Origin of the sequence: Allobosea sp. BK604 (assembly GCF_004341515.1) — a bacterium.
Taxonomy (GTDB): domain Bacteria; phylum Pseudomonadota; class Alphaproteobacteria; order Rhizobiales; family Beijerinckiaceae; genus Allobosea.
Map to the genome: position 1 here is coordinate 222601 of NZ_SLZF01000008.1, position 56042 is coordinate 278642.

Genomic DNA, 56042 nt, shown 5'->3' on the forward strand with positions numbered 1-56042 from the left:
CAAGCGCAAGGCCGGCGGCGTTTCCCAACCCATCTCGCGCGCGACGACGAGGCCGAGCAGCAGGATGGCGTCGGGCGTGTCCATCAGGATCGCTGCCGGAGCCCTGCCGGCATGGACGAGCTCAAGCAGCACGGCGGAGGCGGAGGAGGAGCCGATGGTGCCGGGCAGCGCCAGCACCGTGCCGGCGATGTTGCGGCCACGCTGCGGATGGCGCGCGTCGATGATGTCACCGGTCTTCGGGTCGACGCCGCCCCAGAAGCTGATCGGGGCGGTGAGCGCGAGGCATGGGCCGGCTGCGTCATTGCCGGGGATGAGGATGTCCGCGATCAGGCCCATGCGCGCGGTTCCCTCACGAGCTTGCCCGCGACGGCGCTCTCGACGCATTCGGCAAGCGAGCCATAGGTCACGGCATAGCCGGTATTGCCGGGCGCGTAATGGGCGAACTTGCCGGAATTGGTCATCAGCACCGCGCCCTCGACCTCCGGCAGGATCGGCGTCACCACCACGCAGGTATCGGCGACGAAGATCACGCCGGCCGCTTCAAGAGCCTTGCGGCGGCCATCGGCTTCGAGCGGGCGCAGGACGTGGCGGCCGGTATTGGCATAGAGCGGCGCCTTGAGGCGGCGGCCGGCCATGAGATGCTCGACCTCGTCGATCTCGGCGAGCGAGAGATGCGGCGAGCCGATCGCGATCGCGTCGATCCGCCCGGTCTCGCCGGCGGTGGAGAGCCGGGCGAGGGCGCTCTGCACCTCCTGCGGCGTCAGGGTCATGCGCTCGCGCGGCGGCTGGTTGCCGAGCGCGGTGGCAAGATCGGGGGCCTCGGGCGTGACGCCGGCAATATGGAAGAGGCCGACGCCGCCGGCCGAGGCCGCCGCCGCGCCGAGCGCCTTGAGCCGATCCTCGCTGGTGCAGCCCTGCAGGCCGTCGATGACGGCGATGGCGGTCCCGGCGCTGCGGCCGAGGATCGTGCCGAGCACGGGGTAGAAGACATCGGAGCTGCGCAGCTCGCGCGACAGGGCGCTGGCATCGATCACCAGCGTCGCCAGCCGGTTCTCCTGTCGATGCAGGCCGTAATCCGGGGCGCGGCCGGCAATGGCACAGGCGATGTCGAGGAAATCGCCATAGCGGTTGGTGCGGGCCCCTAACACCGAATTGCAGAAGACGACGGCGTTGGACTCGCCCCAGGCGACGTCGCTGCCTTGTGCTGGCCGATGCCCGGCCTGATAGGGCGCGCAGGTCCAACTCGGCTCGCAGCCCATCGCCTCGTAGGCGCGCATCATGCGTGCCGCCATGTCGCGCTCGTGCGGCGGCAGCCGAATCGTGGCGCAGCCTGCCGGCGCCAGCGCGCCGACATTCAGCGTGGCGCGCACCGCCACTTTCGCGCCGCCCGCGACCAGTTTCTCGGCGAAGAGCGTGCCGGAATCGCCATGATAAAGCGCGCCGTCGATATGGGCGGAGGCGACCGGGATCAGCCGCGGCGCCCCCATCAGCCGGGCCGATTCCGCGACGATGCGCATCGCCATCGCGGCGCCTTCGCCCTGCGTGCCGGAGACGACGGCTTGTTCATCGAAAGTGAGTTCAGGCATCCGTGGTCCCGTATTCCCGCGTCGGAGATGGTGGCCCTGCCGGCGCTTCCTGCTCGCTGCGGGCCAGTACGCGGTCGATGATGGCGTCGCTCGCGCCGCGATAGGTCGTGGGCTCGAACAGGGCGTCGAGCTGCGCGGGCGAGAGCTTGCCGGCGAGCGCTTCGTTGCCGGCGAGCACATCCTTGAGATGGCGGCCGCTGGCGACGCAGGTCCGGCTCGCTTCCTCCAGCACATGATGCGCTTCGCCGCGGCCGATCGTGCTCGCCAGCGCGAGCGAGACGCGTTCGGCCATGACGAGACCATTGGTGAGGTCGAGGTTCTGCCGCATCCGATCGGGGAAGACCTGAAGGCCGAGGATCAGCGTGACGGCCTGGTTGAGCGCCGAGCCTGCGACCATGAACAGCTCGGCCATGGTCGGCCATTCGGCGTGCCAGCCGCCCATGGCGCGCTCATGCTCCTGCGGCATTGCGGCGAGCATGGTCGAGACGAGCCCGGGCGCGCGCCTGGCGGCTGCGAGGATCAACGTGCAGAGGACCGGGTTGCGCTTATGCGGCATGGCGGAGGAGCCGCCCTTGCCGGGCGCTTCCGGCTCGGCCAGCTCGCCGATCTCGGTTTGCGCCATCAGGGCGATGTCCTGGGCGATCTTGCCGAGGCTGCCGGTCAGGATGCCGAGCTCGGCGGCAAGGCGGACGAGGCGGTGGCGCTGGGCATGCCAGGGCGTGAGCATGGCCGCGTCGGCCTGCGTCAGATCCCGAAAGGCCTCCTGGGCGCGGACCGCCACGTCACCCAGCGATGCCAGCGTTCCGGCAGCGCCGGCGAATTGCTGGATCGGCCTGACCTCTCCGAGACGAGCGCGGCTTTCGAGGAGTGGATCGAGCCAGAGCGCCGCCTTGACCCCGAAGGAGATCGGCACGGCATGTTGCAGGAAGGTCCGGCCGATCATCGGCGTCCGGCGATGCGTCCGCGCCAGCTCGGCGAGGGCCGGAATGATGCGGTTCAGCCGCCCGAGCAAGGTCTCGATGCCGCGCTCGAACTGATACTCGCGACCCGAATCGATCACGTCCTGGCTGGTCGCGCCGTAATGGACCCAGCGCGCCGCGGCAGGGTCGATCTTGGAAACGCGCTCGGTCAGGGCCTTGACCAGGGGAATCGCCGGGTTTCCGGCCAGCGTGGCGGCTTTGCCGAGCGCAGCGGCATCGTAGAGTTTGAAATCGCACTGTTCGGTGATGGTCCGGGCTGTGCCGGCCGGTGCCATGCCGGTAATCTCGAGCGCGCGGGCGAGATTGGATTCAAAGGCGAGCATCCCCATCAGCAAACTGGCGTCGCCCAGCTCATGGGCCATCTCGCCATCGCCGAAGAGTTCGCCGAACAGCCCCTCGCGCGGCATCGTCATGCGGGCTGTTCCGGGGCGCGTCTCACATCGGGCCTCTTGTGCGGCGGGCTGCTTTGCGACCATGGATTAGGTCTAGGCCTGCCTTGGATAGACCTAGGGCACACGCCGCCGCAACAGGCAGGTGCTGCTGCCCCTGCTGATGAATGACGGAGCTCGGTCATGGCAATGACGATGAATGGCGAGGCGACCCTGCCCGCAAGCAAGGACGTGGTCTGGGCCAAGATGAACGATGCGGACGTGCTGAAAGCCTGCATCCCCGGCTGCGAGACGCTGACCAAGGATGACGACACGCATTTCTCCGCGGTGGTGAAGGTCAAGCTCGGCCCGGTGAAGGCGACCTTCAAGGGCAAGGTCGAGCTGCAGGATCTCGATCCGCCGAACGGCTATCGCATCGTCGGCGAAGGCGAGGGCGGCATTGCCGGCTTCGCCAAGGGCGGGGCGAAAGTCTCGCTCTCGGAGGCCGAGGGCGGGCAGACCCTGCTCAGCTACGAGGTCGAGGCGCAGGTCGGCGGCAAGCTGATGCAGCTCGGCTCGCGCCTGATCGATTCGGTCTCGAAGAAGCTCGCCGACGAGTTCTTCGCCAATTTCGCCAAGGCGGTGAGCGAAGGCTGAGGGCGCTGGCCGCTCAGGATGCCTGCCGCAGCGAGACGAGCGCCTCGCTGACCGTCGCCTCCGCCGCGCCGACCTGGAGCGCGATCTCGGCAGCCGCGGCGTTGGCGCGCTCCAGCGCCCTGGCGGTGGTCTCCAGGCTGTCATTGACGGCATAGGCGCGCGCGATCGCCTGGTCGGAATTGTCGGCGACCTCGGCGGCATCGCGGGCAATGCCGGTCGTGACGATGCTCTGCTGGCCGACCGCATCCGAGATCGCCTCGGAATCGATCAGGATCTCGCCGATCGTCGCGCCGATCGAGGCGGCCCGTGTGCTGCAGGTCTCGGCGCTGGCGGCGAGATCGGCGATATGGCGGGCGATATCCTGGGTCGCGGTCGCGGTCTGAGAGGCGAGCGTCTTCACCTCGGAAGCGACCACGGCGAAGCCACGGCCGGCCTCGCCGGCGCGGGCTGCCTCGATGGTGGCGTTCAGCGCCAGCAGGTTGGTCTGCGCGGCGATGTCGGAGATCAGGCCGACGACGGTGCCGATGCTGTGCGTGACGGCGTGGAGCTGCATGATCGCGTCGTTCATCGCTTCGGCGTCGATGGCGGCGCGGTTGGCGATCTCCAGGCTCTGGCGGGCGCGGTGGCCGATCTCGGCGATATTGGCTGACATTTCCTCGGTGGCGGCGGCGGTCTGGATCGCCTTCTCGCGCACCAGCGAGGAGGCGCGCGCGACATTGCCGACCTGGTCGCGGATGAAGGCGGTGGCGTCGCTGGTTTCGCCGGCCGTCGCGACGAATTGCTCGACCGCGCCGCTGATCGTGGCGTCGAGCAGGCCGATGCGGGATCTCATCGTGGCCGCTGCGTTGTCGAGCGCCTTGGCCCGCCGTTCGGCCTCTTCCGCTGCGATCTGCTGGTCGATGGTGATGGCGGAATTGACGTCGTAGGTCAGGATCCGCTCGATGATGTAGAGGTCGCGCGCGACCTTTTTCGGCGTCAGCAGCAGCCTGATCCGGCTCGCCACGGAAATGGCCTGGAACACGGCCATGGCAATCGAGGTGCGTGGCCGCGGCCCGACCTTGGCGACGCGCTCGAGCCGGCCGAGATGTTCGAGCGAGGCGCAGTAACGCTCGTCGAAGGCGCCGTCGAAGAGCAGGCGGAAATGCGCGGCCTCGGCCGGATAGAGATCGTCGGCGACAGGGGCGACCGAGTCGCGCAGGCTCGCATGAATCGTGAAGGCTCGGTCGAAATCCGTCTCGACCAGGCGCTCGATGACGCGGTCGACGACATCGCGATAGAAGCGCAGCCTTGCACGTTGTGCATCGTCGTACCCGATTGCACGCAGCCGTCTCTGAATCTGATCGGAGATGGTCGGCACCGCGGAACCCCTGAACGAGGCGACGAAGGCTCGCCGTCGGCCGCCGACCCTGCCTTCGCTTCCGTTAAAATTCAGCGAAGATGCCAAGGGGGCGCGGCAGGGCAATTGCAGCCGTCATTTTGCTGTAATTAAGGTGCGCTGCACAAAAACGGGCGGCAAACGTGCCGAAAGCCCCCTTCTTTCAATTCGCGGCAGCGCTTGACCACGCAAAATCGCGGGTCCACAGTTGGTTTCGAGCTGTTCCAAGGAAAAGCTGCCCGAGGGGGCTAGCGGGTTTCGCGAACGGTTCCGGCTCCGGATGCAGTGGCTTTGCGAGTCACCGGCTGGGCCCGGATATAAGGTCACAGGAGGTATGCTCATGGCCACGGTTTCGCTGACGGTGAACGGCAAAGCCGTCACCGCGAATGTCGATCCTCGCACCTTGCTGGTGCAACTCTTGCGCGAAAATCTGCGGCTTACCGGCACGCATGTCGGCTGCGACACCAGCCAGTGCGGCGCCTGCGTCGTCCATGTCGACGGCAAGGCGGTGAAATCCTGCACGACGCTGGCGCTTTCGCTCGAAGGCGCGTCGGTGACGACGATCGAAGGCCTCGCCAATGGCAGCGCCCTGCACCCGATGCAGGAGGCTTTCCGCGAGCATCACGGCCTGCAGTGCGGCTATTGCACGCCCGGCATGATCATGGCTGCGGTCGATATCGTGAACCGGCGCGGCAACGACCTCGACGAGGCGACGATCCGCGAGGATCTCGACGGCAATATCTGCCGCTGCACCGGCTACCACAACATCGTCAAGGCCGTCGCCGCCGGCGCCGAAGCCATGGGCAAGGCCCCGATGCGCCAGGCCGCCGAGTGATGCAGCACCCGGCTCGCGCCATCCCGCGCGAGCCCGTTCTCAAGCCTAGGAAATGTGAACGTGATGTCGCCCGAAAACCGGGTCCCACTGTTCGGCATCACGTTCTAGCGCGCCCGCCAGAGGCGCCGTGCAGGGAGGGAACATCATGTCCGTAACCGGAATCGGCGCTGCCGTGCGCCGCAAGGAAGACCATCGCTTCATCACCGGCCAGGGCCACTATACCGACGATATCGATCGTCCCGGCCAGGCCTATGCCTATTTCCTGCGCTCGCCGCATGCGCATGCCGCGATCAAGTCGATCGACGCCAAGGCCGCCGCCGGCATGCCCGGCGTGCTCGGCATCTTCACCGGCGATGACCTCACGGCCGACAAGGTCGGCGGGCTGATCTGCGGCTGGATGATCCACTCCAAGGACGGCTCGCCGATGAAGGCCGGCCCGCATCCAGCGCTTGCCCAGGGCAAGGTGCGCTATGTCGGCGACCATGTCGCCGTCGTGGTCGCGGAGACGCTGGCGCAGGCGCGTGACGCGGCCGAGGCGATCGCTGTGGATTACGAGCCGTTGCCGGCTGTCATCGACACCGCAAACGCGGCCCAGGCCAAGACCCAGATCCATGCCGAGGCGCCGGACAATACGGTGTTCAACTGGCATCTCGGCGACAAGGACGCGACCGAGCGGGCCTTCAAGGCGGCAAAGCACGTCACCCGGCTCGATATCGTCAACAACCGGCTCGTGCCCAACGCGATGGAGCCGCGCGCGGCGGTCGGCGACTATGATCGCGGCGACGGCGTCTTCACGCTCTACACCACCAGCCAGAACCCGCATGTGGCCCGCCTCGTGCTCTCCGCCTTCATCGGCATCGCGCCCGAGAACAAGCTGCGCGTGATCGCGCCGGATGTCGGCGGCGGCTTCGGCTCGAAGATCTTCATCTATGCCGAGGAGACGGTCTGCGTCTGGGCGGCGAAGAAGGTCGGGCGCCCGGTGAAATGGACCGCCGATCGCACCGAGGCCTTCCTCTCCGATGCACATGGCCGCGACCATGTCAGCCATGCCGAGCTCGCGACCGATGCCGAAGGCAAGATCCTCGGCCTGAGGGTCAAGACCACGGCCAATCTGGGCGCCTATCTCTCGACCTTCGCCTCCTCGGTGCCGACCTATCTCTACGCGCCGCTGCTGTCGGGCCAGTACGACATCCCGGCGATCTATTGCGAGGTCGACGCGGTCTACACAAACACGGCGCCGGTCGATGCCTATCGCGGCGCCGGGCGGCCGGAGGCGACCTTCGTGGTCGAGCGCCTGGTCGAGGTCGCGGCGCGTGAGCTCGGCAAGGACCCGGCCAAGTTCCGGATGCAGAACTACATCAAGAAGTTCCCGCACCAGACGCCGGTCATCATGATGTACGATGCCGGCAACTATGCCGCCTCGATGAAGAAGGCGCTGGAGATCATCGACTACAAGGGGCTGGGCAAGCGCAAGCGCGACTCGGCCCGCCAAGGCAAGCTGCGCGGCATCGGGTTCTCCTCCTATATCGAGGCTTGCGGCATCGCGCCGTCCGCCGCGGTCGGCTCGCTCGGCGCAGGCGTCGGCTTGTGGGAATCGGCCGAGGTCCGCGTGAACCCGATCGGCACGGTCGAGGTGCTGACCGGCTCGCATAGCCATGGCCAGGGCCATGAGACGACGTTCGCCCAGCTCGTCAGCGACCGACTGGGCATACCGATCGACAACGTCTCGATCGTCCATGGCGACACCGACAAGGTGCAGATGGGCATGGGCACCTATGGCTCGCGCTCGGGCGCGGTCGGCATGTCCGCCATTTTCAAGGCGCTCGACAAGGTGATCGCCAAGGGCAAGAAGGTCGCGGCCTATGTGCTCGAGGCCGACGAGGCCGATATCGATTTCGAGAACGGCAACTTCAAGGTGAAGGGTACGGATCGCACGCTCGATTTCGGCTCCTGCGCGCTGCAGGCCTATATCGCCCATAAGTTCAACGGCCAGGACCTGGAGCCGGGGCTGAAGGAAGGGGCGTTCTACGACCCGACCAATTTCACCTTCCCGGCCGGCGTCCATATTTGCGAGGTCGAGATCGATCCGGCGACCGGCGTGACCAGGATCGACCGCTGGGCCGCGGTCGACGATTTCGGCGTCGTCATCAATCCGATGATCGTCGAGGGCCAGGTCCATGGCGGCATCGCCCAGGGCGTCGGCCAGGCGCTGCTCGAAGCGGCGCGCTACAACCAGGACGGCCAGCTCGTGACCGCGAGCTTCATGGATTACTGCATGCCCCGCGCCGACGACCTGCCATCGTTCGATGTGGGGCTGACGGTGACGCCGTGCCCGTCGAACCCGCTCGGCATGAAGGGCTGCGGCGAGGCCGGCGCGATCGCCGCTCCGCCCGCCGTGATCAACGCCATCACCGATGCGCTCGGTCATGAGGAGGTCACCATGCCGGCGACGCCGCAGGTGGTCTGGCGCGCGGCGCAGAAGAGCATCAGGCGAATGGCCGCAGAGTGATCTGAAAGGACGAGACCATGTACGCTTTCACCTATCATCGCCCGGCCACGGCGCGGCAGGCGGCCGGCCTGCTCGCCAAGAAGGAAGACGCCAAGCTGCTCGCCGGCGGCCACACCTTGCTGCCGACCATGAAGCAGCGCCTGGCCTCGCCGGCGCATCTGGTCGATCTCGGCGCCTGCGCCGATCTCAGGGGCATTGAGCGGAAGGGCCGCAATGTCGTCATCGGTGCGATGACGACCCATGCCGAGGTGGCGGATTCGGCGATCGTCAAGGAGGCGATCCCGGCGCTCGCCTTCCTCGCCGGCCATATCGGCGATCCGCATGTGCGCCATCGCGGCACGATCGGCGGCTCGGTCGCCAATAACGATCCGGCGGCGGACTATCCGTCGGCGCTGCTGGCGCTCGGCGCGACCGTCACCACCAACAAGCGCAAGCTGACGGCGGACGAGTTCTTCACCGGCCTCTACGAGACCGCGCTGGAGGAGGGCGAGATCATCACCAAGGTCTCCTTCCCGGTGGTCTCGAAGGCCGGCTATGCGAAGTTCCGCAACCCGGCTTCGCGCTATGCGCTGGTCGGCGTCTTCGTTGCCAAGCGCGGCTCGGATGTCCGCGTCGCCGTCACCGGGGCGGGCGAGGGCGGCGTCTTCCGCTGGCCCGAGGCCGAAACCGCGCTGGCGGGCCGCTTTGCCACGAAGTCGCTCGACGGGCTGAAGCACAAGGCTGACGGCATCAACGGCGATATCCATGCCGATGCCGAGTATCGCGCCCATCTGATCGGAGTGATGGCCAAGCAGGCGGTGGCGCAGGCGACCGGGAAGTAAGCAGCCCGATGCGCAGCTAACCCATGCGGTTCTGGGAGTTCGTCCTGGCTGCGCTCGTGGCCGAGATCACTCCCGGGCCGAACATGGGCTATCTCGTGGCGCTCAGCCTCTCGCGCGGCAGGCGCGCCGGCATGGCGGCGGTGGCGGGCGTGGCGCTCGGGCTTGCGCTGCTGGGGCTCGCCGCGGCCTTCGGTTTCGCCTTCGTCAGCGAGAGGTTTCCGCTTGCGGCCGCGGCGCTCCGCTGGGGCGGCGTCGCCTATCTGTTCTGGCTGGCCTGGGACGCATGGCGCGAGCCGGACGCTGCGATGGCGCAGGACGAAGTCCGCCTGTCGTTCCGGCGCGGGCTGATCACGAACCTGCTCAACCCCAAGGCCGCAGTGTTCTATGTCGCGGTGATCCCGCTCTTCCTGCCGGTGCCGCCCGCGCGCGACGAAATCCTTTGGCTCACCGCGACCTTCGTCGTGATCGCGACCGCCATCCATGCAGCGCTGGTGCTCGGCGCGGATGCCGCGCGCAGCCTGCTCTTCGAGCCCTCACGCGAGCGCTTGATCCGGCGGGGGGCCGCTGTTGGAATGGCGCTCGTCGCCTTGTGGTTTGCCTGGTCGACGCGCTGATCGCCGGCGTTCCGACATGGGACTTCCATGGAGCCGGATCGCCGGGCGCGGCCGCGGCCATGTGCCTCAATAGAAGAAGCGTTCTTCGACGATCTTGCCGTTCTCGACGGTGTAGAGGCCGAACTCGTTCATCTTTCTCCGTTCGCCGCTCTCCTTGACGGTGACGTCGACATAGAAATTCACGACGAATTGATCGCCGTTGAAATAGGGGCCGTCGGCGGTCATCTCGTGGACCTCGTGATTGGCGACCCACCATTCGCCCTTCTTGCGCACGGCGTCCTTACCGCGGCAGACGGCCATCGGACCGTCCATGCTCTCGTAGCTCACGATGGTGTCGGCGTTATAGGCGTTGCCCGCTTCGTCATGCTTGCCCTGCTTGAGCAGCGCGACGAAATCCTTGGCAAGCTCTCGCGTGGTCATGGTCCATACTCCTCACTGGAAACGTCCCAGCCGGGTCATGCTCTGCTCCAACTGCGTCAGAGCAATGACCTCGTCAGAGCGATGGTTTGGCATGCCTTTCCTCGCTACGAAGGCCGCGCCAGATCGTCATGCGTCCCCGAGGACGCAAGATGGCGATCCAGCCCATTGTTAAAGCATCGGATCTTTCCGAGAACCGGATTCCACTTCCCGGTTCGATGCTCTAGAGGTCGGTCATGCTGACATCGTCCCGCATCCCCAATTCGATCGACGCCACGCTGGCGCTGCTGCAGGCGCAGGGCTATGTCGCCGACCGGGCGCTCGCGACCGTGCTCTTCTTGGCCCTGCGCATGAAGCGGCCGCTGCTGCTGGAGGGCGAGGCCGGCACCGGCAAGACCGAGATCGCCAAGGTGCTTGCCGCGGGCCTCGGCCGCCGGCTGATCCGGCTGCAATGCTATGAGGGACTCGATCTCGCCTCGGCCGTCTACGAGTGGAACTATGCCGGGCAGATGATGGCGATCCGCCTGGCGGAGGCGGGTGGCGCGGCCGGTGATCGCGAGCGGCTCGAATCCGACTTGTTCTCCGAGCGCTATCTGGTCAAGCGGCCGCTGCTGCAGGCGCTCGAACCGCAGGAGGGCGGGGCGCCGATCCTCCTGATCGACGAGCTCGACCGCACGGACGAAGCCTTCGAGGCCTTCCTGCTCGAGGTGCTGGCCGATGCGCAGGTGACGATCCCCGAGCTCGGCACGGTGAAGGCGGCCGAGCCGCCGATCGTGATCCTGACCTCGAACCGCACCCGCGAGATCCATGACGCGCTGAAGCGGCGCTGCCTCTACCATTGGGTCGGGTATCCCGACTCAGCCCGCGAGCTCGCCATCCTGAAGGCGCGTGCGCCCATGGCGCCGGCGAAGCTGGCGAAGCAGGTCGTCGCCTTCGTGCAGGCGATCCGCAAGGAGGAGCTGTTCAAGGCGCCGGGCGTCGCCGAGACCCTGGACTGGGCGAGCGCGCTGGTCGAGCTCGATGCGGTGGCGCTCGACCCGGCGATCGTCTCCGACACGCTGGGTGCCCTGCTCAAATATCAGGACGATATCCAGGCGATGCAGGGCTCGAAGGTGAAGGAGCTTCTGGATCAGGTGAAGACCGAGGCGCGGGCCTAGGGTCTGTCCTCATATTGGAGGGTGTCGTGATCGGGCCAAAATGGCCGAGTGCAAGGAGGAGCCCGCCGCCCGATGCCCCAGGCATCGGGCAAGGGACCGACGCGGCAGTCGGCCATTTTCGCCCGACCCCGAACGGGCGCGGGCCTTTTGCCCGGCTGGTGCGTCGCGCGGCCTTGCAAACCGCGCGGTTTGCGGCGGCCACGCTCCTGCCCGCCGGGCAAAATGCCTCGCGTCGCGACACCCTCCAATATGAGTACAGACCCTGGGGTCTGCTGCTCGTCATGGTCGACCTTGTGTCGACCATCCACGTCTTTCCTTTCATCCGCGTCGCAAGGCGTGGATGCTCGGGACAAGCCCGAGCATGACGGAGTGAGCCATGAACGACGATATCAAGGCGATCGAAGTGGCGACCTGGACCTATCTCGACGGGCTCTATGAAGGCGATGTCGAGAAGCTGGGCTCCGTGTTCCACCCGACCAGCGCACTGACGCAATCGCTCGACGGCGAGCTGAAGATCGTGCCGCGCGAGGAGTGGTTCAACGCAGTGCGCAACCGGGCCGCGCCCAAGGCCGCCGGGTTGGAGCGCGGCGACCATGTCCTGGCGATCGACCTGGTCGGACCAAGCATGGCGCTGGTCAAGGTCAAGTGCCAGATGCCGCCGCGTTATTTCACCGACCTGCTCTCCTTCCTGAAAGTCGATGGCAAATGGGTGGTGGCACAGAAGGTGTTCATGACCGAGACGAGGGCGTGAGCGGTTTTCCGCGACATCACGGTCGGCCCCGAGCATGACGGCTTTAGCCTCCGCATGACCGGCAAGCTCGCCGAGAACATCGCCTATTTCGGCCGCGCGCTGCGCGTTGCCGGCGTCAAGGTCGGGCCGGGCGCGGTGGTCGAGGCGGTCGAGGCCCTGGCCGATGGTGCGCTCGGGCGGCGCGAGGATGTCTATTGGGCGCTGCACGCGATCTTCGTGAAGCGCCATGAGGACACTGTGATCTACGACCAGGCCTTCCGGCTGTTCTGGCGGCGGAGGGCGCTGATCGAGAAGCTGATGGCGCAGATGTCGCCGATCGCGCCCGGCGGCGAGAGCAAGCCGGAAAAGGCCGAGGCCGGCGCGCTGCGCGTCGCGGAAGCCTTCACGCCGCCGGACCAGGATCGCGGCGAGCCGACCGAGCTGACCGAGCTCACCGCGCGGCTGACGGTCTCGGATCGCGAGATGCTGAAATCGCGCGACTTTGCTCAGATGAGCGCGGCCGAGCTCGCCCGGGCGAAGCAACTCATCGCCGAATTGCGCCTGCCCGACGACATGGTGCCGACCCGGCGCTTCCAGGCCGCCCATCTCGGCGCCCGCATCGACCCGCGCCGGACTTTTCGGCGCTCGCTCAGGGGCGGTGGCGCCTCGATCGACCTTGCCTTCCGTGAACGAGCGCAGGTGCATCCGCCGGTGGTGGCGCTGGTCGATATCTCCGGCTCGATGGCGGAGTATTCGCGCATCTTCCTGCATTTCCTGCATGCGCTGACCGAGAAGCGGCGGCGCGTGCATTCCTTTGTCTTCGGCACGCGGCTGACCAATGTCACGCGCATGCTCCGCGCCCGCGATCCCGACGAGGCGCTGGCGCTGGCCGGCAAGGCCGCGCCGGATTGGGAGGGCGGCACCCGCATCGCCACTGCGCTGCATGCGTTCAACCGGGTCTGGTCGCGGCGCGTGCTGACGGGCGGTGCGGTGGTGCTGCTCTTCACCGATGGGCTGGAGCGACATCTCGACGACGAGCTCGGCTTCGAGATGGACCGGCTGCAGCGCTCCTGCCGGCAACTGGTCTGGCTCAATCCGCTGCTGCGCTATGACGGCTTCGAGGCGCGCGCCAGCGGTATCCGAGCGATGCTGCCGCATGTCGACTCGTTCAGGCCGATCCACAACCTCGCCGCCATGGCCGATCTCTGTGCCGCGCTCGCGCCGGATGCGGGGCGGGAAGGCGATCCGCGCGCCTGGTTGAAGAAGGCCGGGTAGGCCGCCCGGAGGTGGCGCAGATGGATTTCACTGCGCGGTGATGACGCGCTGGTTTTGATCTCTTTCGGCGAAAAGATTCGGAAGCATTTTCCACCAGACCGATGCCATAACGCAGGCCGACCGTGCTGGCCATCATGGCTTGCTGCCGAGCGGAGCTTGACATGATCGACCGTAGAACCCTGCTCGCCCTGGCAGCTGGCACAATGGCTGGGATAGGCCCTGGCTTCGCCCAGAACACGCCGCTGCGCATCGGTTATGTGCCGGTCATCGGGGCAAGCGCCCTGTTCGTCCTGGCCGGGGACGGATCGGCGCGCGAGGCCGGGCTCGATCTGAAGCTGAGCAAGTTCGATTCGGGTCCGAACGCCATCCAGGCCTTTGCTTCCGGCACGCTCGATATCCTGGTCATCGGGGTCGCTCCGGTTGCCGTCGCCCGCGCCCGCGGGCTCGAGGCTTCGGTCATCGCTGCCGCCGCCGTCGGTGGCTCTGCCTTCGTGGCCGGCCCGGCACTTGCCAAGGCCTTCGCCGAAAACGGCAACGACCCGGCCAAAGCCTTCGCGGCCTTCAGGGCCGCGACCGGCCGCAAGGCCAAGCTGGGCACATTGCCGCCGGGCGGCGTGCCGACAGTCGCGCTCCATCACTGGCTCTGGAAGGTGGGCAAGGTCGATCGGGCCGATATCGAGATCGCCAATATGGGCATCGAGGTGGTGCAGCAGGCCATGCTGACCGGCGCCATCGATGGTGGCACGCTGCTCGAGCCCTCGGCCACGCTGGTGCCGGAGCGGGACCCGCGCATTAGGCGCATCGTCAATGCGCCGGACATGTTCCCGAACATTCCGGGCGTCGTCGTCGCTGCCTCGGGGAGCCTCCTCAAGAGCCGCTCTGATGTGGCCGAGCGTTTCGTCGGCCTGTTCCACAGGGCGACCGAGCAGGTTCGCGACGAGCCCGCCAAGGCGGCGCCGCATGTGCTCGCCGCTCTCGGCGGCGGCCTCGTCGCCGAGGCGACGATCGCGCGAGCTCTTGCCTCGCCGGCGGTGAGCTTCGTCAACGATCCCGCCAGCATCCGCAAGGCGACGGAAGAATTACTCGCCTATCAGGTCGAGCTAGGCGATTTTCCGCAAGCGCCGTCGCTCGACGGTCTATTCGATCAGGCGCTCTACGCGCGCGGCGTCAAGACAGCGGCGACGCGCTGAGCGACGCACGATCGCTGTTCCTATCGTCGGAGAGACGCACCCCGGGCTCGGCGAACAGCCGGGGCTGGCGTCGAGTAGCAATAGCGAAATCGTCATCGCCGCTCGCGATTGTGGACGGTGCGTCATGCTCTGCATGCTCGAAACCAGCGGCAGATATGCTTAAGTAGGCGGGCCTCACGGCGCGCCTGCGCATATGATGCGCGCTTGGCCGATTTGGGATCGACGATCATGATCAGCACCGATACCGACATCCTCGCCACCGCCGAAACCTGGGCGAAGGACGGGCGCGGCGTCGCGCTCGCCACGGTGATCGAAACCTGGGGGTCGGCACCGCGGCCGGTGGGCTCGCATCTCGTCATCGACGGGGAGGGCAATTTCCTCGGTTCGGTCTCGGGCGGCTGCGTCGAGGGCGCCGTCGTCACCGAGGCGGTCGAGGTCATCGCCGACGGCAAGGCGCGCACGCTCGAATTCGGCGTCGCCGACGAGACGGCCTGGAAGGTCGGGCTCTCCTGCGGCGGGCGGATCAAGGTCTATGTCGAGCGAATCCTGGTCGAGAAGGTGAACTGATGGCGTCCTGGGAAACACTCACCGCCTTCGCGATCCTGACGCTCGCCGTTGCCTATTTCCCGGGACCGGCGCTGCTCTACACGGCCGCGCAGACCATCGCCCATGGCCGGCGCGCCGGCTTCATGGCGATGCTCGGCATCCATCTCGGTTGCTATGTCCACGTCGTCGCGGCGGCCTTCGGCCTTTCGGCCGTGTTCCAGCATGTGCCGGAACTCTACATGGCGGTGAAGCTCGCCGGCGCGCTCTACCTGGTCTGGCTCGGCATCGGCATGATCCGCTCCAAGCTCGGCGGGGCAGGCGAGGATGTCGTGATGGCGCCGCCCAAGACGGTGAAGCGGGCGCTGCGTGATTCCTTCATCGTCGAGGTCCTGAACCCGAAGGTCGCGCTGTTCTTCATCGCGCTCCTGCCGCAGTTCGTCGATCCGGCCGCCGCGCTGCCGGTCTGGGCGCAGTTCCTGGTCCTCGGCATGATCGTGAATTTTGCCTTTTCCTCGGCCGATTTCTTGACGGTGCTCGGTGCCTCGGCCGTGATCCAGACGATGAAGAAGACCAAGGCCGGCTTCGCCTTCGGCCGCTGGCTCGGCGGTTCGCTGATGATCGGACTTGGGCTGAAACTCGCGACCGACAAGGGCTGAGCGATGGATCTCGGCCTGCTTTCAGCCCTCAATTCCGAGCGCGCCGCCCGCCGCGCGACGGTGCTCGTCACCGATACCTCGAATGGTGTGCAAAGGCTGGTGAAGGAGGTGGATATCGCCACCGATCCGCTGGCCGCGCTTCTCGACAAGCAATTGCGCAGCGGCAAGAGCGGCGCCGTCGCGACCGAGGACTCCAGCTATTTCCTGACCGTGCAGGCGCCGCCGCCTCGCGTCGTCGTCACCGGCGCGGTGCATATCTCCCAGGCGATGGCGCCGATGGCGCGGCTGCTCGATCTCGATCTGACGATCGTCGATCCGCGCACGGCTTTCGCCACGCCGGAGCGCTTTCCCGGCGTGACGCTGCTGCCCGAATGGCCCGATGAGGCGATCGGCAAGATCGGGCTCGACAGCTATACCGCCTTCGTCGCCCTGACCCATGATCCGAAGATCGACGATCCCGGGTTGGAGGCGGCGCTGCGTTCCGCCTGCTTCTATATCGGCGCGCTCGGCAGCCGGAAGACGCATGGCCGCCGGGTCGAGCGCCTAGTGGCGGCAGGCTTCGACGAAGCTTCGCTCGCGCGCATTCATGCGCCGATCGGGCTCGATATCGGGGCCGTCTCACCGGCCGAGATCGCGCTCGCCATCCTTGGCGAAATCGTCAGCACATTGCGCGGACCGCGCCGGCAGACATCATGAAATTCGGTTCGGTTGCCATTGCCGACGCTGTCGGCTGCATCGCTGCACATTCGGTGCGGGCCGGTGACGTCATCGTCAAGAAGGGCGCGACGATCTCGGCCCAGGATGCCGCGCGGCTTGCGGCTGCGGGCGTGTCGGAACTCGTCGCAGTCAGGCTCGAGCCCGGCGATATCGACGAGAACGCTGCGGCAAAACGGCTGGCCGAGGCCCTGGCCGGGCCAGGCCTCGTCACCGAGGCTCCGTTCACCGGCCGCGTCAATCTCTTCGCTGCAACCGCCGGCGTGCTGACGCTCGATGTCGCGGCGCTCGATGCCCTCAACATGATCGACGAGGCGATCACCGTCGCGACATTGCCTGCGCTCAAGGCCGTCGTCGCCGGCGAGATGGTCGCGACCGTCAAGATCATTCCCTATGCCGTCTCTGGCCGGCAGGTCGAGGATGCGCTTGCCCGTATCGGAGCGGCCAGGCCGATTGCGGTCAGCGAATACCGGTTCAAGACCGTCGCGATGGTCTCGACATTGCTGCCCGGCCTGAAACCCTCCGTCGTCGAGAAGACGATGAAGGTCATGGCCGAGCGCATTGCGCCGGCAGGTGCGCGGATCGTCTCCGACGCGCGCGTGCCGCATCAGGCCGAGCCACTGGCCGAGGCGATCCGCAAGGCTGCTGCCAGCCCTGCCGAGGTCGTCGTCGTTTTCGGCGCCTCCGCCATCACCGACCGGCGCGATGTGGTGCCGCAGGCGCTGGTCGAGGCCGGCGGCCATGTCGAGCATCTCGGCATGCCGGTCGATCCCGGCAACCTGCTGCTGATCGGCGAGCTCGCCGGCAAGCCGGTGATCGGCGCGCCCGGTTGCGCCCGCTCGCCCAAGGAGAACGGCTTCGATTGGGTGCTGCAGCGCTGCCTCGCCGGCCTTCCGGTCGGGCGCGCCGATATCCAGAAGATGGGCGTCGGCGGGCTGCTGATGGAGATAGTCTCGCGGCCGCAGCCGCGTGCGCCCGGGCGCGAGGCTGTCGCGCCCGTTGCCGGGCTCGTGCTCGCCGCCGGCCGCTCGACGCGGATGGGCGAGCGTAACAAGCTGCTGCAGATCGTGCGCGGCGAGGCGCTGGTGCGTCATGCCGTTAAGGCGCAGCTTGCGGCGCGGATCGGTCCGGTTTTCGTCATCACCGGGCATCAGCGCGCCGAGGTCGAGGCGGCACTGCAAGGGCTTCCCGTCCGCTTCGTCCACAATCCCGATTTCGCCTCCGGCCTCGCCAGTTCGGTCCGGGCGGGCCTGGCTGCGCTGCCGGATGACAGTTCCGGCGTCGTCGTCTCGCTCGGCGACATGCCGAATGTCACGCCGGCGGTGATCGACCGGCTGGCCGAGGCCTTCGCCGACAGTCCCGAAGCGCAGGCGGTCGTGCCGACGCTGTTCGGCCAGCGCGGCAACCCGGTGCTACTGGCGCGGGCGCTGTTCCCGGCCGTCGAACGGCTCTCCGGCGACCAGGGCGCGCGCCGGCTGCTCGATGCGGCCGAGGAGGGCGTCGTCGAGGTGCCGCTGGACGATCCGGCGATCGCCATCGATGTCGATACGCCCGAGGCGCTCAGGGCACTGGCGGGTTAGCGCATCGACCCGAAAAGTGGATTGCGGTTTTCGGAAAAGCCGATGCGAAAACAGGAAGCTGGATCACCGGACCGGATCGATATCCCGTCCGATGATCCAGTGCCGGCCAGTGCGTGTCCGCGAGCGCAGTCGGGCAAGCTCTACCGGTTTCCCCGTGATCAAACGCCGCGCACGCCGCCCGACATCGACGGCCGCGATTGCTCACCGCCACAGGCCATGATTGCAAAAACTTGACGGGGCCTTGCAAGTTTTTGTTAACCAACGGAGCGCAACCTCAAGAAATCGGCTAAGCTTTCATCGCGTGGTGACGCAGGAGGATTGGCGATGGTGTCAGAGGACTTCATTCGGCAACTCAAGGGCTACGGGCTGACGACGGCGACAATCCTCTATCGCATGCCTGACCATCCGCTCGTCCTGCAGACCTTCATCTGGCAGCACTATGATCTGGCGCCACGTTTTCCGGTGCTGCACGATTTCCTCGACTTCTGGAAGCGCGAGCTCGACGGGCCGCTGCACTCGGTCACCGTCGCGCATGCGCGGCTGATCCGGCCGGCCGAGATCGTGAATGTGAATGGCGTGCTGACCTTGCATTGAAACTCTGCGCTGCCCGCCCTTGTTGCGGCAAGCGAGCACGTGGTAGGCCGCTGCTCCCGCCACGGCTTGGCCACTACGCTTGTCATCACCGCTTCGCACATCCGGATTGCTGACGGCCCTTGCTGCTTTGCCAGGAGAGCGGATCCCCGTCGGGACCATCGTCGGGGCGCTGAAGGACAGGGCCTATGCGCTGCTCGTCGTGCTGCTCGGCTTGCCCAATTGCTTGCCGATGCCGCCGCCGATCCCGCTCGTCTGCGGCCTCGTGCTCGCCTTTGTCGGCCTGCAGATGCTGTTCGGCCGGGCGACGCCCTGGTTGCCACAGCGGCTGCTGAGCAAGAGCATCGGCAAGCCCGTACTGGCGCGGGCGGTGGAGCGGGCGCTGCCGCCGCTGGTCTGGCTCGAACGCTTCTCGCGGCCGCGACTGACGATGCTGGGCGGGCCGGTCGCGGTGCCGGTACTGGGCCTCGTGATCCTGATCCTGGCGCTGGGGCTCATCGTCGCGGCGCCCTTCATCGGGCAGATCCCGCTTGGCCTTGCCGTCTGCCTCGTCGGCCTCGGGCTGGTCGAGCGTGACGGGCTTTTCATCATCGCCGGTGCGCTGGTCGGCGTGGTCGGGCTGCTGCTCAGCGCCGGCTTCGCCTATGCGATCGTGAGCGGGATCGCCGAGCTGTTCTGAGCCTCTCGGCGCGCCCCCGCGCCTCCTGCCATCAGGTGACGCCCATCGGGCCGATGATGCCTCCCGAAGCAGAACGGGAGTGCAGCGATGTCGGGCCTCACCGTCGAGAACCTCCTGAATACGCAGACCGTCGCGATCAATGACGTCGCCTGCTGCGGCACGTGCCGGGAGAAGGGCGTCGAGGAATGTTCGCACGCCACGCATCTGGTCTTTCCCTATCGCGGCATCTTCGTGCGCCATCTCGGCCGCGGCGATGCGGTGGCCGAGGCCAATCAGGTATTGTTCTTCAATCAGGGGGAGGAATACCGGGTCAGCCATCCGGTCTCCGGCGGCGACGCCTGCCTCTCCCTGACCATCGACGAACACTTGCTGCGCGAGCTCGCGCCGAAGGAGCAGTTGCGCGAGGGCGGGCGCTTGACGTTCCGCCGGCAGCGTCGACGCATCGATCCACGCGCGCAAGCCCTGGTCGCCATGCTCCGGCACAGCCTGAAGCGCAAGGTCGCCGAGCCTCTTGAAGCCGAGACCCTGGCGCTGACGCTGGTGCGGCGGGCGCTGGGTGAGCGGACCTCGCATGCCGCGGGGGCCAGCACCGGCCGGCAGAAGCTCGTCGATCGCGCCAAGCTGGCGCTGGCCTCGGATCCGGCGCGGCGTTGGACGCTTGCTGAGATCGCCGCGGAGGTCGGCGTCTCGCCCGTCTATCTGACGCAGGTCTTCCAGCAGGTCGAAGCGGTGCCGCTCTATCGCTATCAGCTGCGCCTGCGCCTGGCCCGCGCGCTCGACCTGCTCGCCGATTCCGACGATCTCACCGGCCTGGGTCTCGATCTCGGCTTCTCCAGCCATAGCCATTTCAGCTCGGCCTTCAGGCAGGTTTACGGCCGCAGCCCGGCCGAGTTCCAGCGCGCGATCCGGCTGCGCTGAGCAGCCGATCGCTAAAGAATCTGACAGCGGCGATGCCGCGAAAGGTCTCTTCTCTCCAGGCCCGATGTCGGGTCCGAACAGGAGATCAAGCCATGACTGAAAGAACCTGCGCAGCCTGCGATTGCGAGCTCGATGCCACGGCCATCAGCGTGAATCTCGGCGGCAAGACCGTGGAGGTCTGCTGCGAGGATTGCGCCGAGCAGCTCAAGGAGGCGCATGCCGCCGCAAAGCATGGAAAGGAGGACTGACCCATGACCTGCTCCGATCACGCCACGCGCCTGGCGCCCACACCGGCGCGGCTTTCCGCATTCCCGGCCCAAGCCCTGGCTGCGCTGCTCTCCCAGGCCCTGGCCAAGGTCGGTGCGTTCATCACGGCGCGCCGCCACCGGCGCGCCATCGCCGAGCTGGCGGAATGCGACGAGTACATGTTGCACGATATCGGCCTCAGCCGTTCCGCCGTCGAGGGCGCCCTCTGCGTCAGCTTCGCGGAGGACCCCTCGATCTTGCTCGAGCGTCCGTCACCGTCCTATGCCGTGCGCGAAATCAAGCGGGCAGAGGAACTGCCCTGGGTGCGCCTGCACGGCTGAACCCTTGGACCGAACATCATATCCAGTCGGATGTTCGCTTTGCTGAAATCGGTCGGCGCCCCGAGCCCGGATCAGGCCGCGAGGCTATCGGCAAAAGGGGCGTCGAGTTCGAGCAGCCGGTCGATTTCCTCGGCTGGGACGCCCTTCGAGAACAGGAAGCCCTGCAATTCGTGGCAGCCGATCGCCTGCAGGAAACGATGCTGCTCGGCCGTCTCGACGCCTTCGGCGCAGACGCGCAAGCCGAGCGCACGGCCAAGATGCACGACCGAATGGACCAGGATCGCCGACTCGCCGGTCGTCTCCATATATTCGAGGAAGGAGCGGTCGATCTTGATCTTGTCGAAGGCGAAACGGCGCAAATAGATCAGGCTGGAATAGCCGATGCCAAAATCGTCGAGCGCGAGGCCAATGCCGTGGGCGCGCAGCTCCATCAGCGCGTTCTCGGCGGCATCGGCATCCTCGACGACGACGCCCTCGGTCAGCTCGAGCTCGAGCCGGGCTGGGTCGAAGCCGGTTTCCTCGACGATGCGGATGACATCGCCGACGAAATCCTTGTGGCGAAACTGCACCGGCGAGATGTTGACCGCGAGCCGCAGGCCCTCCCAGCGCTTGGCTTCGAGGCAGGCGCGGCGCAGCACCCATTCGCTCAGCGGCACGATCAGCCCGCGCTCTTCGGCGATGCTGATGAATTCCGAGGGAGGCACCATGCCGTGCACCGGGTGGGGCCAGCGCACCAGCGCCTCGACCCCGACAATGGTGTTGCCGTCGACCGAGACCTGCGGCTGGTAGTGCAGCATGAGCTCGTCCTTGGCGATGGCGTTGCGCAGGTCTTCCTCGACCATGCGTTTCAGCTGCAGGGCGCGGTTCATTCGCGCCTCGAAGAAGGAATAGCGGTTCCGCCCCTCGTTCTTCGACTGATAGAGCGCCGTGTCGGCGAGCTTGAGCAGGGTCTCGCGGTCGGTGCCGTCCTGAGGGGCCAGCGCGATGCCGATCGAACAGCCGATGATCGTGTCGATGCCCATGACCGAGAAGGGGCGGGTGAGCGCTTCGAGGATGCGCTCGCCCAACGCCGCGCAGCCGCTGGCATCGTGGATATTGCTCTGGATGATGCCGAACTCGTCGCCACCCAGCCGCGCCACCGTATCGCCGACGCGCATCATGCCGGAGAGTCGCTCGGCGACCTGGCGGATCAGCTCGTCTCCGGCGGTGTGGCCATAGGTGTCGTTGACGGCCTTGAAGCGGTCGAGATCGAGCAGCAGCACTGCGAGCCCGTTGCCGTTGCGGCTGAGCTGGGCCAGTTCCTGATCGAGCCTCAGGTCGAAGGTGCGGCGGTTCGGCAGCAGCGAGAGCTCGTCATGGGCGGCGAGCCGCTGGATCTGGTGCTCGCGCAGGCCGATCTCCTTGGCGGCGTTGCGCAGGCGCTGGATCACATAGGCGAAGATCGCAGCGAAGATGATTCCGACCGCGATCAGCGCCCAGGAGAATTGCTCGATGATCGCATTGCCCGGGCGGCTCGGCGTCCAGGTCAGCCAGGCCGAGACGGTGCCGTCAGGAGAGACGATGTCACGGCGCAGCAGTGGATCCACCGGCTTGCGGCCGGTGATCTGCAGCCCGGGGATGCGATAGCGCCGGGCCATATCGTCGAGCAGGGTGGAGGTGATGCGATTATAGCCGACGACGATCGCAGCGGGGGCCTGGCCCTGCTCATCCAGGATGGGCCGCGCGCGCAGCTCGGTGATCGTGAGCGCGAGCGTGCTCTGGCCGTCGAAAATCATCTCGGCCTGGATATCCAGCGGAGCTGTGCCAGCCGACCCGGCGTCGCCCAGGCTGGCCGGGCCGGGGAGGCTGCGGCTGAAATGCTTGAGGCCGTCATAGCTGGCCTGACCGGCCGGGCGTCCGCCTTCGAGCCCGGCGAGGACACGGCCCGACGGCGTCACCAGATAGACGCCCTCGAAGGTGAGGAAGCGGTAGCTGAGCCTGGCGAAGATCGATTGGAGCGCCTCTGTCGGGCCGCCCGTGGCCAGCGCATTCTGCAGCTCGGCGCTCGAGGACATGCTGTCCATGCGCAGCCGGCGCAGACGGGTCTGGCTCTCGATGGCGGCCTCGAGCCGGTCGCGCTGACGCTCGTTCTCGGTCTGGTTGGCGTCATGCGTGATGGCGAGCATCGCTGCGATCGCAGCAATCACCACCACCAGGAAGGCACAGCCAAGCGTAGCCACGGTGCTGGTGAGCATGCGCGCCGAGGAGTCCGCGTTGGTCATCTTCGCGACAGTAGGCGAATGCATCAGCCGTCTCAGAGCATCAGGGCGGCCACTATCGCAACGGAATGTTGATATCCCGTTTCCAGACAACGCTTAAGCGTGCTCAACAACAGCAGTTCGCAATTCCATATGGGAATGCGCTCAAGAGATTGATTTTGCGTGAATTTATCCCCGCGCGCCCGCGCCCGCGCGCAGGCGCGACCCGTAGCCGGGCCGATTCAACCCGTGGTCGGTCCATAGGGCGGGCGCGGGATTGCGGTATGGGCAGCGCGCAAGGCGGCCGACCAGCGTTCGCGCAGGTCGTGGAAATAGGGCTCGCCGGCCTCGATGCGCCGGTTCAGTTCGGGTTCGTCGGCGTCGCGGCGCATGACGATGAGGTCGATCGGCAGGCCGACGCCGAGATTCGAGCGCATGGTCGAGTCCATCGAGATCAGCCCGACCTTCAGGGCATCGTAAAGATGGGTGCGAAAGGTCACGGCGCGATCGAGGATCGGCTTGCCGTATTTATGCTCGCCGATCTGGAGGAAGGGCGCGTCCATGCCGCATTCGATGAAGTTGCCGGCGCCATAGACCATGAAAAGCCGCATCGGCTGGCCCTTGATCTGGCCGCCGAACAGCATCGAGACGTCGAATTTCACGCCGGCGTCGCTGAGCGCCTCGCCATCCATCTCGCGCACGGCGCGGATGGCGCGGCCGACGAGCTGGGCGGCGCGGAACATCGAGCTCGCGCTGCTAAAAGTGTCGAGCTCGCCCGTCTCGGGATTGGGCAGGCCCTCATGCAGCAGGCTCACCACCGATTGCGTGACCGAGAGGTTGCCGGCCGTCGCCAAGGCGAAAGTGCGCTCGCCCGGCCAGGAAAAGATGTGCAGCTTGCGGAAGGTCGAGATGTCGTCGAGCCCGGCATTGGTCCGGGTGTCGGCGATCATCACCAACCCGTCCTGCACGAGAAGTCCGGCGCAATAGGTCACGGGCTTTCGATCCTTCTGAGCGCCGTCGGACATGGCCGCGGCCGGCATCGCCTGCCCCGCTGCCAGAGCCGGATCCGATCAGGTTGAATCAACCTGATCGGTGAATCCGTCTCTAAACGATTGATAGAGAACGCGTGATCCGATCTGATCGCAGCGCGATCAGATCGGCGCGTGCTCTAGCAGCGGATTGCGACAGTCGCAATCGCGCTCGGCCTATTGGTTGACCTGCCGGCTGCCTGCCTTGCGCGCGCTGACGCTGACGGCAAGGTTCTCGCCACTGCCGCCCTTGCGGGCGCCGCGCACCGGGGCGGCATCGGCGAAGTCGAGCCCGGCTGCGATGCGGACATGGGTGTCGATCGGGCACAGGCCATTGGCGCAGTCGAAGCCGATCCAGCCGTAATCGTCGAGATGGATCTCGGCCCAGGCATGGGCGCCCTCGGCCAGGGGCAGAGCATCAGAGGCCGCGACATAGCCGGAAATATAGCGGGCCGGCAGGCCGAGCTGCCGGGCGCAGGTCATGAAGACATGGGCGAGGTCTTGCGGGATGCCCTCGCGCGCGGCGAAGGCGGGGGCGGCGCCGATGCCGTTGCGCTGGCCCGAGCGGTCGCAGGTCATCTCGCTATGGAGCGCTTCCGTCAGCGCATGCATCTTGGCGAGCGGCGTCGCGTCGGTGCGCGTCGCCGCGACGGCGAATTCACGCAGCGCATCGTCGGGAGCGGTCAGCAAGGTGTCGCGGCGGAAGACCTCGGGAGGCACGCGCTCGATCGCGCCGCGCACCACGCCGGCGAGATCGAGCGTCTCGACCACGCCGTCGACCTGGATCGACAGGCCCGAGATCGGTCCATCGGCCGAGAAGGTGTGGACGAGGTTGCCGTAAGGATCCTGCCCGGCGCGCAGGCGACCGTCGATATTGGGCTCGATGCGCCAGGACATCACATGCTGGCCATCGTGATCGCGCGGGGTCAGGCGCAGGATCTGCGTGATCTGCCTGACCGGCTCGTCATAGGCGTAGGTGATCGAGTGGGATATCTTGATCCGCATGGCGCTCGCGAGGCGTCTTCCGTCCCTGTTCCAGCCTGCGACGGCGCGCTCGCGCGAGCCGCCCCGGGGCCTATTGCAGATACTGTTCGGAGATGGTGTGGCCGAGGCGGTTGTTCTCGGTGATGAAGTCCTCGATGAATTCGTGCAGGCCACGCTGGAACACCGAGTCGATATGGGTGTTCGACATGTTGGCCAGCGTCTTGCGGGCCTGGCGCTGGGCCGGGCCCTGCCTGCCATAGGCATCGCCGAGCGAGTCGAGAAAGCGCGAGATGTTCTCGTAGCAGCTCGCCAGCGAGCGCGGCATGCGGCGGTTCAGGATCAGCAGGTCGGCGATCAGCAGCGGCTTCACCGCCTCGCGATAGACCCAGTGATAGGCGGTCAGCGCCGAGACCTCGCGCAGCATCGTCGTCCATTGGAAATAGTCGAGCGAGCCGCCGACCTGCTCGTTCTCCGGCAGCAGGACATGGTATTTCACGTCGAGGATACGCGCGGTGTTGTCGGCGCGCTCGACATACATGCCGAGCCGCGAGAACCAGTAGCCGTCGTCGCGCAGCATGGTGCGATAGGCCGACCCGTCGAAGACCAGCGAGACATTCTTCACCCATTCGAGGAAGCGGGCGAATTCCTCGCGGTCCATGCGCTTCTTCTCGAAGCGTTGCAACTCGAGCCAGGCGCTGTTCAGCGCATCCCACATTTCCGAGGTTAGCGCTGTGCGCACGGCGCGCGCATTCGAGCGGGCGAGGGCGAAGCAGTTGCGGATCGAAGAGGGGTTGTCGGGGTTGAAGGTCAGGAAGTCGCAGACATTGCGCTCATTGGCCTCGCCATAGGCCTTGGCGAAGGTGTCCTCGCAGCCGGCGGTCGCGACCGCGCTCTGCCATTCCGTGCCGGCGCCGCCATAGGAGGAGGGCAGGTTGGTCAGGCGTGTCGTCGCGTCGAGGATGCGGGCGAGGTATTCGGCCCGCTCGACATAGCGGGACACCCAGTAGAGGCTGTCGGCGGTGCGCGAGAGCATGGTCAGGTCAGGCCTTTTCGCAGCGTGCGGGGCGATGGTCTGGTTGGGGCCGTTCCAGGTCTTTCCCTCATGCATCGATCACCCAGGTGTCCTTGGTGCCGCCGCCCTGGCTGGAATTGACCACGAGCGAGCCTTCCTTCAGCGCGACGCGGGTCAGGCCTCCCGGCACGCAGGAGATGCCGTTGGCGCCGGAGAGCACATAGGGGCGCAGATCGACATGGCGCGGCGCGACGCCGGAGGCGACGAAGGTCGGGCAGGTCGAGAGCGCCAGCGTCGGCTGAGCGATGAAGCCTTCCGGGTGACTCTTGAGCTTGCGCCGGAAGGTCTCGATCTGCGCCTTGTTGGCATGGGGGCCGACCAGCATGCCGTAACCGCCGGAGCCGTTGACCTCCTTGACGACGAGCTTCTCAAGGTTGTCGAGCACATAGGCATTGGCCTCGGGCTCGCGGCAGCGGAAGGTCGGGACGTTCTTCAGGATCGGCTCCTCGCCGGTGAAGAATTTCACGATCTCCGGCATGTAGCTGTAGACCGCCTTGTCGTCGGCGACACCGGTGCCGACCGCATTGGCGAGCGTGACATTGCCCGCCTTATAGGCGCCGATGATGCCGGGCACGCCGAGCACGGAATCGCCGCGGAAGACGAGCGGATCGATGAAGTCGTCGTCGATGCGGCGGTAGATCACGTCGACGCGCTTTGGCCCCTGTGTCGTCCGCATGTAGACGACGTCGTCCTTGACCAGGAGGTCCGAACCCTCGACCAGCTCGATGCCGAGCTTGTCGGCGAGGAACGAGTGCTCGTAGAAGGCCGAATTGTATTGGCCGGGCGTCAGCAGGCAGATCGACGGGTCGGAAGGGGCGCTGCGCGGCGCGACCGAGCGCAGGGTCGCAAGAAGCTGATCCGGGTAGTTATCGACCGGCGCCACGCGATGCATCGCGAAGAGCTCGGGGAACAGCCTGAGCATCACCTCGCGGTTCTCGAGCATGTAGGAAACGCCCGACGGCGTGCGGGCATTGTCTTCCAGCACGTAGAACGTATCGGCGTCGACGCGCACCACATCGATGCCGGCAATGTGGCAGTAGATGCCGTGCGGCACCTGGAAATCGACCATCTGCAGCTGGTAGCACGCGTTACGATAGACCAGGTCGGGCGGGATGATGCCGGCCTTCAGGCATTCCTTCGGGCCATAGACATCGGCCAGGAACATATTGAGCGCGGTGACGCGCTGGCGCAGGCCCTTTTCCAGCTTGCTCCATTCCGGCTTGGTCAGGACGCGCGGGATGATGTCGAAGGGGATCAGCCGCTCGGTCGATTCCTCGTCGCCATAGACGGCGAAGGTGATTCCGATGCGCCGGAAGAACAGCTCGGCCTGGCTGCGGCGCAGGGCGAGCATCTCTGGGGGAGCTTCCTTCAACCAGCGGTCGAGCGCGTCGTAAGCCGGCCGTAACTCGGTCCCCATGCCGGTCATTTCGTCGAACGCGACCATGTCAGGCTTTTTCCCCGTTTCGATCAACCTATGCGCATTCGCGATAGTTCGAAAAGGGGGAGATTGGTGATGCCTTTGGCGCATCTGCCCTTTTCATAGGCAGCATCGCCTGGCCGCCGGAACAACCGGTGCATCGCGATCTCAACGCATTCCTGCGCCATTCTCGCCGTGCCGCGGGCGACCGCGAGATCGGTTGTCTACGGCCGGTTTCTGGCATAATGTATGCCAATTATAAAACGATGCCGCTCACGGCACGATCAGAGGGAGCGAACCATGAAGATCCATGAGTTCCAGGCGAAGCAGTTGCTGGCCCCCTACGGGCTGCAGGTGCCGGAGGGCGGCGTCGCGATCACCGCGCCGGAAGCCGGCGACATAGCGCGGCGCCTGGGCGGGCCGGTGGTGGTCAAGGCCCAGATCCAGGCCGGTGGCCGCCAGAAGGCCGGCGGCGTGCATCAGGTCGATGCCGCGGAGGCGGCGGAAAGCGTCGCCGGGCGGCTGCTCGGGCGCAAGCTGGTGACAGCGCAGACCGGTCGTAACGGCGAGATGGTCAAGCGCCTCCTGATCGAGACCGCGATCGCGGCGAAGCGCGAACTGCACCTTGCCCTGCTGGTCGATTCCTCGTCCGGCGAACTGATGCTGATCGGCAGCGCCAAGGGCGGCGCCGATATCGAGGAGCAGGCAGCACGCGGCGAGATCAAGGTGAATCAGCTCAGGCTCGGCGCCGGAAGCGAGCCGCGGAAGCAGGAGATCGCCCGGTTCCTCTCCGAGCTCGGGCTGGACGGCGCCCTGCAGGAGCAGGGCTGCGCGCTGGTCGACGGCCTGCGACGGGCCTTCCTCGAGCTCGATGCCAGCCTGATCGAGATCAACCCGCTGGCGGTCACGGAGCAGGGCGGCCTGGTCGCGCTCGACGTCAAGATGATGCTCGACGACAACGCGATGTTCCGCCACCCCGACCTCGCGGCGCTGCGCGAAGAGGACGAGGCCAGCGCCGCCGAATTGCAGGCGCAGCGCCACCAGCTCAACTATGTCCAGCTCGATGGCGATATCGGCCTGGTGGCGAACGGGGCGGGGCTCGGCCTCGCGACGCTCGACATGGTCGTCGCCGCCAAGGGTCGGCCTGCCAATTTCATGGATATCCGCACCACCGCCAAGAGCCTCGACATCGCCCAGGGCTTCCGGCTCCTGCTCGACAATCCGGCGACCAAGGCGCTCCTGATCAATGTCCATGGCGGCGGCATGCAGCCTTGCGACACGATCGCCGAGGGGCTCGGAGTCGCCATGCGGCGCAGCGGCCGCAAACTGCCCCTGGTGGTGCGCCTCGCCGGCAACAATGCGGATTTCGCCCGCTCTCGCTTCAAGAATTTCGGCTGCGAGATCGTCGATTGCCCGGACATGTGGAGCGCGGCCTCGACCGCCGTCGCCATCGCAGCGAAAGGAGCCTGAGCCATGGCCGTCTTCCTCGATCGCGACACGCGCGTCGTCTGCCAGGGCATGACCGGCTGGGCCGGCACCCACCATGTGGCGCGCATGATGGAATATGGCACGCAGGTCGTCGGCGGCGTCACGCCTGGCAAGGGCGGGCGTTCGCATCTGAACTTGCCGGTCTATGACAAGGTCGCGCAATCGCGGCGCGAGACCGGCGCCAATGCCAGCATCGTCTTCGTCCCGCCTGCCAATGCCGCCGCTGCCATGCTGGAGGCGATCGAAGCGGAGATGCCGCTCGTCGTCACCGTCACAGAGCGGGTGCCGACGCTCGACATGGTCAGGGTCAAGGATGCGCTCAAGGGCTCGCGCACCACGCTGGTCGGGGCCAATTCGCAGGGCGTCCTGGTGCCCGGCATCGGCAAGCTCGGCGTGATGGCGACCGGCAGCGAGCGGCCGGGCGGGATCGGCATCGTCTCGCGCTCGGCCTCGCTCACCAGTGAGGTCGTGGCGCAGATCACGGCCGTCGGCCTCGGCCAGTCGACCACCGTCGGGGTCGGCGGCGACCCGATCCACGGCATCGGCATGCGTGACTGTCTCGACCTGCTGCTCAAGGATGCCGATACCGAGGGCGTGGTCCTGATCGGCGAGATCGGCGGGACCGAAGAGGAGGAGGTCGCGGACTATATTGCCGGGCTGAAGCCCTCCAAGCCGATCGTCGCGCTGATCGTCGGTCGCGAGGCGCCGCCCGAGCGGCGCATGGGCCATGCCGGCGCGCTGACATTGGGTGGACGCGGCGATGCCGCGAGCAAGATCAAGGCGCTGGAGGCGGCCGGCGTGCGCATCGCGCCGAGCGCGCATCTGGTCGGCGAGACGATCCGGCAGGCGCTGGCGGACCGGGATTAGCCTCGTTGAGAAGGGAGGGCGCTCCTCAATCCCGCTTCGGCAGACGGCCGCCGATGGAGGCGGTGATCTCGTCGGCGGCCCGGCGCACCAGCGGGCCGAACTCGTCGAGCTTGCGCGCGGTGATGCGCACGCTCGGTCCCGAGGTCGAGACGGCGGCGATCGCCTCGCCATGCTCGTTGAAGATCGGCGCGGCGACGCAGCGCATCCCAAGTGTGCGCTCCTCGTCGTCGAGGGCCCAGCCGCGCCGGCGGCTCTCGTCGAGCTCGCGCATCAGCAGGGCGAACTCCGTGCGGGTCTTTTCGGTGAAGCGCTCGAGCCGGCGCATGCCGCAGATCTGGCGCACGCGGTGCTCGGGCAATTCGGCGAGCAGCGCCTTGCCGACGCCGGATGCATGCATGGCGCCGCGGCTGCCGGCCCGGAAGAAGGCACGTAAGGTGTCATGGCTCTCGACCTGCGAGATGAAGACGACCTCGCCATCGTCCTCGATGCCGAGATTGACGGTCTCGCCGGTCTTTTCCATCAGGTCGCGCATGGTGAGGCGGCCCATGCTGGCGATGCGGCGGTTGCGCAGGAAGGCCGAGCCGATCTTGAAGGTCTCGACCCCGATCAGCCAGGAGCCGCGCTCGATCTCGTGCAGCACGAAGCCGCGGCTCTCCAGCGTCAGCAGGAGGCGGTGCACCGTCGAGACGGAAAAGCCGGATTTGCGGGCGAGGTCCGTCAGCGTCAGGCCGTCCTCCTCAGCCAGCATGGCAAGGAGGGACAGGCCGCGGTCGAGCGCCTGGACCGAGCCGCCGGTCATCGCCGCCTTCAGCGAGCGCGGGCGGCCGCGGGTCTTGCGTTGATCTGTCAGGGTCATGGCCGGGCTCCGTTCATCGGCTCCAGGAAAGCACGTCCTGGGATAAGAGCCAATTAGAACTGAAATTATTTTCCAAAACACCCAATCCGTGATTTCTGGAATAAATATATCTCATTGATTTATATTGATATTTCTATTTTCAATTAGCTGCGAAAAAACATTCTGAAAAAAATTGACGCCACGGCGCTTTTGGCATCTGGTATGCCAATCGAGCATCTCTTCAGGAGGCTGCGCCATGGCGAAGATGAGGGCCGTCGAGGCCGCTGTCAGGGTTCTGGAACGCGAGGGCGTCACGCAAGCCTTCGGGGTGCCGGGCGCGGCGATCAATCCGCTCTATGCGGCGCTGAAGAGCCGGCAAAGCATCGACCATATCCTGGCACGCCATGTCGAGGGCGCCTCACATATGGCCGAGGGCTATACCAGGGCCAAGGCCGGCAATATCGGCGTCTGCATCGGCACATCCGGACCCGCCGGCACCGACATGATCACCGGCCTCTATTCGGCCATCGCCGATTCGATCCCGATCCTCTGCATCACCGGCCAGGCGCCGCGGGCGCGGCTCTACAAGGAGGATTTCCAGGCGGTCGATATCGAGGCGATCGCGAAGCCGGTGACCAAATGGGCGGTGACCGTGCGCGAGCCGGCGCTGGTGCCGCGCGTCTTCCAGCAGGCCTTCCACCTGATGCGCTCGGGCCGGCCTGGCCCGGTACTGATCGACCTGCCGGTCGATGTCCAGATGGCCGAGATCGAATTCGACGACGAGACCTATGAGCCGCTGCCGGTCTACAAGCCCGCAGCCTCGCGCCGCCAGATCGAGAAGGCGATGGCGATGCTGGACGCGGCCGAGCGGCCGCTGATCGTCGCCGGCGGCGGCGTCATCAATGCCGATGCCTCCGAGCTCCTGGTCGAGTTCGCCGAGCTGACCGGGGTCCCGGTCGTGCCGACCCTGATGGGCTGGGGCGCGATTCCAGACGACCATCCCCTGATGGCCGGCATGGTCGGCCTACAGACGAGCCATCGCTACGGCAATGCGACGATGCTCGCCTCCGACTTCGTCATCGGCATTGGCAATCGCTGGGCCAACCGCCACACAGGCTCGATCGAGACCTACACCAAGGGCCGCACGTTCGTTCACGTCGATATCGAGCCGACACAGATCGGCCGTGTCTTCAATCCGGATTACGGCATCGTCTCGGACGCCAAGGCGGCGCTCGAGCTCTTCGTCGACGTGGCGCGCGAGCGGGAGGGCAAGGGGCTGCTGAAGAACCGCAGCGACTGGGCCCAGGATTGCCGCGAGCGGCGCGCGACCATGCTTCGCAAGAGCCATTTCGACAACGTGCCGCTGAAGCCGCAGCGGGTCTATGAGGAGATGAACGAGGCCTTCGGCCGCGACACCTGCTACATCTCGACCATCGGGCTGTCGCAGATCGCCGGGGCGCAGTTCCTGCGTGTCTATAATCCGCGCAACTGGATCAATTGCGGCCAGGCCGGCCCGCTCGGCTGGACGCTGCCGGCGGCGCTCGGCGTGCGCGCCGCCGATCCCGAGCGCGAGATCGTCGCGCTCTCCGGCGATTACGACTTCCAGTTCCTGATCGAGGAGCTCGCGGTCGGGGCGCAGTTCAAGCTGCCCTACATCCATGTCGTCGTGAACAATTCCTATCTCGGCCTGATCCGCCAGGCGCAGCGCGGCTTCGACATGGATTTCCAGGTCCAGCTCGCCTTCGACAACATCAATGCGCCCGATCTCGCCGGTTATGGCGTCGACCATGTCGCGGTCGCCGAAGGGCTCGGCTGCAAGGCGATCCGGGTGAAGAGCCCGAACGAGTTCAAGGCCGCCTTCGCCCAGGCCAAGGCCTGGCTCAAGGAGCATCAGGTTCCGGTGGTGATGGAGTTCATCCTGGAGCGCGTCACCAACATCGCGATGGGCACCGAGATCGACAATATCGTCGAGTTCGAGGAGGTGCTCGACCTGCCTCTGCCCGAGCCCGTGCTGCAGCCGGCCCAATAATCCCGATCATCAGCGCCACCAGGGGAGAGACCCATGCCTCGTTTCGCCGCCAACCTGACGATGCTGTTCAACGAGCTGCCCTTCCTGGAACGCTTCCAGGCGGCAGCGGAATGCGGCTTCCGCGGCGTCGAGTACCTGTTCCCCTACGAGCACGACAAATACGAGCTGGCCGGGCGTATGAAGCGCTGGAACCTGACGCAGGTGCTGCACAACCTGCCGGCGGGCGACTGGGCCAAGGGCGAGCGCGGGATCGCGATCCTGCCGGACCGGGTGAGCGAGTTCCAGCGCGGCGTGTTCCAGGCGATCGACTATGCCACCATGCTCGGCTGCAAGCAGGTGAACTGCCTCGTCGGCATCGCGCCGAAAGGGAGCGATCCCGCCAGGCTGCACGAGACGCTGGTCAACAACCTGCGCTTCGCCGCCCATGAGCTGAACCAGGAGGGCATCGCGCTCCTGGTCGAGCCGATCAACACCCGCGACATCCCCGGCTTCTTCCTCAACACGACGAAGCAGGCGCTTGACCTGCTCGATGATGTCGAGTCGCCAAACCTCTTCATCCAGTACGACATCTACCACATGCAGATCATGGAGGGGGATCTGGCCCGCACGATCGAGGCCAATCTCGACAAGATCGGCCATATCCAGCTCGCCGACAATCCCGGCCGCAACGAGCCCGGCACCGGCGAGATCAACTTCCCGTTCCTCTACCGGCATCTCGACGCCATCGGCTACGGTGGCTGGGTCGGCTGCGAATACAAGCCCGCCCGCAGCACCCGCGACGGCCTGATCTGGCTGCCGGGGCACCCTTTGGCTGCGTGACGGGCAGACGGACGGTCGACGTTCTCAAGTCGAACGGAGGATAAGCGACTATGGCGAATATCGGCTTCATCGGGCTCGGCATCATGGGCCGCCCAATGGCGGAACATCTGATCACGGGCGGCCATACGCTGCACGTCTCGAGCCATCACAAGGCGCCGGATGCGGAGCTGCAGGCGAAGGCGGTCACGGTCCACCCGACGCCGAAGGCGGTCGCGGCGGCGAGCGAGATCGTCATCCTGATGCTGCCGGATACGCCGCAGGTGGAGGAGGTGCTGTTCGGCACCAATGGCGTCGCGCTCGGTCTCAGCAAGGGCAGCATCGTCGTCGACATGAGCTCGATCTCGCCGATGGCGACGAAGGAGTTCGCCAGGAAGATCGAGGCCCAGGGGAGCCAGTATCTCGACGCGCCGGTCTCCGGCGGCGAGGTCGGCGCCAAGGCGGCGAGCCTGACCATCATGGTCGGCGGGCCGCAGGAGGCGTTCGACAAGGTCAAGCCGCTCTTCGAGCTGATGGGCAAGAACATCACGCTGGTCGGCGGCAATGGCGACGGCCAGACCACCAAGGTCGCCAACCAGATCATCGTGGCGCTGACCATCGAGGCGGTCGCCGAGGCGCTGCTCTTCGCCTCCAAGGCGGGAGCGGACCCCGCCAAGGTGCGCCAGGCGCTGATGGGCGGCTTCGCCTCCTCGAAGATCCTCGAGATCCACGGCGAGCGCATGGTCAAGCGCACCTTCAATCCGGGCTTCCGCATCGGGCTGCACCAAAAGGACCTCAACCTCGCGCTGCAGAGCGCCCGGTCGATCGGCGTGTCGCTGCCGAACACGGCAACCGCGCAGGAACTGTTCAACGCCTGCGTCGCCCATGGCGGCAAGGACTGGGATCACTCGGCCATGGTGCGGGCGCTGGAGATCATGGCGAACCACCAGGTCGCGAGTTCATAAGAGCAAGAAAGGAAGGCCCATGAAGATCTGCATCTACGGCGCCGGAGCGATCGGCGGCTATATGGGTGTGATGCTCAAGCGCGGCGGGCTCGATGTCTCGCTGGTCGCGCGCGGCGCCCATCTCGACGCGATCAAATCCAGGGGCCTCACCCTCGTCACCAAGACCGAGACGATCACCGAGCATATGCCGGCGAGCCGGGATCCGCGCGATCTCGGCCGCCAGGACGTGGTGATCATCGCGCTCAAGGCGCATCAGGCCTGGGAATCGGCCGAGGATCTGAAGCCGCTGCTCGGGCCGCAGACCGCGGTCGTCACCGCCCAGAACGGCGTGCCCTGGTGGTATTTCCACGGGCTGGAAGGGCCGCATGCCGATCTGCGCCTGCGCAGCGTCGACCCCGGCGACCGGCAGTGGAACGCGATCGGCCCCGAGCGCGTCATCGGCTGCACGGTCTATCCGGCGACGGAGATCACCGAGCCCGGCGTGATCAAGCATATCTATGGCGACCAGTTCGGGCTCGGCGAGCCCAATCGCCAGGAAAGCGCGCGGCTGGCGCGTTTCGCCGACGCGATCGCCGCCGGCGGGATGAAGCCGCGCGTGTTCACCGATATCCGCGACGACATCTGGCTGAAGCTTTGGGGCAATCTCTGCTTCAATCCGATCTCGGCCTTGACCCATGCGACGCTCGATATCGTCGCGACGGAGCCGGGCACCCGGGCGCTTGCCCGCAACATGATGCTGGAGGCACAGGAGATCGGCGAGACGCTCGGCGCGCGCTTCCGTGTCGATGTCGACCGCCGCATCGACGGGGCGGCCGGCGTCGGCGCCCATCGCACCTCGATGCTGCAGGACCTGGACAAGGGCCGGCCGCTGGAAATCGACGCACTGCTAACCGCCGTCCAGGAAATGGGCCGGCTGGTCGGGGTTCACACTCCCTATATCGACGCCGTGCTAGGGCTCGTGCAGCAGATGGGGCGTGCGAAGGGCGTCTACCCAACCTTCCCGGAGCAGGTCTCCGTGGTGGACGATCGCCAGTTGGTCGCCTCATGATGCGAGAGCCGGTAGGGTCGGCGCGGATTCGCGCCGCCCGAGCCAAAGCATTGTGAGGATACCGTGAAAAGAGATCGACGCGCCAAGATCGTTGCGACACTTGGGCCTGCAAGTTCGGATGCCGAGACGATTCGCCGCCTGTTCCATGCTGGCGTCGACGTGTTCCGGCTGAATTTCAGCCATGGCACCAAGGATGATCACCGCGCGCGCTACGACATCATCCGCGGGCTGGAGAAGGAGGCGAATTATCCGATCGCCATCCTGCAGGACCTGCAGGGGCCGAAGATCCGGCTCGGCGCGGTGCAGGACGGCAAGCAGATGCTGGCGACGGGCTCGTCGATCAAGCTCGTGCTCGACAAGGCGGCGAGTGATGCGCAGCACCTGCATCTGCCGCATGCGGAAATTTTCGAGGCAGTGCTGCCCGGCCACAACCTGCTCGTCGATGATGGCAAGGTGAGGCTGCAGGTCACCGGCTGCACCAACGACATGATCGAGGCCAAGGTCATCACCGGCGGCGTGGTCAGCGACCGCAAGGGCGTCAACCTGCCCGATACCGTGCTGCAGCTCTCGCCGATCACGGCGAAGGACCGCGAGGACCTGGCATTCGGCCTGGAGCTCGGCGTCGACTGGGTCGCCTTCTCCTTCGTGCAGCGCGCCTCCGATCTGATCGAGGCGCATCAACTGGTCGGCGGCCGCGCCGGCGTGATGTCGAAGATCGAGAAGCCCTCGGCCCTGAATGCCATCGACGACATCATTGCGCTCTCGGACGCGGTGATGGTGGCGCGCGGCGATCTCGGCGTCGAAATCCCGACCGAAGACGTGCCGGGCGCGCAGAAGGACCTGGTGCGCCTCTGCCGTCTCGCCGGCAAGCCCGTGATCATCGCGACGCAGATGCTGGAATCGATGATCCAGACGCCGACGCCGACCCGCGCGGAAGCGTCCGACGTCGCGACCGGCATCTATGACGGCGCCGATGCGGTGATGCTCTCGGCCGAGAGCGCGTCCGGCCAGTTCCCGCTCCAGGCGGTCGAGACCATGGACCGGATCATCCGCCGCACCGAGAAGCACCATTCCTACCGCCCGATCATCGAGGCGTTGAAGCCGACGGTCGAGCCGCTGCCGCAGCATGCGGTCGCCGCCGCGGCGGCACAGGTCGCCGATGTGATTGGTGCCTCCGCCATCGTCGCCTTCACCGAGAAGGGCACGACAGCCTATCGCATCGCGCGCCAGCGCCCGGCAGTGCCGATCCTCGGCCTGACGCCGCAGCTCGAGACGGCGCGCCGGCTCGCGCTGCTCTGGGGCACCTACAGCATCCAGACCGAAGAGGTCTCGGATTATTCCGAGATGGTTGACCATGCCGTCGCCGAGGCGCTCAAGGCCGAATACGTCAAGCGCGGCGAGCAACTCGTCGTCGTCGCCGGCGTGCCGTTCCGGCGCGCGGGCAGCACCAATAATCTGAGGGTGGTGGCGGTCTGAGGCCACCAGCCTCCGCACGCCGCCGCCAGAGAGGGAGAGAGACAATGTCCAACTCACCGATCCGGCTTGCGGCGGAGCAGAATGGCGGCGGAGCGGCCCATTGGGTCCGCTTCGCCTGGAATGGCGGCGAGGGCTTCGGCCTCGTCGATGGCGAGGCGATCGCCATTCACGACGGTGACATGTTCGCCGGTGCAGAACCGACCGGCGAGCGCGTGCCGCTCGCCGAGGTGGCGCTGCTGCCGCCGGTGGCGCCGTCGAAGATCATCGCACTCTGGAACAATTTCCACGCGCTTGCCGGCAAGCTCTCAATGCCGGTGCCGCCGGAGCCGCTCTACCTGATGAAGGCGCCGTCCAGCATCGCGGCTCCCGGCGCGACGATCCCGCGCCCGGCCTCCTATGCCGGCAAGGTGGTCTATGAGGGCGAGCTCGGCATCGTCATTGGCAAGCCGTGCAGCCGGGTCAGCCCAGAGCAGGCCGGTGCCCATATCTTCGGCTATACCTGCGTCAACGACATCACCGCCGCCGATCTGATCGCGGCCGACCCAACCTTCTCGCAATGGGTCAGGGCCAAGAGCTTCGACGGGTTCGGACCGTTCGGTCCGGTGGTGGCGAGCGGCATCGATCCGAGCGCGCTCACGATCCGCACCTTGCTCAACGGGCAGGAGCGTCAGAACTATCCGGTCGCGGACATGATCTTCCCGCCGCATGAGCTGGTCAGCCGCATCTCGCACGACATGACCCTGCTTCCGGGGGATCTGATCTGCTGCGGCACCTCGCTCGGCGTCGGCTCGATCAAGGATCCGACCAATACGATCGAGGTGACGATCGACGGCATCGGCACGCTCAGCAACGGCTTCGTGCAGTAGCTTGCCCTAACCCGTCATTGCGAGGAGGCGTAGCCGACGAAGCGATCCAGGGGGACGTAGAGCACGGTTGCACCGGATTGCTTCGCTGCGCTCGCAATGACGGGGAGCCTCACTCGAAAATGTCGGCGTGCTCTTCGACATAGGCTGCGAGGCCGAGCGTGTGGTCGCGCGACAATTCCTCGGCTGCCGCCAGATCGCGCTTCTCCAGCGCTTCGATGATCCTGAGATGGTCGACGATCGAGCGGCTGGCGCGGTCGTCGCGGCCGATGGTCATCTGGCGGATGCCCCGCACGTGCAGCAGCAGGTTGTCGGTCATCTCGATCAGCAATTGCGATTTGCTGAGGCCGATCAGCGCCTGGTGGAAGGCGAGGTTGGCCGATGAATATTCGGCCGCATGGTCGGACGGCTTGTGGGCGTCGCCGAAGGCCTTGAAGAGCGTGCGCAGCTCGGCGATCTCGGCATCGGTCGCGCGCTGCACGGCAAGCCGCACCGCCATGCTCTCCAGCGCCGCCCAGGCCTGGATCATCTCGACGACTTCGTTCTTGGTCTTCTTCAGCACCATGATGCCGCGGCGCGGCAGCGACTTCACGAAGCCTTCCTGCTCCAGCATGGCCACCGCTTCGCGCACCGGCGTGCGGCTGACGCCGAGCTTCTCCGAAAGCTGGCGCTCGTCGATCCAGGTCGGCTCGCGCGAGCCATAGATATCCATGTTGATGATTGCCTGCTTCAGCGCGGCATAGACCTTGGTCTTGAAGGTCTCTTCGGGCGCGAAGCGCTCGAGCACGAGCTTCTGCGTGACGGCGTCGGATGAAGACGTCTGCCTTGGCGCTCTCAACGGTTGCTACTCCTGCATGAACGGGCCGGATATCCGCGAGTCGGCGGCCCGTTGCTGCAGATGCTCTAACAGCTAGACGGCTCGGTTTGAAATGCCGGATATGCGCCGGAACGCTGCATTTTCCTAAAACCGCAAATCCACTTTTCGGGCCGATGCGCTAAACGCCAGCGGCATCCCGGCCGAGGCCGGGATGCCGCTGGGAAGCTTTCGCAGAACCGGGAGCCGGCTCAGAACGACCATTCGATCTCGGCGCAGCGCTTCTGCACCGCGGGCTCGCCATTGAGCAGTTCGACCAGCGTCTTGCCGAGCCGGGCAGGCGAGGGCGAGACGCGGATGCCGGCCGCTTCCATGGCGGCGATCTTGTCTTCCGCGCCGCCCTTGCCGCCGGAGATGATGGCGCCGGCATGGCCCATGCGGCGGCCGGGAGGGGCCGTGCGGCCGGCGATGAAGCCGACCATCGGCTTGGAGCGGCCGCGCTTGGCTTCGTCCCTGAGGAATTGCGCAGCGTCCTCCTCGGCCGAGCCGCCGATCTCGCCGATCATCACGATCGACTCGGTCTTCGGATCGGCAAGGAAAAGCTCGAGCACCTCGATGAATTCGGTGCCCTTGACCGGATCGCCGCCGATGCCGACCGCTGTAGTCTGGCCGAGTCCCTCGCGCGTGGTCTGGAACACCGCCTCATAGGTCAGCGTGCCCGAGCGCGAGACGATGCCGACCGACCCCCGCTTGAAGATATTGGCCGGCATGATGCCGATCTTGGCTTCGCCCGCGGTGACGATACCCGGGCAGTTCGGCCCGACGAGGCGCGATTTCGAGCCCGAGAGCATGCGCTTGACCTTGACCATGTCCATCACCGGGATGCCTTCGGTGATGCAGACGATCAGCGGGATCTCGGCCTGGATCGCCTCGCAGATCGCATCCGCCGCGCCCGGAGGCGGCACGTAGACGACGGAGGCATCGGCGCCGGTCTTGTCGCGGGCTTCCGCGACCGTGTTGAAGACCGGCAGGTTGAGATGGGTCTGGCCGCCCTTGCCGGGCGCGACGCCGCCGACCATGCGGGTGCCGTAGGCGATGGCCTGCTCGGAATGGAAGGTGCCGTTCTTGCCGGTGAAGCCCTGGCAGATGACCTTGGTGTTCTTGTCGATCATGATAGCCATGGTTGTCCCCCTCAACCCTTGCGCACGGCGGCGACGATCTTCTGGGCGGCGTCATCGAGGTCGTCGGCCGGGATGACGTTCAGGCCCGAGGAGCGGATAATCTCCTTGCCTTCTTCGACATTGGTGCCTTCGAGCCGCACAACGAGCGGCACTTCGAGGCCGACCGTCTTCACCGCGGCGATGACGCCACGCGCGATGACGTCGCATTTCATGATGCCGCCGAAGATGTTGACGAGGATGCCCTTCACGTTCGGATCGGCGGTGATGATCTTGAAGGCGGCGGTGACCTTTTCCTCACTCGCTCCGCCGCCGACATCGAGGAAGTTCGCCGGCGATTCCCCGTAGAGCTTGATGATGTCGAGCGTCGCCATGGCGAGGCCGGCGCCGTTGACCATGCAACCGATCGTGCCGTCGAGCGCGATATAGGCGAGGTCGTATTTGGACGCCTCGATCTCCTTGGCATCCTCCTCGGTCTCGTCGCGCAGCTTGAAGACGTCCGGGTGGCGATAAAGAGCGTTGTCGTCGAAGGAGATCTTGGCGTCGAGGCAGCGCAGCTTGCCGTCCTTGGTGACGATCAGCGGGTTGATCTCCAGCATCGCCATGTCCTTGGCGACGAAGGCGGCATAGAGCTTGTTGGTCAGGTCCTCGGCCTGCTTGGCGAGGTCGCCGCTGAGATGCAGCGCCTCCGCCACCGTCCGGCCGTGCAGCGGCATGATGCCGGTCGCGGGATCGACCGAGAAGGTCTTGATCTTCTCCGGCGTGTCGTGGGCGACATCCTCGATATTCATGCCGCCTTCTGTGGAGACGACAAACGAGATCCGCGAAGTCTCGCGGTCGACCAGCATCGACAAGTAGAATTCCTTGTCGATCAGCGAACCGTCCTCGATGTAGAGCCGGTTGACCTGCTTGCCGGCCGGGCCGGTCTGCACGGTGACGAGGGTATGGCCGAGCATCTGATGGACGAAAGCCTTGGCCTCGTCGATCGACTTCGCCAGGCGCACGCCGCCCTTTTCGCCGGCTTCGGGCTCCTTGAAGGTGCCCTTTCCGCGGCCGCCGGCATGGATCTGCGACTTCACCACCCAGACCGGGCCACGCAACTGCCTGGCGGCGGCTTCGGCATCTTCGGCCGTGAGCACGGGGTAGCCGTCGGGGACCGGCACGCCGAATTCCCGGAGCAGCCCCTTCGCCTGATATTCATGAATGTTCATTGCGATCTCTCTCGGAGTTCAGGGAGAGCGACCGGGGCCTTTCCGCGGCGCCGGCCATTCGGAAATAGAAGCCTGGATATTGGACAGGGCTGCCTCCCTCCCGCCGGGGGAGGGAGAAGCGACCGCGCGCTGCGCGGGGGCCGACGACGCGGGACGGAGTCCGGGCGTCGTCGGAGTCGGGTGGTTGCGCTCAGCCCTTGATCAGGCCGGCGGCACGCGCCCACTTGTACTTGGCGCCGAGCACCTCGACGGGCGTCTCCGTGGTGTACGGATAGGCCACGATGCCGTGGTCGTAGAGCTTCTCGCAGGCCTTCTCGACCTCGACATCGCCGACGAGCGAGGCGACGATCGGCTTGTCGATGCCCTTGGCGCGCGCCTCGGTGACGACCTCGATCATCTTGTCGGCGAAGACCAGCGGCGGCGTCACGATCGTGTGCCAGTAGCCGAGGATGAGCGCGTGGATGCGCTCGTCGTTGAGGCCGAGGCGGACCGTGTTCTGGTAGGTCAGCGGCGGCTCGCCGCCGGTGATGTCGACCGGATTGCCGGCCGCGCCGAAGGGCGGGATGAACTTGCGGAAGGCCGCGTCGAGATCCTCCGGCATCTTCATCAGGGTGAGGCCGTTGTCGAAGCAGGCGTCGGAAAGCAGCACGCCCGAGCCGCCGGCGCCGGTGATGATGACGACGTTCTCGCCCTTGGGGGCAGGCAGGACCTGCACGCCGCGGGCATATTCGAGCATGCCACGCAGCGAGGGGGCGCGGATGACGCCCGAGGCCTTGAGGATGTCGTCATAGATCTTGTCGTTGCCGGCGAGCGCGCCGGTATGGGAGGCAGCGGCCTTGGCGCCATAGGCGGTGCGGCCGGCCTTGAGCACGATCACCGGCTTCTTCTTCGAGACGCGCTCGGCGACCTCGGAGAAGGCGCGGCCGTCCTTCAGGTCCTCGCAATGCATCGCGATCACCGAGGTGTTCGGATCCTGCTCGAAGAAGGTCAGCAGATCGTCCTCGTCGAGGTCCGACTTGTTGCCGAGGCCGACGATCGAGGAGACGCCCATCTTGGTCGAGCGGGCGAAGCCGATGATCGACATGCCGACGCCGCCGGACTGCGAGGAGAGGGCCGCCTTGCCCTTGACGTCGAAGGCCGTGCAGAAGGTCGCGCAGAGATTTTCCGGCGTATAGTAGAAGCCGTAGATGTTCGGCCCCATGATGCGGACATTGTGCTTGCGGGCAGTGGCGAGCAGCTCCTCCTGCAGCTCCGGCTCGCCGGACTCGGCGAAGCCCGAGGGGATCATCACGGCGCCGGGAACACCCTTGCGGCCGACTTCGTCCATGGCGCCGTTGCAGAGCTTGGCCGGCACGGCAAAGACCGCGACATCGACCACACCGTCATAGTCGAGGATCGACTTATAGGCCTTGATGCCCTCGATCGTGTCGGCCTTCGGGTGCACCGGAACGATCGTGCCCTTGTAGCCGCCATTGATCAGGTTCTTCATCACCGAGTTGCCGATCTTGCCGGCTTCGTTCGAGGCGCCGATCACCGCCACCGCCTTGGGGTGGAAGATGCGGTTCATCGCCGTGACGATCGCGTCCTGATCCGGGCGGAAGCGCTCCTTGCGCGCCTCGAAATTGCAGACGATACGGGCATCGACCGCGGTCGCGGCCGATTTGGTGGCGAAGACCGGGTTGAGGTCGAGTTCCTCGATCTCCGGGAAATCGTCGAGCAGGGCCGAGACCTGGACGAGGATCGCGGCGAGCGCCTTGCGGTTGACGGGATCGCCGCCGCGCACGCCATCGAGCATCTCCTTGGCCTTGATCGAGCCGATCATGTCGAGCGCCTGGGCTTCGTTCACCGGCGCGAGACGGAAGGTCAGGTCCTTGAGAACCTCGACCAGGACGCCGCCGAGGCCGAAGGCGACGAGCTTGCCGAAGGACGGGTCGGTGATCGCGCCGACCAGCGTCTCGGTCGCGCCCGAGGGCAGCATCTGCTGGACCTGGATGCCCTCGACCTTGGCATCAGCCTTGTACTTCTTGGCGTTTGCCAGGATCGTGTCATGGGCGGAGCGCGCCTCGGCGTCGCTCTTCACGCCAACGATGACGCCACCGGCATCGGTCTTGTGCAGGATATCGGCGGAGACGATCTTCATTACCACCGGGTAGCCCATGCCGGAGGCGAGCTTCACCGCCTCGTCGGCGGATTTGGCCAGGCCTTCCTTCGGCAGGGGAATGTCGTAGGCATCGCAGACCAGCTTGGCCTCCGGTGCCGTCAGGCCGGTGCGGCCATCGGCCTTCACGCCGTCGAGAACTTTGCGTACCGTCGCCTTGTCGGCTTCGCGCTGATCGATTTTCAGGGCTGCTTGCTGCACCATGATCAATTTCCTCCCGTGGAAATCTTGTCGCCGGTCCGGTCTTGCGTGGTGCCCTTTCGCGGGCTGCTCACTCGGCCGGCGTGATATTGGCATTTGGCATGCCAATCATGAATACTGTCAAGTAGGAAAAGCGGCCTGATCAGATTTTGATCGAGATTGTCCTTTTCCTACCGCCACATAGACTTTTAGCCGAGGCCGCGGCGTTTCTGCGGCCGGAGGCGTCGTCGGAAGAAAAAAGGGGCGGAACCTCGCTTTCGGAGGTGCCGCCCCAAGTCGCTCTCGAGGAGGTCGAGGAGCGGTCGGGAAACGGTTACTCGGCTGCAGCTCGCGTCACCGCGCCGGTCGCGCCGGATTCGGTGATCGAGGCGATGCGGGCTTCGTCGAATTTCAGCACGTCGCGCAGCACCTCTTCGGTGTGCTCGCCAAGCAGGGGCGAGCGCTTCACCTCGGTCGGGCTGTTCGACAGCTTGATCGGATTTCCGACGGAGAGGTACTTGCCGCGGGTCGGATGATCGACCTCGACGACCGTGCCGGTGTCACGCAACGACTTCTCCTCGGCGATCTCCTTCATGGACAGGATCGGCCCGCAGGGGATGTCGTACTCGTTGAGAAGGTCCATGGCCTCGAACTTGGTCTTGGTCATGGTCCATTGCTCGATCCGCCCGAAGATCTCGTTCAGGCGCGGCAGGCGGGCCGGCGGCTTGGCGTAGTTCGGGTCGGTCTTCCAGGTTGGCTCGCCGATGACGTCGCAGATCTTCTCCCAGACCGGGGCCTGGGTGATGAAGTAGATATAAGCGTTGGGATCGGTCTCCCAGCCCTTGCACTTCAGGATGCGGCCGGGCTGGCCGCCGCCGGAATCGTTGCCGGCGCGCGGCACGGCATCGCCGAAGGGCAGGCCCTCGCCGAACTGGCTGTATTCCTTGAGCGGCCCGTGATCGAGGCGCTGCTGGTCGCGCAGCTTGACGCGGCAGAGGTTGAGCACGCCGTCCTGCATCGCGCAGTCGACCTTCTGGCCGAGGCCGGAATGGGTGCGGTGATAGAGCGCCGTGACGATGCCGAGCGCGAGGTGCAGGCCGGTGCCGGAATCGCCGATCTGGGCACCGGTGACGAGCGGCAAGCCATCGCGGAAGCCGGTGGTCGAGGCGGCGCCGCCGGCGCATTGCGCGACGTTCTCGTAGACCTTGCAATCCTCGTAGGGGCCGGGGCCGAAGCCCTTGACCGAGGCGACGATCAGCCGGGGATTGGTGGCGTGGATCTTCTCCCAGGTCAGGCCCATGCGGTCGAGCACGCCCGGCGCGAAATTCTCGACGAGAACGTCGCAGATCTTCACCATCTCCCAGAGCACTTCCATGCCCTTGGGGTTCTTGGTGTCGAGCGTGATCGAGCGCTTGTTGTGGTTCAGCATCGTGAAATAGAGGCTGTCCGCATCCGGCACGTCGCAGAGCTGGCCGCGCGTGATGTCGCCGGTGCCGGGACGCTCGACCTTGATCACGTCGGCGCCGAACCAGGCGAGAAGCTGCGTGCAGGTCGGCCCCGACTGGACATGGGTGAAATCGAGAATCTTGACGCCTTCGAGCGCTTTCATTTTTGAATACTCCCTTATTTCTTCTTGAGTGCGCTTTGCGGATTCAGATTGCCGATGCGGCCGCTTTCGCTGCCGGCGGTCGGGTCGATCACCGCGTTGATCAGGGTCGGCTTGCCGGAATCCATGGCGGCATCGACCGCGCGCTTGAGCTCGTCCGGGGTCGTCACGTTGACGCCGACGCCGCCGAAAGCCTCCATCATCTTGTCGTAGCGCGAGTCCTTGACGAAGACGGTCGTGCCCGGGTCGCGGCCGTTCGGATCGGTGTCGGTGCCGCGGTAGATGCCGTTATTGTTGAAGATGACGATGCAGACCGGCAGCTCGTACCGGCAGATCGTCTCGACCTCCATGCCGGAGAAGCCGAAGGCAGAATCGCCTTCCACAGCGAGGACCGGCTTTCCGGTCTCGATCGCGGCGGCGATCGCGAAGCCCATGCCGATGCCCATCACGCCCCAGGTGCCGACATCCAGGCGCTTGCGCGGCTGGTACATGTCGATGATGCCGCGGGCGAGGTCGAGCGTGTTGGCGCCCTCGTTGACCAGGATCGCGTCCGGACGCTCCTTGATGACCGTGCGCAGGGCACCGAGCGCGCCATGGAAATCCATCGGGGCCGAGTTCTTCATCAGCCGCGGCGCCATCTTGGCGATGTTCTCGTCACGCTTGGTGGTGACGGTGGAGATCCAGTCCGCCGGCGGCTTCGACCAGCTGCCGCCCATGCCGTCGAGCAGAGCATCGACGCAGGAGCCGATATCGCCGACCACGGGGGCGACGATCTCGACATTCGAGTCCATTTCCTTGGGCTCGATATCGATCTGGATGAACTGCTTCGGCGCGTCGCCCCAGGTCTTGCCCTTGCCGTGCGAGAGCAGCCAGTTGAGCCGGGCGCCGATCAGCATGACGACGTCGGAATCCTTCAGCACGGTCGAGCGCGCTGCGCCGGCCGATTGCGGATGGGTATCGGGCAGGAGGCCCTTGGCCATGCTCATCGGCAGGAAGGGAACGCCGCTCTTTTCGACCAGCGCGCGGATCGCGTCATCGGCCTGGGCATAGGCCGCGCCCTTGCCGAGGATGATCAGCGGGCGCTTGGCGCCCTTGAGCACGTCGAGCGCTCGCTTGATCGCTGAAGGGGCGGGGATCTGAGCAGGTGCAGCATCGATAACCTTGACCAGCGACTTCTCGCCGGCCTCGGCATCCATCACCTGGCCGAACAGCTTGGCCGGCAGATCGAGATAGACGCCGCCGGGGCGGCCGGAGACGGCGGCGCGTATCGCGCGGGCGACACCGATGCCGATATCGGCGGCGTGCAGCACGCGGAAGGCGGCCTTGCACAGCGGTTTCGCAATCGCGAGCTGATCCATCTCCTCATAGTCGCCCTGCTGCAGGTCGACGATCTCGCGCTCGGACGAGCCGGAGATCAGGATCATCGGGAAGCAGTTGGTCGTGGCGTTCGCCAGAGCGGTCAGGCCGTTGAGGAAGCCGGGCGCCGAGACCGTCAGGCAGATGCCCGGCTGCTTGCTCAGGAAGCCGGCGATCGCGGCGGCGTTGCCGGCATTCTGCTCATGCCGGAACGAAATGACGCGGATGCCCTCGGCCTGGGCCATGCGGCCGAAATCCGTGATCGGGATGCCGGGGACGCCATAAATCGTCTCCACGCCGTTGAGCTTGAGCGCGTCGATGATCAGATGGAAGCCGTCGGTCAGCTCGCGTTCAGTCTCGGGGGCATTCGAAGCTATGCTTTGTACAACTGCGGACATACCGCTTTCTCCCTAGCGTTGTTTCTTGTTTGTCGCGTCGTTTCTTGTTCTTGCTCAGTCGAGCTGAACGAACTGCTCGACGTGATCCCTGAGCTTGAGCGTGTGCTCGCGCACGAGCCGCTCGGCGCGTTCGCCGTTGCGCGCTTCCAGCGCCTCGACGATTTCCTTGTGGTCGATGATCGAGCGGCGGGCGCGATCCTTCTCGAAGATCGTGCGCTGGCGGATCGCCCTGACATGGGTGAAGAGGCCGCTGGTGATGTCGCCGATCAGCTTGCAGCCCGAGAGCGAGATGATCGCGGCATGGAAGCGGATATTGGCGTCGGAATACTCGCCCATATGCGCATCGATATCGGCGCTGTCGAATGTGTCGACGAGCCCGTGCAGGCCGGCGATCTGACTGTCTGAGGCGACCTGCGTCACCAGGCGCGCCGCCATGCTCTCGAGCGCGGCCCAGACCGTGATCATCTCGAGGATCTCGGCCTTGGTCTTGCGCACGATATAGATGCCGCGGCGCGGCGCGATCCGAACCAGGCCTTCCTGCTCGAGCTGTGCGAGGGCTTCGCGCAGCGGCGTGCGGCTGACGCCGAACTGCAGCGACAGCGCGCGCTCGTCGAGTCTGAGCTCGGCGCCGGCGTCATAGATCTTCATCGTGCCGATCGCCGCTTTCAGAGCATCATAAGTGCGGCTCTTGAGGCTCTGCACCTCTTCGATCGGTTGGATGTCTAAGCGCGCTCTGGCCATCGCGAGCCCGGGTCCCCTGCCTTGTGTTTTGGCCGCATGAGCGCATTATAAGAATCTCATGCGGTGGTTTCTGGCATACCATATAATGAAAGAAACGGCACGCGCAATGCCCTATTTGCTGCAATAAAATTGCTGCAACGCAGCCATAAATGGCATATTGCATGCCAGTAAGTTTCATCCTAGGCTAGTTCGAATAAGGCCAGTCGGTTCCGCGTCTCGGTCATTGCGCGGTCCCAGAACCCGGCTAATTTTGGGGATGAAGCGCTATGGAAGAACTGAATGCCCTATTCGGTGGATTCGCTGTTGCACTGAGCGCCTACCATGTCCTGCTCATGGTGATCGGCATCACGCTCGGTGTGATCATCGGCGTTCTGCCGGGCCTGGGCGGCGCCAACGGCGTCGCCATTCTCCTGCCACTGACCTTCACCATGTCGCCGACCTCGGCGATCATCCTCCTGACCAGTATCTACTGGGGCGCGCTGTTCGGCGGCGCCATCACCTCGATCCTGTTCAATATCCCGGGCGAGCCCTGGTCGGTCGCAACGACCTTCGACGGCCACCCGATGGCGCAGAAGGGCAAGGCCGACGAGGCTCTTGTCGGCGCCTTCACCTCGTCCTTCGTCGGCGCGATCTTCGCCGTGTGCCTGATCACCTTCCTGGCGCCGGTGGTCGCCAAATTCGCGTTGAGATTTGGCCCGGCCGAATTCTTCGCGGTGCAATTCCTCACCTTCGCCAGCTTCATCGGCATGGGCCGCGGCTCGGCCTGGAAGACGGTCGCCTCGATGTGCCTGGGCTTCGCGCTCGCCTCCGTCGGCCTCGACAACGTCACCGGCACCCTGCGCATGACTTTCGGCCAGGACGAGCTGCTCAATGGCTTCAAGTTCCTCGTCGCCGTCATCGGCCTGTTCGGCATCGGCGAGATCCTGTCCTCGATGGAGGATGGCCTCAAGTTCAACGGCGCCGCCGCCAAGCTGCGCATGGATGCGGTCATCCGCACCTGGAAGCAGCTGCCCAAGATGACCATGACCTTCCTGCGCAGCTGCATCGTCGGCTGCTGGATGGGCATCACGCCGGGCGGCGCGACGCCGGCCTCGTTCATGGGCTATGGCATCGCCAAGCGCCTGTCGAAGCGGGGTGACAATTTCGGCAAGGGCGAGCTCGAGGGCGTCGTGGCGCCCGAGACCGCCGCCCATGCCGCTGGCACCGCCGCGCTGCTGCCGATGCTGACCCTCGGCATTCCCGGCTCGCCGACCGCGGCTGTGCTGCTCGGCGGCCTGTTGATCTGGGGCCTGCAGCCCGGCCCGCTGCTCTTCGTAGAGCAGAAGGACTTCGTCTGGGGCCTGATCGCCTCGATGTATCTCGGCAACGTCGTCGGCCTGATCATGGTGCTGACCTGCGTGCCGCTCTTCGCTGCGATCCTGCGCGTGCCGTTCTCGATCATCGCGCCGGCCATCGTCTTCGTCTGCGCCATCGGTGCCTACACCGTGAACAACGCGATGTTCGACGTCTGGATGATGCTGGTCTTCGGTGTCCTGGGCTATCTCTTCAACAAGCTGCGCTATCCGCTGCCGCCGCTGGTCCTGGCGCTGGTCCTGGGTGACCAGGCCGAGAGCTCCTTCCGTCAGGCGATGCTCGTCTCGCAGGGCCATGTCGGGGTGTTCTGGTCGAACTGGCTGTGTGGCGGGATCATGACGCTCGGCCTCGTCATGGCCTTCTGGCCGGCCTTCCAGGCGCTGCGGGCCAAGCTCGCGGGAAACGGCGCGGTGGCGCGCCCGGCCTGAAGCGCGACGAGTAGCGTGGCCGCGCCAAAGCGCGGCCACTGACGACGAAACGTCGTCCAAGAATGTCCTCGGGGAGGGGACGCCAACAAAAAGACTTCATGACTGCCAACCGCGGCATCCAAGCCGCCACCAAGGAGAAGCATGATGATCCGGAGGGGAACGTTTAAGGTCACGGGCATTGCGGGGGCACTGGCGCTGGGCGCTGGTTTGGCCTCGCCGGCCCTGGCGCAAGGGTGGGAACCGCAGAAGCCGGTGACGCTGATCATCCCGGCGGGCACGGGCGGCGGCGCCGACCAGATGGCGCGCTTCATTCAGGGCGTCGTCCAGAAGCACAACCTGATGAAGCAGCCGCTCATCGTCATCAACAAGGGCGGCGGCGCCGGCGCCGAAGGCTTCCTGGAGATGAAGGCGAGCGCGGCCGACCCGCACAAGATCGCCATCACCCTGTCGAACCTGTTCACCACGCCGCTCGGCACCGGCTCGCCGTTCAACTGGAAGGACATGAAGCCGGTCTCGATGCTGGCGCTCGACCAGTTCGTGCTGTGGACGAATAGCGAGAAGCCCTACAAGACCACGAAGGACTATATCGACGCGGTCAAGGCAGGCGAGGATCGCCAGTTCAAGATGGGCGGCACCGGCTCCAAGCAGGAAGACCAAATCGTCACGGCGGCGATCGAGCAGCAGACCGGCGGCAAGAAGTTCACCTATGTGCCTTATGCCGGCGGCGGCCAGGTCGCGGTGCAGCTCGTCGGCAACCATGTCGACTCGACCGTGAACAACCCGATCGAGGCCGTGGCGCAATGGCGCGCCGGGCAGTTGCGCCCGCTCTGCATCTTCGATGCGCAGCGCTCGAGCTACACCGCCAAGGTCACCGAGAAGGAAGCCTGGAGCGACATCCCGACCTGCAAGGATTCGGGCCTGCCGGTCGAATACCAGATGCTGCGCGGCATCTTCACCACGAAGAACGCGACGCCGGCGCAGGTGAACTTCTATGTCGACCTGATGAAGAAGGTGATGGCGACCCCGGACTGGAAGGAATTCATGGAGAAGGGCGCCTTCAACCAGACCTTCATGAGCGGCCCCGACTTCGAGAAGTGGCTGACCAGCGCCGAGGCGCAGCATGCCGACCTGATGAAGAAGGCCGGCTTCCTCGCGACGCAGTAACCGCAGCGACCTGATCGAACCGGATCGCGAGCGGGCAGGGCCTCTCGCGATCCGCAGGCACCAACCAATCACCGCGGCGCTGGCGCGATCGAACGTGAGATCCAGCGAGGAGCAAGGCAAATGAGCAGCAACGAAGAAGCCGAAGGCCGTCCGCTCGCCAGTTACCGCACGCTGGATATTGCGGTCGCGATCTTCTTCCTGATCGTCTGCGCGATCGTGATGACCGACAGCCTGCGCCTCGGCATCTCCTGGAAGCCGAACGAGGGGCCGATGCCCGGCCTGTTCCCGTTCTACATCGTCGTGGCGATGGGTATCGCCAGCATCATCAACCTTGCCAAGGCGCTGCCGCATACCGAAGATGGCGGGGAGACGGCGGTGACCTCCGTCGGCCTCGGACGCATGGCGGCGATCTTCGTTCCAGCCGTCATCTTCGTCCTGGCGACGAACTTTATAGGCATCTACGTTTCGGCCGCGATCTATATCGGCAGCTTCATGGTGTTCTTCGGCAAGTTCCCGGTCTGGAAGGCGGCCGTGATCTCCCTCGCGATCGCGATCGTCAATTTCATGATGTTCGAGGTCTGGTTCCTGGTGCCGCTGCCGAAGGGGCCGCTGGAGGCCGCACTCGGCTACTAGAGTATTTCCGCGTTTCGTCGAAACGCGGACGTTTCATCAGCGATGATGCGGCGGAGGGGCCGCGGCCGGGAGGGGGCCGCGGCCTTTGTCATGGGATCAGCGCTTCAACCTCACGGCTTGGGCACGACGACCGTGAAATAGGGGGCCGGGGGTGGCTTGTCGGCGCCGGTGAGGGGTGGGGCGGCGAGCTCGACCGGCTTGAGCCCCTTGAGATAGCGGGCGAGATCGCGCGCGTCAGTGTCGTTCAACGCGGCATAGGACATCCAGGGCATGGCCGGCGCCAGCATCCGGCCGTCGGGACGTACGCCGGTGCGGACCGCGCGGATGATCTCGGCCTCGCTCCAGTTGCCGAGGCCGGTCTGCTTGTCCGGCGTCAGGTTCGGCGGGTAGAAGGTGCCGAGACCGGGGATCTGGAAGCCGATCTGCGAGCCGGCGAGCTTGCGGGCTTCGTCGGGCTTGCCGGCCAGGGCGCCCGGGGTATGGCAGCCGCCGCAATCCATGATGCGGGAGAGATATTCGCCGCGCGACATCGTGCGCTGCTCCTGCTGTGCAGAAAGCGGTGCCACGGTGAAGGCGAGCAATATGGCGAGGCCGGCGCAGAGCCGGTTCCGGGCATGCGTCATCATCTGTCCTCCAGGGGAATCGGCGGTTGGCTCGTCAGTCTCGCGGGGCCGGTCGTCGTGCCGCGTCCACGAGGGCCTTTATGGCCCAATCCTTCACCTTGCGGGCATCGGCATCGCCGAGCTGCAGCACGTCCTTGAAGACCACCATCGCCTCCGTGCCGATCACCAGCGCGAGCGCCTTGCGCAGGCGGTCGAGCGCGGCCGGCTCGAACTCGCCCTCGCTCGGCTGCAGCGCGGCCTCTATCAGCGGCGTGCGACGATTCTGCCGGCGCGGCACGTCGTCATTCTCGTTGCCGATACCGCGCTGCAGGCTGTGCACCAGCATCATCCTGAGCGGCGCCTCGTTGGCAAGGATCATGTCGTGCAGCGCCGTATCGACCTTGCGAAGCCGGGCGACCGGATCGCGCGTCGTCCCGTCCGCGAACAGTTCGTCGGCGCTCGGGATGGCGATATCGAGCGAGGCGTCGAGCAGGAGCGCCTCGACATTCGGGAAATAGCGATAGGCCGTCGCCCGCGAGACCAAAGCCTCCTCGGCGATCTCCTCCAGGCTCGGCCTGCGGCCCTGCCGCATCAGCCGCGCGGCCGCCTGGAGCAGGTCCTTGCGGGTGCGCGACTTCTGGTTCGGGCGCCCGGCTCGTTCGCTGTCGCTCATTTCAGTCCTGAGGCAGTTGCCGGATGATCGCCGCCAGGTCGAGCCAGACATTCTCGCGCCTGATGTCGCCGCTTGCGGCGAACTCGACGACATGCAGCAGCCTGAACTCGAGCGGGCGGTTGCGCCCGTCGAGGCCGAAGGGTTTGCCGGGGGCCTTGCCGCTCCAGAGCGATTCATCGACGAGGAAATCCTCGCCATAGAGCCGGCGCAAGCATTGCACCTTGCTGTCGGCGAGGTCGACGAACATCGTCTCGTAGAAGCGGCGCGCGCCTTCGCGGCCGCGGGTGGGTCCAAGCGGCCAGCCGACGATATCGTGCTCGGCATCCTCGGTCAGTGTCGCCAGCACGCCCTCGACATCGTCTTCATGCTCGAAGCCGAAATGCTCGTCGATCTTGGCATCCATCTCCGCAGGCGTCAGCGCCATGGCCCGATCCTCCCCGACGATCGGCGTTGATGATACTTGGTTTTATAATGAGATTTTTGTCTCACGTCAATATCGAGTCTCATTACGCGCAAGGCGTCATTCCCCACGCGCTGCTGTATGCAATGCTGCTGCGCAGATGCGGGACCGTCGCAGGGAAAGGGCGCCGTTCCACCCTTCAGCAACGGGCGCCTTGTCGTCAGGCGGTCCCGCGTCTGCGTAGCGGCACTTCGCGCCGCGGTGCGCACGGGATGACGCGCGGGGGCGGGCTAAATGAACTTCAGCCCTTTCAGGCTGGCATGCCCGTCCTTGCCGACGATGATGTGGTCGTGGACGGCGATGCCGAGGGGCTTGGCCGTCTCGATGATCTGCTGGGTCATCAGGATATCGGCGCGCGAGGGCGTCGGGTCGCCGGAGGGATGGTTGTGGACCAGGATGACCGCGCTCGCCGAAAGTTCGAGCGCGCGTTTCACCACCTCGCGCGGATAAACCGGCGTGTGGTCGACCGTGCCGGTCTGCTGCACCTCGTCGGCGATCAGCGCGTTCTTCTTGTCGAGGAAGAGGATGCGGAACTGCTCGCGCTCGGCGAAGGCCATCGCCATGCGGCAATAGTCGATGACCGAGGACCAGGAGGAGAGCACCGGCCGCTTGGCGACCTTGCCCTTGGCCATGCGCTGCAGGGCGGCGGCGACGATCTTGAGATCGAGCGCCACGCTCTCGCCGACGCCCTTGACTTCGGTGAGGCGCGGGACCGGCGCGCCAAGCACCTCGGCGAAGGAGCCGAAGCGCTGGATCAAGTCCTTGGCGAGCGGCTTGACGTCGCGCTGCGGGATCGAACGGAAGAGCAGGAGCTCGAGCAGCTCGTAATCGGGCAGGGCATCGGGCCCCGCTTCCTGGAAGCGACCGCGCAGGCGCTCGCGATGCCCCTGATAATGCGGGGGGACGGCAATGTCCGAGAGGACGCCTGGCAGGGGCGGGGCCTTGGCCTTGCGCCCGCGGGTATTGCGAGGGCCTTGGTCGCCCTCGCTGCTCATCGGGCGGCGAGCGGGTTGTCGCGGCCCGTCGGCGAGAGCGTGAAGATCTCGCAGCCGGTCTCGGTGACGCCGACCGTGTGCTCGAACTGGGCCGAGAGCGAGCGGTCGCGGGTCACGGCGGTCCAGCCATCGGAGAGCACCTTCACGCCCGCCTTGCCGAGATTGATCATCGGCTCGATGGTGAAGATCATGCCGGGCTTCAGCGTGACGCCTTCGCCGGGGCTGCCATAGTGCAGGATGTTCGGCGCATCGTGGAAGAGCTGGCCGACGCCATGGCCGCAGAAATCGCGCACCACGGAACAGCGCTCGGCCTCGGCATAGCGCTGGATGGCGAAGCCGATATCGCCGGTCGTGGCGCCGGCGCGCACGGCCTTGATGCCGCGCAGCAGGCTCTCATAGGTGATCTCGACCAGCCGCTCCGCCTTGCGCGGGATCTCGCCGACGCCGTACATCCGGCTGGAATCGCCGTGCCAGCCATCGACGATCAGGGTGTAGTCGATATTGAGGATATCGCCTTCGCGCAGCGGCTTGTCGTCCGGGATGCCGTGACAGACGACATGGTTGATCGAAGTGCAGATCGACTTGGTGTAGCCGCGATAGAACAGGGTCGCGGGAAAGGCGCCATTGTCCATGGCGAACTGGAAGGCGAGATCGTCGAGCTGCTGCGTGGTCACGCCCGGCTTGACGTAGCCGCCGAGCATGTCGAGTCCCTGCGCGGTCAGACGGCCGGCCTTGTGCATGGCCGCGAAGGCGTCGGGGCCATGGAGTTTGATCACGGGATCGCGCATCCGCGACCGCCCCAATGTCTCGTCGAATGTCATGATGGGCAAGCTGCTCCTTGCTCGCCATTATCTATTGTCTTTGGCCGCGGGTGCAAGGTTATTGCGCGTGCACACGCTCTGATCGTCGGCCGCGCTCAGGCCCGGTCGATCCAGGCGCGGGTCTGCTGGAGCATCTCGTCCGACAGCTCCAGATCGTCGCTGAGCCGCGCCAGGATCACCGCGCCGACCATGGCCGCCCAGGAGCCGATCGCGGCGCGGCGCTTCTCCTCCCCGGTTGCGCCGGGCGCGCTGCGGCTCAGCCGCTCGATCTGCCGCCTCAGCCCGGCCGTCATGGCCGCGCGCGCCTGCGGCGACTGGCGGATCGTCTCGGCGCCGAGCCCGGCAGTGGTGCAGCCGCCGGAGAGATCGGCGCAATGGCCGGGCGCCAGATAGCCCTCGGCGAAGCGGGCGAGGTCGATCTCGCCCGAGCCGGGTGCGAGGGCATGGGCCAGCGTCTCGGCGATGAGATCGTCCTTCGACTCGAAATGCCCGTAGAAGCCGCCATGGGTCAGGCCGGCGGCCTTCATCACCTCGGCCACCGTGACGGATTCGAAGCCGCGGGCCCGGAACAGCCTGCCGGCCTCCTCCAGGATCCTCTGCCGGTTCAACGCCATCTGCTCGCGGCTGACTTTCATCACGTTCTCCTGATCGTGCTTGACAGCATACATGATGACGATCATCAATGCACATATATGATCGTGGTCATGAATAATTCCCGGCCACATGCTTCAGGAGAAGTCCCATGACCGTTCATCCCGCTGTCCTGATCACCGGCGCCTCGACCGGCATCGGCGCCGTCTATGCCGATCGCTTCGCCGGGCGCGGCCATGACCTCGTGCTGGTGGCGCGCGACCTTGCCCGCATGGAGGCGCTGGCCGAGCGCCTGCGCCGTGAGACCGGTGTCGCAGTCGACATCATCAAGGCCGATCTTACCGATGCCGCCGATCTCGCCACGATCGAGACGCGGCTGCGCGAGGACGCGCGCATCGGGGTGCTCGTCAACAATGCCGGTGCTGGCGCGGCCGGCGGCTTCCTCGAGCAGACCCCGGATGATCTGACCAAGCTGATCAATCTCAACGTCGTGGCGCTCACCCGGCTCGCCAATGCCGTCGCGCCGCGCTTCGCCAGGGAAGGGCAGGGCGCCATCGTCAATCTCGCCTCGGTCGTCGGGCTCGCGCCGGAGATCGGCATGAGCGTCTATGGCGCGACCAAGGCCTTCGTTCTTTTCCTGACGCAGGGCCTTAATCTCGAGCTCGGCCCGAAGGGCGTCTATGTCCAGGCCGTGCTGCCGGCCGCCACCCGCACCGAGATCTGGGAGCGCTCCGGCCGCGACGTGAACACGATCCAGGGCGTGATGGAGGTCGATGCGCTGGTGGATGCCG

The 56042-nt window shown here is 66.0% G+C and carries 54 protein-coding genes (2 of these 54 only partly in view); 30 read left to right on the plus strand and 24 right to left on the minus strand.

The genetic code is table 11. The features are described 5' to 3' along the window. The 3 genes in view from EV560_RS24300 to pcaB are tightly spaced (each overlapping or abutting the next) and all read right to left on the minus strand, a layout consistent with a single transcriptional unit that may run on beyond the window. Window positions 1-336, minus strand: the 5' portion of a protein-coding gene (locus EV560_RS24300) for an aconitase X swivel domain-containing protein (RefSeq protein ID WP_131858402.1). Its footprint begins 75 nt before the window's first position; only the first 336 of its 411 coding nucleotides appear in the window; it begins with the start codon at window positions 334-336; its stop codon lies off the left edge, out of view. Next, a complete protein-coding gene (locus EV560_RS24305; protein WP_131858403.1) occupies window positions 327-1586 on the minus strand; it encodes an aconitase X in 1260 nt (419 codons plus the stop codon). Before EV560_RS24305 ends, EV560_RS24300 begins: the two co-directional genes overlap by 10 nt. Beyond that, window positions 1579-2979, minus strand: coding sequence for a 3-carboxy-cis,cis-muconate cycloisomerase (gene pcaB, locus EV560_RS24310; protein WP_248312179.1), 1401 nt, complete (start codon window positions 2977-2979; stop codon window positions 1579-1581). The genes EV560_RS24305 and pcaB overlap by 8 nt, the downstream gene beginning before the upstream one ends. Window positions 2980-3138: 159 nt before the next feature. Here pcaB and EV560_RS24315 point away from each other — a divergent pair, with 159 nt between their 5' ends. Next, the gene (locus EV560_RS24315) at window positions 3139-3591 is read left to right on the plus strand and encodes a CoxG family protein (protein ID WP_131858404.1); all 453 of its coding nucleotides are present in this window, start codon (window positions 3139-3141) and stop codon (window positions 3589-3591) included. A gap of 13 nt (window positions 3592-3604) precedes the next feature. Here EV560_RS24315 and EV560_RS24320 read toward each other — a convergent pair whose 3' ends face one another. After that, the gene (locus EV560_RS24320; protein WP_131858405.1) at window positions 3605-4948 is read right to left on the minus strand and encodes a methyl-accepting chemotaxis protein; all 1344 of its coding nucleotides are present in this window, start codon (window positions 4946-4948) and stop codon (window positions 3605-3607) included. A 358-nt stretch (window positions 4949-5306) separates the two neighbouring features. Between EV560_RS24320 and EV560_RS24325 the strand changes: the two genes are divergently transcribed. The 4 genes from EV560_RS24325 (at window position 5307) to EV560_RS24340 (ending at window position 9745) form a co-directional block, all read left to right on the plus strand. Next, window positions 5307-5801 carry a (2Fe-2S)-binding protein gene (locus EV560_RS24325; RefSeq protein WP_165923599.1) on the plus strand — a complete coding sequence of 165 codons (495 nt, stop codon included), beginning with the start codon at window positions 5307-5309 and terminating at the stop codon, window positions 5799-5801. A 145-nt stretch (window positions 5802-5946) separates the two neighbouring features. Continuing rightward, window positions 5947-8310, plus strand: a complete 2364-nt coding sequence (locus EV560_RS24330; RefSeq protein WP_131858407.1) for a xanthine dehydrogenase family protein molybdopterin-binding subunit — start codon at window positions 5947-5949, stop codon at window positions 8308-8310. Between the two features lie 17 nt (window positions 8311-8327). Beyond that, window positions 8328-9131 (plus strand): FAD binding domain-containing protein, encoded by an 804-nt coding sequence (locus EV560_RS24335; protein WP_131858408.1) that lies wholly within the window; start codon window positions 8328-8330, stop codon window positions 9129-9131. Window positions 9132-9154: 23 nt separating this feature from the next. Continuing rightward, entirely contained in the window at window positions 9155-9745 is a 591-nt protein-coding gene (locus EV560_RS24340) for a LysE family translocator (RefSeq protein WP_131858409.1), read from the plus strand. Window positions 9746-9811: 66 nt separating this feature from the next. On the opposite strand, the gene EV560_RS24345 is transcribed toward EV560_RS24340, so the two are convergent. Further along, window positions 9812-10165, minus strand: a complete 354-nt coding sequence (locus EV560_RS24345; RefSeq protein ID WP_131858410.1) for a nuclear transport factor 2 family protein — start codon at window positions 10163-10165, stop codon at window positions 9812-9814. Window positions 10166-10398: 233 nt separating this feature from the next. Between EV560_RS24345 and EV560_RS24350 the strand changes: the two genes are divergently transcribed. The 13 genes from EV560_RS24350 (at window position 10399) to EV560_RS24405 (ending at window position 20785) form a co-directional block, all read left to right on the plus strand. Continuing rightward, a complete protein-coding gene (locus tag EV560_RS24350) occupies window positions 10399-11319 on the plus strand; it encodes an AAA family ATPase (protein WP_131858411.1) in 921 nt (306 codons plus the stop codon). Window positions 11320-11695: 376 nt separating this feature from the next. Beyond that, window positions 11696-12070: a nuclear transport factor 2 family protein gene (locus tag EV560_RS24355; RefSeq protein WP_131858412.1), complete on the plus strand. Its 375-nt coding sequence runs from the start codon at window positions 11696-11698 to the stop codon at window positions 12068-12070. Between the two features lie 54 nt (window positions 12071-12124). Continuing rightward, window positions 12125-13324, plus strand: coding sequence for a vWA domain-containing protein (locus EV560_RS24360; protein ID WP_131858413.1), 1200 nt, complete (start codon window positions 12125-12127; stop codon window positions 13322-13324). A gap of 161 nt (window positions 13325-13485) precedes the next feature. Next, window positions 13486-14514 (plus strand): ABC transporter substrate-binding protein, encoded by a 1029-nt coding sequence (locus tag EV560_RS24365; protein ID WP_165923600.1) that lies wholly within the window; start codon window positions 13486-13488, stop codon window positions 14512-14514. Window positions 14515-14742: 228 nt separating this feature from the next. After that, window positions 14743-15081 (plus strand): XdhC family protein, encoded by a 339-nt coding sequence (locus EV560_RS24370; RefSeq protein WP_131858415.1) that lies wholly within the window; start codon window positions 14743-14745, stop codon window positions 15079-15081. Then, window positions 15081-15716: a LysE family translocator gene (locus tag EV560_RS24375; RefSeq protein ID WP_131858416.1), complete on the plus strand. Its 636-nt coding sequence runs from the start codon at window positions 15081-15083 to the stop codon at window positions 15714-15716. The genes EV560_RS24370 and EV560_RS24375 overlap by 1 nt, the downstream gene beginning before the upstream one ends. Window positions 15717-15719: 3 nt before the next feature. After that, window positions 15720-16412 carry an XdhC family protein gene (locus EV560_RS24380; RefSeq protein WP_131858417.1) on the plus strand — a complete coding sequence of 231 codons (693 nt, stop codon included), beginning with the start codon at window positions 15720-15722 and terminating at the stop codon, window positions 16410-16412. Further along, window positions 16409-18010 carry an NTP transferase domain-containing protein gene (locus tag EV560_RS24385; protein WP_131858418.1) on the plus strand — a complete coding sequence of 534 codons (1602 nt, stop codon included), beginning with the start codon at window positions 16409-16411 and terminating at the stop codon, window positions 18008-18010. The genes EV560_RS24380 and EV560_RS24385 overlap by 4 nt, the downstream gene beginning before the upstream one ends. Before the next feature lie 324 nt (window positions 18011-18334). After that, on the plus strand, window positions 18335-18604 hold the full coding sequence (locus EV560_RS24390; protein ID WP_131858419.1) for an usg protein: 270 nt from the start codon (window positions 18335-18337) through the stop codon (window positions 18602-18604). Window positions 18605-18710: 106 nt separating this feature from the next. Further along, a complete protein-coding gene (locus EV560_RS24395; RefSeq protein ID WP_465247033.1) occupies window positions 18711-19280 on the plus strand; it encodes an exopolysaccharide biosynthesis protein in 570 nt (189 codons plus the stop codon). 87 nt (window positions 19281-19367) lie between these two features. Continuing rightward, window positions 19368-20198, plus strand: coding sequence for a helix-turn-helix domain-containing protein (locus tag EV560_RS24400; RefSeq protein ID WP_131858421.1), 831 nt, complete (start codon window positions 19368-19370; stop codon window positions 20196-20198). Between the two features lie 92 nt (window positions 20199-20290). Then, complete coding sequence (locus tag EV560_RS35855) at window positions 20291-20446, plus strand: hypothetical protein (RefSeq protein ID WP_165923601.1); 156 nt, start codon at window positions 20291-20293, stop codon at window positions 20444-20446. Window positions 20447-20449: 3 nt separating this feature from the next. Further along, window positions 20450-20785: a DUF1127 domain-containing protein gene (locus EV560_RS24405; protein ID WP_131858422.1), complete on the plus strand. Its 336-nt coding sequence runs from the start codon at window positions 20450-20452 to the stop codon at window positions 20783-20785. Between the two features lie 71 nt (window positions 20786-20856). Here the strand turns inward: EV560_RS24405 and EV560_RS24410 are convergent, their stop codons facing one another. The 5 genes from EV560_RS24410 to EV560_RS24430 form a co-directional block, all read right to left on the minus strand. Then, a complete protein-coding gene (locus tag EV560_RS24410; protein WP_131858423.1) occupies window positions 20857-23070 on the minus strand; it encodes a putative bifunctional diguanylate cyclase/phosphodiesterase in 2214 nt (737 codons plus the stop codon). Window positions 23071-23264: 194 nt separating this feature from the next. Next, entirely contained in the window at window positions 23265-24014 is a 750-nt protein-coding gene (locus EV560_RS24415; RefSeq protein WP_131858594.1) for a proteasome-type protease, read from the minus strand. Between the two features lie 213 nt (window positions 24015-24227). Then, entirely contained in the window at window positions 24228-25055 is an 828-nt protein-coding gene (locus tag EV560_RS24420; protein ID WP_131858424.1) for a transglutaminase family protein, read from the minus strand. A gap of 70 nt (window positions 25056-25125) precedes the next feature. Next, a complete protein-coding gene (locus EV560_RS24425) occupies window positions 25126-26067 on the minus strand; it encodes an alpha-E domain-containing protein (RefSeq protein WP_131858595.1) in 942 nt (313 codons plus the stop codon). A gap of 67 nt (window positions 26068-26134) precedes the next feature. Beyond that, entirely contained in the window at window positions 26135-27550 is a 1416-nt protein-coding gene (locus EV560_RS24430; protein WP_131858425.1) for a circularly permuted type 2 ATP-grasp protein, read from the minus strand. Between the two features lie 273 nt (window positions 27551-27823). Here EV560_RS24430 and sucC (EV560_RS24435) point away from each other — a divergent pair, with 273 nt between their 5' ends. Together sucC (EV560_RS24435) and sucD (EV560_RS24440) are read left to right on the plus strand one after the other, a co-directional pair. Then, window positions 27824-28993: an ADP-forming succinate--CoA ligase subunit beta gene (gene sucC, locus EV560_RS24435; RefSeq protein WP_131858426.1), complete on the plus strand. Its 1170-nt coding sequence runs from the start codon at window positions 27824-27826 to the stop codon at window positions 28991-28993. A gap of 3 nt (window positions 28994-28996) precedes the next feature. Then, window positions 28997-29878, plus strand: coding sequence for a succinate--CoA ligase subunit alpha (gene sucD / locus EV560_RS24440; RefSeq protein WP_131858427.1), 882 nt, complete (start codon window positions 28997-28999; stop codon window positions 29876-29878). A 25-nt stretch (window positions 29879-29903) separates the two neighbouring features. On the opposite strand, the gene bhcR is transcribed toward sucD (EV560_RS24440), so the two are convergent. Then, on the minus strand, window positions 29904-30734 hold the full coding sequence (gene bhcR / locus EV560_RS24445) for an HTH-type transcriptional regulator BhcR (RefSeq protein WP_131858428.1): 831 nt from the start codon (window positions 30732-30734) through the stop codon (window positions 29904-29906). 235 nt (window positions 30735-30969) lie between these two features. On the opposite strand from bhcR, the gene gcl reads away from it, so the two are divergent. The 6 genes from gcl (at window position 30970) to EV560_RS24475 (ending at window position 37892) form a co-directional block, all read left to right on the plus strand. Then, on the plus strand, window positions 30970-32742 hold the full coding sequence (gcl, locus tag EV560_RS24450) for a glyoxylate carboligase (protein ID WP_131858429.1): 1773 nt from the start codon (window positions 30970-30972) through the stop codon (window positions 32740-32742). Between the two features lie 33 nt (window positions 32743-32775). Further along, window positions 32776-33561: a hydroxypyruvate isomerase gene (hyi, locus tag EV560_RS24455; RefSeq protein ID WP_131858430.1), complete on the plus strand. Its 786-nt coding sequence runs from the start codon at window positions 32776-32778 to the stop codon at window positions 33559-33561. A gap of 50 nt (window positions 33562-33611) precedes the next feature. Further along, on the plus strand, window positions 33612-34502 hold the full coding sequence (gene glxR / locus EV560_RS24460; protein ID WP_131858431.1) for a 2-hydroxy-3-oxopropionate reductase: 891 nt from the start codon (window positions 33612-33614) through the stop codon (window positions 34500-34502). A 19-nt stretch (window positions 34503-34521) separates the two neighbouring features. Further along, a complete protein-coding gene (locus EV560_RS24465) occupies window positions 34522-35550 on the plus strand; it encodes a 2-dehydropantoate 2-reductase (RefSeq protein WP_131858432.1) in 1029 nt (342 codons plus the stop codon). A 63-nt stretch (window positions 35551-35613) separates the two neighbouring features. Continuing rightward, window positions 35614-37026, plus strand: coding sequence for a pyruvate kinase (gene pyk, locus EV560_RS24470; RefSeq protein ID WP_131858433.1), 1413 nt, complete (start codon window positions 35614-35616; stop codon window positions 37024-37026). A gap of 44 nt (window positions 37027-37070) precedes the next feature. Beyond that, window positions 37071-37892: a fumarylacetoacetate hydrolase family protein gene (locus tag EV560_RS24475; RefSeq protein WP_131858434.1), complete on the plus strand. Its 822-nt coding sequence runs from the start codon at window positions 37071-37073 to the stop codon at window positions 37890-37892. Between the two features lie 109 nt (window positions 37893-38001). Here the strand turns inward: EV560_RS24475 and EV560_RS24480 are convergent, their stop codons facing one another. The 7 genes from EV560_RS24480 to EV560_RS24510 all read right to left on the minus strand — a co-directional run bounded on the left by EV560_RS24480 (window position 38002) and on the right by EV560_RS24510 (window position 47531). Continuing rightward, window positions 38002-38727, minus strand: coding sequence for a GntR family transcriptional regulator (locus tag EV560_RS24480; protein WP_131858435.1), 726 nt, complete (start codon window positions 38725-38727; stop codon window positions 38002-38004). Window positions 38728-38954: 227 nt separating this feature from the next. After that, window positions 38955-39884, minus strand: coding sequence for a succinate--CoA ligase subunit alpha (gene sucD / locus EV560_RS24485; RefSeq protein WP_131858436.1), 930 nt, complete (start codon window positions 39882-39884; stop codon window positions 38955-38957). An 11-nt stretch (window positions 39885-39895) separates the two neighbouring features. Beyond that, entirely contained in the window at window positions 39896-41092 is a 1197-nt protein-coding gene (sucC, locus tag EV560_RS24490) for an ADP-forming succinate--CoA ligase subunit beta (RefSeq protein WP_131858437.1), read from the minus strand. A gap of 190 nt (window positions 41093-41282) precedes the next feature. Further along, on the minus strand, window positions 41283-43454 hold the full coding sequence (locus EV560_RS24495; protein ID WP_131858438.1) for an acetate--CoA ligase family protein: 2172 nt from the start codon (window positions 43452-43454) through the stop codon (window positions 41283-41285). A 310-nt stretch (window positions 43455-43764) separates the two neighbouring features. After that, window positions 43765-45039 (minus strand): formyl-CoA transferase, encoded by a 1275-nt coding sequence (gene frc / locus EV560_RS24500; protein ID WP_131858439.1) that lies wholly within the window; start codon window positions 45037-45039, stop codon window positions 43765-43767. Window positions 45040-45053: 14 nt separating this feature from the next. Next, window positions 45054-46790, minus strand: a complete 1737-nt coding sequence (gene oxc, locus EV560_RS24505; protein WP_131858440.1) for an oxalyl-CoA decarboxylase — start codon at window positions 46788-46790, stop codon at window positions 45054-45056. Between the two features lie 54 nt (window positions 46791-46844). Beyond that, on the minus strand, window positions 46845-47531 hold the full coding sequence (locus EV560_RS24510; RefSeq protein WP_131858441.1) for a GntR family transcriptional regulator: 687 nt from the start codon (window positions 47529-47531) through the stop codon (window positions 46845-46847). Between the two features lie 266 nt (window positions 47532-47797). Between EV560_RS24510 and EV560_RS24515 the strand changes: the two genes are divergently transcribed. The 3 genes from EV560_RS24515 (at window position 47798) to EV560_RS24525 (ending at window position 51109) form a co-directional block, all read left to right on the plus strand. Next, on the plus strand, window positions 47798-49312 hold the full coding sequence (locus tag EV560_RS24515; protein WP_131858442.1) for a tripartite tricarboxylate transporter permease: 1515 nt from the start codon (window positions 47798-47800) through the stop codon (window positions 49310-49312). 144 nt (window positions 49313-49456) lie between these two features. Then, entirely contained in the window at window positions 49457-50476 is a 1020-nt protein-coding gene (locus EV560_RS24520) for a Bug family tripartite tricarboxylate transporter substrate binding protein (protein WP_131858443.1), read from the plus strand. Window positions 50477-50596: 120 nt separating this feature from the next. Next, entirely contained in the window at window positions 50597-51109 is a 513-nt protein-coding gene (locus EV560_RS24525) for a tripartite tricarboxylate transporter TctB family protein (RefSeq protein WP_131858444.1), read from the plus strand. A gap of 110 nt (window positions 51110-51219) precedes the next feature. Here EV560_RS24525 and EV560_RS24530 read toward each other — a convergent pair whose 3' ends face one another. From EV560_RS24530 to EV560_RS24555, 6 genes are all read right to left on the minus strand, one after another. Beyond that, the gene (locus EV560_RS24530) at window positions 51220-51735 is read right to left on the minus strand and encodes a c-type cytochrome (protein ID WP_131858445.1); all 516 of its coding nucleotides are present in this window, start codon (window positions 51733-51735) and stop codon (window positions 51220-51222) included. A 31-nt stretch (window positions 51736-51766) separates the two neighbouring features. After that, entirely contained in the window at window positions 51767-52384 is a 618-nt protein-coding gene (locus EV560_RS24535; protein WP_131858446.1) for a TetR/AcrR family transcriptional regulator, read from the minus strand. A gap of 1 nt (window position 52385) precedes the next feature. After that, a complete protein-coding gene (locus tag EV560_RS24540; RefSeq protein WP_131858447.1) occupies window positions 52386-52808 on the minus strand; it encodes an ester cyclase in 423 nt (140 codons plus the stop codon). Between the two features lie 266 nt (window positions 52809-53074). Continuing rightward, a complete protein-coding gene (gene radC, locus EV560_RS24545) occupies window positions 53075-53839 on the minus strand; it encodes a RadC family protein (RefSeq protein ID WP_131858448.1) in 765 nt (254 codons plus the stop codon). After that, the gene (map, locus tag EV560_RS24550) at window positions 53836-54660 is read right to left on the minus strand and encodes a type I methionyl aminopeptidase (protein WP_131858449.1); all 825 of its coding nucleotides are present in this window, start codon (window positions 54658-54660) and stop codon (window positions 53836-53838) included. The genes radC and map overlap by 4 nt, the downstream gene beginning before the upstream one ends. 95 nt (window positions 54661-54755) lie before the next feature. Then, the gene (locus tag EV560_RS24555) at window positions 54756-55295 is read right to left on the minus strand and encodes a TetR/AcrR family transcriptional regulator (RefSeq protein ID WP_131858450.1); all 540 of its coding nucleotides are present in this window, start codon (window positions 55293-55295) and stop codon (window positions 54756-54758) included. 107 nt (window positions 55296-55402) lie between these two features. Between EV560_RS24555 and EV560_RS24560 the strand changes: the two genes are divergently transcribed. Next, window positions 55403-56042, plus strand: partial view of an SDR family NAD(P)-dependent oxidoreductase gene (locus EV560_RS24560; protein WP_131858451.1) — the 5' portion only. Its footprint extends 149 nt past the window's final position; only the first 640 of its 789 coding nucleotides appear in the window; its start codon is at window positions 55403-55405; its stop codon lies off the right edge, out of view.

What these genes read in the sequence shown, in the direction of transcription:
- EV560_RS24305 (WP_131858403.1), bottom strand. Translation starts at nt 1,586, where the DNA reads ATGCCTGAACTCACTTTCGATGAACAAGCCGTCGTCTCCGGCACGCAG.
- pcaB (WP_248312179.1), bottom strand. Translation starts at nt 2,979, where the DNA reads ATGACGATGCCGCGCGAGGGGCTGTTCGGCGAACTCTTCGGCGATGGC.
- EV560_RS24315 (WP_131858404.1), top strand. Translation starts at nt 3,139, where the DNA reads ATGGCAATGACGATGAATGGCGAGGCGACCCTGCCCGCAAGCAAGGAC.
- EV560_RS24325 (WP_165923599.1), top strand. Translation starts at nt 5,307, where the DNA reads ATGGCCACGGTTTCGCTGACGGTGAACGGCAAAGCCGTCACCGCGAAT.
- EV560_RS24330 (WP_131858407.1), top strand. Translation starts at nt 5,947, where the DNA reads ATGTCCGTAACCGGAATCGGCGCTGCCGTGCGCCGCAAGGAAGACCAT.
- EV560_RS24335 (WP_131858408.1), top strand. Translation starts at nt 8,328, where the DNA reads ATGTACGCTTTCACCTATCATCGCCCGGCCACGGCGCGGCAGGCGGCC.
- EV560_RS24340 (WP_131858409.1), top strand. Translation starts at nt 9,155, where the DNA reads ATGCGGTTCTGGGAGTTCGTCCTGGCTGCGCTCGTGGCCGAGATCACT.
- EV560_RS24345 (WP_131858410.1), bottom strand. Translation starts at nt 10,165, where the DNA reads ATGACCACGCGAGAGCTTGCCAAGGATTTCGTCGCGCTGCTCAAGCAG.
- EV560_RS24350 (WP_131858411.1), top strand. Translation starts at nt 10,399, where the DNA reads ATGCTGACATCGTCCCGCATCCCCAATTCGATCGACGCCACGCTGGCG.
- EV560_RS24355 (WP_131858412.1), top strand. Translation starts at nt 11,696, where the DNA reads ATGAACGACGATATCAAGGCGATCGAAGTGGCGACCTGGACCTATCTC.
- EV560_RS24360 (WP_131858413.1), top strand. Translation starts at nt 12,125, where the DNA reads ATGACCGGCAAGCTCGCCGAGAACATCGCCTATTTCGGCCGCGCGCTG.
- EV560_RS24365 (WP_165923600.1), top strand. Translation starts at nt 13,486, where the DNA reads ATGATCGACCGTAGAACCCTGCTCGCCCTGGCAGCTGGCACAATGGCT.
- EV560_RS24370 (WP_131858415.1), top strand. Translation starts at nt 14,743, where the DNA reads ATGATCAGCACCGATACCGACATCCTCGCCACCGCCGAAACCTGGGCG.
- EV560_RS24375 (WP_131858416.1), top strand. Translation starts at nt 15,081, where the DNA reads ATGGCGTCCTGGGAAACACTCACCGCCTTCGCGATCCTGACGCTCGCC.
- EV560_RS24380 (WP_131858417.1), top strand. Translation starts at nt 15,720, where the DNA reads ATGGATCTCGGCCTGCTTTCAGCCCTCAATTCCGAGCGCGCCGCCCGC.
- EV560_RS24385 (WP_131858418.1), top strand. Translation starts at nt 16,409, where the DNA reads ATGAAATTCGGTTCGGTTGCCATTGCCGACGCTGTCGGCTGCATCGCT.
- EV560_RS24390 (WP_131858419.1), top strand. Translation starts at nt 18,335, where the DNA reads ATGGTGTCAGAGGACTTCATTCGGCAACTCAAGGGCTACGGGCTGACG.
- EV560_RS24400 (WP_131858421.1), top strand. Translation starts at nt 19,368, where the DNA reads ATGTCGGGCCTCACCGTCGAGAACCTCCTGAATACGCAGACCGTCGCG.
- EV560_RS35855 (WP_165923601.1), top strand. Translation starts at nt 20,291, where the DNA reads ATGACTGAAAGAACCTGCGCAGCCTGCGATTGCGAGCTCGATGCCACG.
- EV560_RS24405 (WP_131858422.1), top strand. Translation starts at nt 20,450, where the DNA reads ATGACCTGCTCCGATCACGCCACGCGCCTGGCGCCCACACCGGCGCGG.
- EV560_RS24410 (WP_131858423.1), bottom strand. Translation starts at nt 23,070, where the DNA reads ATGCATTCGCCTACTGTCGCGAAGATGACCAACGCGGACTCCTCGGCG.
- EV560_RS24420 (WP_131858424.1), bottom strand. Translation starts at nt 25,055, where the DNA reads ATGCGGATCAAGATATCCCACTCGATCACCTACGCCTATGACGAGCCG.
- EV560_RS24425 (WP_131858595.1), bottom strand. Translation starts at nt 26,067, where the DNA reads ATGCTCTCGCGCACCGCCGACAGCCTCTACTGGGTGTCCCGCTATGTC.
- EV560_RS24430 (WP_131858425.1), bottom strand. Translation starts at nt 27,550, where the DNA reads ATGGTCGCGTTCGACGAAATGACCGGCATGGGGACCGAGTTACGGCCG.
- sucC (WP_131858426.1), top strand. Translation starts at nt 27,824, where the DNA reads ATGAAGATCCATGAGTTCCAGGCGAAGCAGTTGCTGGCCCCCTACGGG.
- sucD (WP_131858427.1), top strand. Translation starts at nt 28,997, where the DNA reads ATGGCCGTCTTCCTCGATCGCGACACGCGCGTCGTCTGCCAGGGCATG.
- bhcR (WP_131858428.1), bottom strand. Translation starts at nt 30,734, where the DNA reads ATGACCCTGACAGATCAACGCAAGACCCGCGGCCGCCCGCGCTCGCTG.
- gcl (WP_131858429.1), top strand. Translation starts at nt 30,970, where the DNA reads ATGGCGAAGATGAGGGCCGTCGAGGCCGCTGTCAGGGTTCTGGAACGC.
- hyi (WP_131858430.1), top strand. Translation starts at nt 32,776, where the DNA reads ATGCCTCGTTTCGCCGCCAACCTGACGATGCTGTTCAACGAGCTGCCC.
- glxR (WP_131858431.1), top strand. Translation starts at nt 33,612, where the DNA reads ATGGCGAATATCGGCTTCATCGGGCTCGGCATCATGGGCCGCCCAATG.
- EV560_RS24465 (WP_131858432.1), top strand. Translation starts at nt 34,522, where the DNA reads ATGAAGATCTGCATCTACGGCGCCGGAGCGATCGGCGGCTATATGGGT.
- EV560_RS24475 (WP_131858434.1), top strand. Translation starts at nt 37,071, where the DNA reads ATGTCCAACTCACCGATCCGGCTTGCGGCGGAGCAGAATGGCGGCGGA.
- sucD (WP_131858436.1), bottom strand. Translation starts at nt 39,884, where the DNA reads ATGGCTATCATGATCGACAAGAACACCAAGGTCATCTGCCAGGGCTTC.
- sucC (WP_131858437.1), bottom strand. Translation starts at nt 41,092, where the DNA reads ATGAACATTCATGAATATCAGGCGAAGGGGCTGCTCCGGGAATTCGGC.
- EV560_RS24495 (WP_131858438.1), bottom strand. Translation starts at nt 43,454, where the DNA reads ATGGTGCAGCAAGCAGCCCTGAAAATCGATCAGCGCGAAGCCGACAAG.
- frc (WP_131858439.1), bottom strand. Translation starts at nt 45,039, where the DNA reads ATGAAAGCGCTCGAAGGCGTCAAGATTCTCGATTTCACCCATGTCCAG.
- oxc (WP_131858440.1), bottom strand. Translation starts at nt 46,790, where the DNA reads ATGTCCGCAGTTGTACAAAGCATAGCTTCGAATGCCCCCGAGACTGAA.
- EV560_RS24510 (WP_131858441.1), bottom strand. Translation starts at nt 47,531, where the DNA reads ATGGCCAGAGCGCGCTTAGACATCCAACCGATCGAAGAGGTGCAGAGC.
- EV560_RS24515 (WP_131858442.1), top strand. Translation starts at nt 47,798, where the DNA reads ATGGAAGAACTGAATGCCCTATTCGGTGGATTCGCTGTTGCACTGAGC.
- EV560_RS24520 (WP_131858443.1), top strand. Translation starts at nt 49,457, where the DNA reads ATGATCCGGAGGGGAACGTTTAAGGTCACGGGCATTGCGGGGGCACTG.
- EV560_RS24525 (WP_131858444.1), top strand. Translation starts at nt 50,597, where the DNA reads ATGAGCAGCAACGAAGAAGCCGAAGGCCGTCCGCTCGCCAGTTACCGC.
- EV560_RS24530 (WP_131858445.1), bottom strand. Translation starts at nt 51,735, where the DNA reads ATGATGACGCATGCCCGGAACCGGCTCTGCGCCGGCCTCGCCATATTG.
- EV560_RS24535 (WP_131858446.1), bottom strand. Translation starts at nt 52,384, where the DNA reads ATGAGCGACAGCGAACGAGCCGGGCGCCCGAACCAGAAGTCGCGCACC.
- EV560_RS24540 (WP_131858447.1), bottom strand. Translation starts at nt 52,808, where the DNA reads ATGGCGCTGACGCCTGCGGAGATGGATGCCAAGATCGACGAGCATTTC.
- radC (WP_131858448.1), bottom strand. Translation starts at nt 53,839, where the DNA reads ATGAGCAGCGAGGGCGACCAAGGCCCTCGCAATACCCGCGGGCGCAAG.
- map (WP_131858449.1), bottom strand. Translation starts at nt 54,660, where the DNA reads ATGACATTCGACGAGACATTGGGGCGGTCGCGGATGCGCGATCCCGTG.
- EV560_RS24555 (WP_131858450.1), bottom strand. Translation starts at nt 55,295, where the DNA reads ATGAAAGTCAGCCGCGAGCAGATGGCGTTGAACCGGCAGAGGATCCTG.